The 55,752-nt window shown below is 67.3% G+C and carries 56 protein-coding genes and 1 pseudogene (1 of these 57 only partly in view); 27 read left to right on the top strand and 30 right to left on the bottom strand.

Annotated features, from left to right (window positions below; all coding sequences use genetic code 11):
* The 4 genes from E4J89_RS15600 to E4J89_RS15585 all read left to right on the top strand — a co-directional run.
* Positions 1-218 carry the 3' portion of a DEAD/DEAH box helicase gene (locus E4J89_RS15600; RefSeq protein WP_136787073.1) on the top strand. Its footprint begins 4,936 nt before the window's first position, so the window shows 218 of its 5,154 coding nt (coding positions 4,937-5,154); its start codon lies beyond the left edge, outside the window; its stop codon occupies positions 216-218.
* Entirely contained in the window at positions 211-999 is a 789-nt protein-coding gene (locus tag E4J89_RS15595) for a DNA-formamidopyrimidine glycosylase family protein (protein WP_136787071.1), read from the top strand. The genes E4J89_RS15600 and E4J89_RS15595 overlap by 8 nt, the downstream gene beginning before the upstream one ends.
* Positions 1,000-1,095: 96 nt before the next feature.
* The gene (locus E4J89_RS15590; RefSeq protein ID WP_136787070.1) at positions 1,096-3,048 is read left to right on the top strand and encodes a DUF6541 family protein; all 1,953 of its coding nucleotides are present in this window, start codon (positions 1,096-1,098) and stop codon (positions 3,046-3,048) included.
* A gap of 69 nt (positions 3,049-3,117) precedes the next feature.
* Positions 3,118-4,077, top strand: a complete 960-nt coding sequence (locus E4J89_RS15585; RefSeq protein WP_136787137.1) for an RluA family pseudouridine synthase — start codon at positions 3,118-3,120, stop codon at positions 4,075-4,077.
* 64 nt (positions 4,078-4,141) lie between these two features.
* Here the strand turns inward: E4J89_RS15585 and E4J89_RS15580 are convergent, their stop codons facing one another.
* Positions 4,142-4,543 carry a hypothetical protein gene (locus tag E4J89_RS15580; RefSeq protein WP_136787069.1) on the bottom strand — a complete coding sequence of 134 codons (402 nt, stop codon included), beginning with the start codon at positions 4,541-4,543 and terminating at the stop codon, positions 4,142-4,144.
* Between the two features lie 281 nt (positions 4,544-4,824).
* Positions 4,825-5,343, bottom strand: a complete 519-nt coding sequence (locus E4J89_RS15575; protein WP_136787067.1) for an O-acetyl-ADP-ribose deacetylase — start codon at positions 5,341-5,343, stop codon at positions 4,825-4,827.
* 46 nt (positions 5,344-5,389) lie between these two features.
* On the opposite strand from E4J89_RS15575, the gene E4J89_RS15570 reads away from it, so the two are divergent.
* The gene (locus tag E4J89_RS15570; protein ID WP_136787066.1) at positions 5,390-6,040 is read left to right on the top strand and encodes a VTT domain-containing protein; all 651 of its coding nucleotides are present in this window, start codon (positions 5,390-5,392) and stop codon (positions 6,038-6,040) included.
* Positions 6,037-6,924, top strand: coding sequence for a tryptophan-rich sensory protein (locus tag E4J89_RS15565; protein ID WP_136787065.1), 888 nt, complete (start codon positions 6,037-6,039; stop codon positions 6,922-6,924). Before E4J89_RS15570 ends, E4J89_RS15565 begins: the two co-directional genes overlap by 4 nt.
* An 84-nt stretch (positions 6,925-7,008) precedes the next feature.
* On the opposite strand, the gene E4J89_RS15560 is transcribed toward E4J89_RS15565, so the two are convergent.
* The 15 genes from E4J89_RS15560 to E4J89_RS15490 all read right to left on the bottom strand — a co-directional run bounded on the left by E4J89_RS15560 (position 7,009) and on the right by E4J89_RS15490 (position 23,765).
* Positions 7,009-7,317 (bottom strand): hypothetical protein, encoded by a 309-nt coding sequence (locus E4J89_RS15560; RefSeq protein WP_136787064.1) that lies wholly within the window; start codon positions 7,315-7,317, stop codon positions 7,009-7,011.
* A gap of 80 nt (positions 7,318-7,397) precedes the next feature.
* A complete protein-coding gene (locus E4J89_RS15555; protein ID WP_136787135.1) occupies positions 7,398-7,715 on the bottom strand; it encodes an SMR family transporter in 318 nt (105 codons plus the stop codon).
* The gene (locus tag E4J89_RS15550; protein ID WP_136787063.1) at positions 7,715-8,068 is read right to left on the bottom strand and encodes an SMR family transporter; all 354 of its coding nucleotides are present in this window, start codon (positions 8,066-8,068) and stop codon (positions 7,715-7,717) included. The genes E4J89_RS15555 and E4J89_RS15550 overlap by 1 nt, the downstream gene beginning before the upstream one ends.
* A 101-nt stretch (positions 8,069-8,169) precedes the next feature.
* The gene (locus tag E4J89_RS15545; protein ID WP_136787062.1) at positions 8,170-9,714 is read right to left on the bottom strand and encodes an aldehyde dehydrogenase family protein; all 1,545 of its coding nucleotides are present in this window, start codon (positions 9,712-9,714) and stop codon (positions 8,170-8,172) included.
* Positions 9,711-10,481, bottom strand: coding sequence for an HD domain-containing protein (locus E4J89_RS15540; RefSeq protein ID WP_136787061.1), 771 nt, complete (start codon positions 10,479-10,481; stop codon positions 9,711-9,713). Before E4J89_RS15540 ends, E4J89_RS15545 begins: the two co-directional genes overlap by 4 nt.
* Positions 10,482-10,523: 42 nt before the next feature.
* Complete coding sequence (locus tag E4J89_RS15535) at positions 10,524-11,831, bottom strand: FAD-dependent oxidoreductase (protein WP_136787060.1); 1,308 nt, start codon at positions 11,829-11,831, stop codon at positions 10,524-10,526.
* 4 nt (positions 11,832-11,835) lie between these two features.
* Entirely contained in the window at positions 11,836-12,156 is a 321-nt protein-coding gene (locus tag E4J89_RS15530) for a 2Fe-2S iron-sulfur cluster-binding protein (RefSeq protein WP_136787059.1), read from the bottom strand.
* 38 nt (positions 12,157-12,194) lie between these two features.
* On the bottom strand, positions 12,195-12,998 hold the full coding sequence (locus tag E4J89_RS15525; RefSeq protein ID WP_136787058.1) for an SDR family NAD(P)-dependent oxidoreductase: 804 nt from the start codon (positions 12,996-12,998) through the stop codon (positions 12,195-12,197).
* Positions 12,999-13,091: 93 nt separating this feature from the next.
* Complete coding sequence (locus tag E4J89_RS15520; RefSeq protein WP_136787057.1) at positions 13,092-14,960, bottom strand: PEP-utilizing enzyme; 1,869 nt, start codon at positions 14,958-14,960, stop codon at positions 13,092-13,094.
* A gap of 114 nt (positions 14,961-15,074) precedes the next feature.
* A complete protein-coding gene (locus E4J89_RS15515) occupies positions 15,075-16,277 on the bottom strand; it encodes a PEP/pyruvate-binding domain-containing protein (RefSeq protein WP_136787056.1) in 1,203 nt (400 codons plus the stop codon).
* A gap of 2 nt (positions 16,278-16,279) precedes the next feature.
* A complete protein-coding gene (locus tag E4J89_RS15510; protein ID WP_136787055.1) occupies positions 16,280-17,554 on the bottom strand; it encodes a cytochrome P450 in 1,275 nt (424 codons plus the stop codon).
* 162 nt (positions 17,555-17,716) lie between these two features.
* On the bottom strand, positions 17,717-18,505 hold the full coding sequence (locus tag E4J89_RS15505; protein WP_136787054.1) for an IclR family transcriptional regulator: 789 nt from the start codon (positions 18,503-18,505) through the stop codon (positions 17,717-17,719).
* 174 nt (positions 18,506-18,679) lie between these two features.
* On the bottom strand, positions 18,680-19,363 hold the full coding sequence (locus E4J89_RS15500) for an HD domain-containing protein (RefSeq protein WP_136787053.1): 684 nt from the start codon (positions 19,361-19,363) through the stop codon (positions 18,680-18,682).
* Positions 19,364-19,741: 378 nt separating this feature from the next.
* The gene (locus E4J89_RS15495; RefSeq protein WP_136787052.1) at positions 19,742-22,687 is read right to left on the bottom strand and encodes a phosphoenolpyruvate carboxylase; all 2,946 of its coding nucleotides are present in this window, start codon (positions 22,685-22,687) and stop codon (positions 19,742-19,744) included.
* Positions 22,688-22,988: 301 nt separating this feature from the next.
* Positions 22,989-23,765, bottom strand: coding sequence for an SDR family NAD(P)-dependent oxidoreductase (locus E4J89_RS15490; protein WP_136787051.1), 777 nt, complete (start codon positions 23,763-23,765; stop codon positions 22,989-22,991).
* Between the two features lie 164 nt (positions 23,766-23,929).
* On the opposite strand from E4J89_RS15490, the gene E4J89_RS15485 reads away from it, so the two are divergent.
* Complete coding sequence (locus E4J89_RS15485) at positions 23,930-25,090, top strand: glycoside hydrolase family 76 protein (RefSeq protein ID WP_136787050.1); 1,161 nt, start codon at positions 23,930-23,932, stop codon at positions 25,088-25,090.
* 98 nt (positions 25,091-25,188) lie between these two features.
* On the opposite strand, the gene E4J89_RS15480 is transcribed toward E4J89_RS15485, so the two are convergent.
* Complete coding sequence (locus E4J89_RS15480) at positions 25,189-25,782, bottom strand: YdeI/OmpD-associated family protein (RefSeq protein WP_136787049.1); 594 nt, start codon at positions 25,780-25,782, stop codon at positions 25,189-25,191.
* Positions 25,783-25,834: 52 nt separating this feature from the next.
* Here E4J89_RS15480 and E4J89_RS15475 point away from each other — a divergent pair, with 52 nt between their 5' ends.
* A complete protein-coding gene (locus E4J89_RS15475; protein WP_205754508.1) occupies positions 25,835-26,743 on the top strand; it encodes a VOC family protein in 909 nt (302 codons plus the stop codon).
* A gap of 254 nt (positions 26,744-26,997) precedes the next feature.
* Complete coding sequence (locus tag E4J89_RS15470; RefSeq protein ID WP_136787048.1) at positions 26,998-27,537, top strand: NUDIX hydrolase family protein; 540 nt, start codon at positions 26,998-27,000, stop codon at positions 27,535-27,537.
* A gap of 114 nt (positions 27,538-27,651) precedes the next feature.
* Here the strand turns inward: E4J89_RS15470 and E4J89_RS15465 are convergent, their stop codons facing one another.
* On the bottom strand, positions 27,652-27,903 hold the full coding sequence (locus E4J89_RS15465; RefSeq protein ID WP_136787047.1) for a hypothetical protein: 252 nt from the start codon (positions 27,901-27,903) through the stop codon (positions 27,652-27,654).
* Positions 27,904-28,792: 889 nt separating this feature from the next.
* Between E4J89_RS15465 and E4J89_RS15460 the strand changes: the two genes are divergently transcribed.
* Positions 28,793-29,701: a DUF6707 family protein gene (locus tag E4J89_RS15460; RefSeq protein WP_136787046.1), complete on the top strand. Its 909-nt coding sequence runs from the start codon at positions 28,793-28,795 to the stop codon at positions 29,699-29,701.
* A gap of 55 nt (positions 29,702-29,756) precedes the next feature.
* Complete coding sequence (locus tag E4J89_RS15455) at positions 29,757-30,530, top strand: SRPBCC domain-containing protein (RefSeq protein ID WP_136787045.1); 774 nt, start codon at positions 29,757-29,759, stop codon at positions 30,528-30,530.
* Positions 30,531-30,577: 47 nt separating this feature from the next.
* Here the strand turns inward: E4J89_RS15455 and E4J89_RS15450 are convergent, their stop codons facing one another.
* Positions 30,578-31,636 (bottom strand): FUSC family protein, encoded by a 1,059-nt coding sequence (locus E4J89_RS15450; protein WP_136787044.1) that lies wholly within the window; start codon positions 31,634-31,636, stop codon positions 30,578-30,580.
* 468 nt (positions 31,637-32,104) lie between these two features.
* Here E4J89_RS15450 and tgt point away from each other — a divergent pair, with 468 nt between their 5' ends.
* Entirely contained in the window at positions 32,105-33,364 is a 1,260-nt protein-coding gene (gene tgt / locus E4J89_RS15445; protein ID WP_136787043.1) for a tRNA guanosine(34) transglycosylase Tgt, read from the top strand.
* 90 nt (positions 33,365-33,454) lie between these two features.
* Here tgt and E4J89_RS15440 read toward each other — a convergent pair whose 3' ends face one another.
* The 3 genes from E4J89_RS15440 to E4J89_RS15430 all read right to left on the bottom strand — a co-directional run bounded on the left by E4J89_RS15440 (position 33,455) and on the right by E4J89_RS15430 (position 35,096).
* Entirely contained in the window at positions 33,455-33,778 is a 324-nt protein-coding gene (locus tag E4J89_RS15440; protein ID WP_136787042.1) for a hypothetical protein, read from the bottom strand.
* Positions 33,775-34,173 (bottom strand): GNAT family N-acetyltransferase, encoded by a 399-nt coding sequence (locus tag E4J89_RS15435; protein ID WP_136787041.1) that lies wholly within the window; start codon positions 34,171-34,173, stop codon positions 33,775-33,777. Before E4J89_RS15435 ends, E4J89_RS15440 begins: the two co-directional genes overlap by 4 nt.
* Positions 34,174-34,382: 209 nt before the next feature.
* Positions 34,383-35,096 (bottom strand): TetR/AcrR family transcriptional regulator C-terminal domain-containing protein, encoded by a 714-nt coding sequence (locus E4J89_RS15430; protein ID WP_136787040.1) that lies wholly within the window; start codon positions 35,094-35,096, stop codon positions 34,383-34,385.
* Between the two features lie 312 nt (positions 35,097-35,408).
* Between E4J89_RS15430 and E4J89_RS15425 the strand changes: the two genes are divergently transcribed.
* A complete protein-coding gene (locus E4J89_RS15425) occupies positions 35,409-35,648 on the top strand; it encodes a hypothetical protein (protein WP_136787039.1) in 240 nt (79 codons plus the stop codon).
* Here E4J89_RS15425 and E4J89_RS15420 read toward each other — a convergent pair.
* The gene (locus E4J89_RS15420) at positions 35,612-36,322 is read right to left on the bottom strand and encodes a queuosine precursor transporter (RefSeq protein ID WP_136787038.1); all 711 of its coding nucleotides are present in this window, start codon (positions 36,320-36,322) and stop codon (positions 35,612-35,614) included. The two genes, E4J89_RS15425 and E4J89_RS15420, sit on opposite strands and share 37 nt — an antisense overlap.
* 165 nt (positions 36,323-36,487) lie before the next feature.
* Between E4J89_RS15420 and E4J89_RS15415 the strand changes: the two genes are divergently transcribed.
* From E4J89_RS15415 to E4J89_RS15405, 3 genes are all read left to right on the top strand, one after another.
* Positions 36,488-36,940, top strand: a complete 453-nt coding sequence (locus E4J89_RS15415; protein ID WP_136787037.1) for a hypothetical protein — start codon at positions 36,488-36,490, stop codon at positions 36,938-36,940.
* Between the two features lie 96 nt (positions 36,941-37,036).
* Positions 37,037-37,870, top strand: a complete 834-nt coding sequence (locus E4J89_RS15410; protein WP_136787036.1) for a hydroxymethylpyrimidine/phosphomethylpyrimidine kinase — start codon at positions 37,037-37,039, stop codon at positions 37,868-37,870.
* A 180-nt stretch (positions 37,871-38,050) separates the two neighbouring features.
* On the top strand, positions 38,051-39,256 hold the full coding sequence (locus E4J89_RS15405; protein ID WP_136787035.1) for a GGDEF domain-containing protein: 1,206 nt from the start codon (positions 38,051-38,053) through the stop codon (positions 39,254-39,256).
* Positions 39,257-39,394: 138 nt separating this feature from the next.
* Here the strand turns inward: E4J89_RS15405 and E4J89_RS15400 are convergent, their stop codons facing one another.
* Positions 39,395-40,021: a malonic semialdehyde reductase gene (locus E4J89_RS15400; RefSeq protein ID WP_136787034.1), complete on the bottom strand. Its 627-nt coding sequence runs from the start codon at positions 40,019-40,021 to the stop codon at positions 39,395-39,397.
* Between the two features lie 459 nt (positions 40,022-40,480).
* Here E4J89_RS15400 and E4J89_RS15395 point away from each other — a divergent pair, with 459 nt between their 5' ends.
* From E4J89_RS15395 to E4J89_RS15385, 3 genes are all read left to right on the top strand, one after another.
* A complete protein-coding gene (locus tag E4J89_RS15395; protein ID WP_136787033.1) occupies positions 40,481-40,807 on the top strand; it encodes a hypothetical protein in 327 nt (108 codons plus the stop codon).
* Positions 40,808-41,070: 263 nt separating this feature from the next.
* Positions 41,071-42,006, top strand: coding sequence for an NADP-dependent oxidoreductase (locus E4J89_RS15390; RefSeq protein ID WP_136787133.1), 936 nt, complete (start codon positions 41,071-41,073; stop codon positions 42,004-42,006).
* Between the two features lie 136 nt (positions 42,007-42,142).
* Complete coding sequence (locus tag E4J89_RS15385; protein ID WP_136787032.1) at positions 42,143-42,511, top strand: DUF1801 domain-containing protein; 369 nt, start codon at positions 42,143-42,145, stop codon at positions 42,509-42,511.
* An 88-nt stretch (positions 42,512-42,599) separates the two neighbouring features.
* Here the strand turns inward: E4J89_RS15385 and E4J89_RS15380 are convergent, their stop codons facing one another.
* The gene (locus E4J89_RS15380; RefSeq protein ID WP_136787031.1) at positions 42,600-43,079 is read right to left on the bottom strand and encodes a TetR family transcriptional regulator; all 480 of its coding nucleotides are present in this window, start codon (positions 43,077-43,079) and stop codon (positions 42,600-42,602) included.
* Positions 43,080-43,303: 224 nt separating this feature from the next.
* Here E4J89_RS15380 and E4J89_RS15375 point away from each other — a divergent pair, with 224 nt between their 5' ends.
* A complete protein-coding gene (locus E4J89_RS15375) occupies positions 43,304-44,530 on the top strand; it encodes an MFS transporter (protein WP_136787030.1) in 1,227 nt (408 codons plus the stop codon).
* 568 nt (positions 44,531-45,098) lie between these two features.
* Positions 45,099-46,748, top strand: coding sequence for a catalase (locus tag E4J89_RS15370; RefSeq protein ID WP_136787131.1), 1,650 nt, complete (start codon positions 45,099-45,101; stop codon positions 46,746-46,748).
* Positions 46,749-46,947: 199 nt separating this feature from the next.
* Here the strand turns inward: E4J89_RS15370 and E4J89_RS15365 are convergent, their stop codons facing one another.
* Positions 46,948-48,384 carry an aldehyde dehydrogenase family protein gene (locus tag E4J89_RS15365; protein ID WP_136787029.1) on the bottom strand — a complete coding sequence of 479 codons (1,437 nt, stop codon included), beginning with the start codon at positions 48,382-48,384 and terminating at the stop codon, positions 46,948-46,950.
* Between the two features lie 322 nt (positions 48,385-48,706).
* Between E4J89_RS15365 and E4J89_RS15360 the strand changes: the two genes are divergently transcribed.
* The 5 genes from E4J89_RS15360 to E4J89_RS15340 all read left to right on the top strand — a co-directional run bounded on the left by E4J89_RS15360 (position 48,707) and on the right by E4J89_RS15340 (position 51,892).
* Entirely contained in the window at positions 48,707-49,777 is a 1,071-nt protein-coding gene (locus tag E4J89_RS15360) for an NAD-dependent epimerase/dehydratase family protein (protein ID WP_136787028.1), read from the top strand.
* Positions 49,778-49,854: 77 nt separating this feature from the next.
* Positions 49,855-50,064 (top strand): hypothetical protein, encoded by a 210-nt coding sequence (locus tag E4J89_RS15355; protein WP_136787027.1) that lies wholly within the window; start codon positions 49,855-49,857, stop codon positions 50,062-50,064.
* Between the two features lie 46 nt (positions 50,065-50,110).
* The gene (locus tag E4J89_RS15350) at positions 50,111-50,536 is read left to right on the top strand and encodes a YtxH domain-containing protein (RefSeq protein ID WP_136787026.1); all 426 of its coding nucleotides are present in this window, start codon (positions 50,111-50,113) and stop codon (positions 50,534-50,536) included.
* 67 nt (positions 50,537-50,603) lie between these two features.
* Positions 50,604-50,816 carry a hypothetical protein gene (locus E4J89_RS15345; RefSeq protein ID WP_136787025.1) on the top strand — a complete coding sequence of 71 codons (213 nt, stop codon included), beginning with the start codon at positions 50,604-50,606 and terminating at the stop codon, positions 50,814-50,816.
* 527 nt (positions 50,817-51,343) lie between these two features.
* Positions 51,344-51,892: a hypothetical protein gene (locus E4J89_RS15340; protein WP_136787024.1), complete on the top strand. Its 549-nt coding sequence runs from the start codon at positions 51,344-51,346 to the stop codon at positions 51,890-51,892.
* Here E4J89_RS15340 and E4J89_RS15335 read toward each other — a convergent pair.
* The 3 genes from E4J89_RS15335 to E4J89_RS15325 all read right to left on the bottom strand — a co-directional run bounded on the left by E4J89_RS15335 (position 51,889) and on the right by E4J89_RS15325 (position 54,861).
* Positions 51,889-53,199: a Y-family DNA polymerase gene (locus tag E4J89_RS15335; RefSeq protein ID WP_136787023.1), complete on the bottom strand. Its 1,311-nt coding sequence runs from the start codon at positions 53,197-53,199 to the stop codon at positions 51,889-51,891. The two genes, E4J89_RS15340 and E4J89_RS15335, sit on opposite strands and share 4 nt — an antisense overlap.
* Complete coding sequence (gene umuD, locus E4J89_RS15330; RefSeq protein WP_136787022.1) at positions 53,192-53,611, bottom strand: translesion error-prone DNA polymerase V autoproteolytic subunit; 420 nt, start codon at positions 53,609-53,611, stop codon at positions 53,192-53,194. The genes E4J89_RS15335 and umuD overlap by 8 nt, the downstream gene beginning before the upstream one ends.
* A 245-nt stretch (positions 53,612-53,856) precedes the next feature.
* Entirely contained in the window at positions 53,857-54,861 is a 1,005-nt protein-coding gene (locus tag E4J89_RS15325) for an aldo/keto reductase family protein (protein ID WP_136787021.1), read from the bottom strand.
* A gap of 291 nt (positions 54,862-55,152) precedes the next feature.
* Between E4J89_RS15325 and E4J89_RS15320 the strand changes: the two are divergent.
* Positions 55,153-55,752: pseudogene (locus E4J89_RS15320) on the top strand (hypothetical protein); the annotation flags it as partial.

Genomic DNA, 55,752 nt, shown 5'->3' with positions numbered 1-55,752 from the left:
CCGAGCGCGGCGGCAAGACGCTGCTGGCGTTCACCGAGGACGAGGAGTCGCTGGCACTCTGCGGCCGGGCCTTGGTGCAGGTGATCCGGCGCGGTGCAGCGGACAAGATGGCGGTGGAGAAGGTCAACGGCGGCCCCATCCTGGACACGCCGCTGGCCCGTGCGCTGATGGATGCCGGTTTCTACTCCACTCCGCGGGGACTGAGGTTCCGTGCCTGAAGGGGACACGATCTGGCGTGCCGCCCGGCGCCTTCACGCGGCGCTGGCGGGTCAGGAGCTCACCGGCAGCGACTTCAGGGTGCCGCGCTACGCCACGCTGGACCTGTCCGGGCAGACGGTGGACGAGGTCCGCTCCCGCGGCAAGCACCTGATGATGCGGATCGGCGAGCTCACCGTGCACTCGCACCTGGGAATGGACGGCAGCTGGCAGATCTACCAGCGCGGCGAGCGCTGGCGGAAGCCCGCTTTCCAGGCCCGCCTCATCCTCTCCACCAGCACGACGACGGCGGTGGGCTTCGCGCTGGCCGCGCTGGACGTGGTGACGCGGACGGACGAGGACAAGCTGGTGGGGCATCTGGGACCGGACCTGCTCGGGCCGGACTGGGATGCGGACGAGGCCCTGCGCCGGCTGCGGCTGGAGCCCGACCGTCCGATCGGGCTGGCCCTGCTGGACCAGCGCAACCTCGCCGGCATCGGCAACGTCTACCGATGCGAGGTCTGTTTCATCGCCCGGGTGCACCCGTCCACCCCGGTGGGACAGGTGCCGGATCTCCCGGCCATGGTGTTGAAGTCCAAGCAACTGCTGGAGGTCAACAAGGACCGCAGCAGCCGCAGCACCACCGGGTCGCCCGCCCGCCGCGAATCGTTCTGGGTCTACGGCCGGGCCCGCCGCCCATGCGCACGCTGCGGCACCCCGATAGCCCACGACCTGCAAGGCAATACCGAAGTCGACCAGCGCGACGTCTACTTCTGCCCGCACTGCCAGCCGCTTGCCTCCTGATTGCGCTCTCCCCTGTGCACCGCAGCCAGGCCCGACCCGGCGTAGGCGGAGCAGTACGAACCGTAAGATGGTGACGACAAGAGACGAAGGGGGCCCATGAGCTGGCTGCAGACGATTCCGGCTGTGCTGGTCGCCATCGTCCTCGTCTTCGGACCCGGCCTGCTGTGGGGCGCCGTGCTCGGCTTGCGCCGGCTGTCTCTGGTGGCACTCGCCGGCCCGTTTGGCGTCACCGCCATTGTGCTCGCCGCCGAACTTGGCCGCCTGATCGGCCTGCGGTGGGCATGGCCGCAACTGCTGGCGGTCACCGTGCTCGTCGCCGTCGTCCTCTGGCTGCTCCGCCGCAAGCTGGGCCACCGCCTGCACCGGGACCCCGAAAAGCCGAACGTACCGGCGCCCTGGCGCTCGGTCGCGCTGGCCTGGGCGGTGTCGGCGGTGCCGCTGGCCGCAGCGATGATCTTCATCTTCGGTGCCCCGGACAACATCGCGCAGTCGCACGACAACATCTTCCATCTCAACGCGCTGCGCTACATATCCGATTCAAGCAACGCCTCCTCGCTGACGCTAGGCTATCTGGGCACCACCGACCGGGGTGTTTTCTACCCGGCAGGCTGGCACGATGTGGTCTCGCTGGTCATGATCACTGCCGGTCTGCAGCCGGCGGTGGCCATCAACGTCACCAACCTGGTACTCATCACCGGCATCTGGAGCACCGGTTGCCTGTTCATGGTCAGCCGCATCACCGGCGAGCGGACCATGCCGCTGCTGGTGGCTGCGGTGGTCTCGCTCTCCTACAGCAGCTTCCCCTACTTGCTGTTGGAGTTCGGTGTGGTCTATCCGTTCATGCTCTCCATTGCCATGCTTCCGGCCGCCTTGGGCGTGGTGTTCCAACTGCTCCGCTTGGGCATGCATACACGCGTGTCCACCGAAGGCAACGTGCTGTTGCTGGTCGGGCTGCTGCCGGGCATGGCGCTGTCCCACCCGGCCACGATCATGGGGCTGCTGGCGCTCTCCGTGCCGCCGGTGGTCGCGGCCGCCTACCCCGCACTGCGTGCCACGGAACAACGACGGCGGCTGCGCGCCTGGGTGGGCACCGGCGCCTTTCTGGTAGTTCTGGTAGCGCTTTGGATCACCCTCCGTCCTGCGCGCAGCAGCAGCACCAACTGGGACAACATGGGCAACGCCGCGGCCGCCCTAGGCGAAGTGGTACTGAATTCCCCGCTCAGCCGGCCCATCTCCATCCTGGCCACCATCTTGACCATCGTGGGCGCCGCCGTCGTCTTCAATCTGCGCAAGAACCGCTTTGCATTAGGCATGTATGCCGTGGGCGCCGCCCTGTACGTGATCGGCAACTGGCAGGCGATGCCCGGACTGCGCTGGTGGGTAGCCGGCATCTGGTACAACGATTTTTTCCGGATCAGCGCCATGCTTCCGGTGGCAGGACTGCTGATTGCGTCTATCGGCGGCGTCGCGCTGGCCGGAACGGCGCGTTCCTTCTTCCGAGCCTCGCTGGCCCGCCGCGAGAAGAAGCAGCCCGCGTGGATCCGTCCCGCCGCCACCGGTGTGCTGGTGGTCATCAGCTTGGCGGTGGTGCCGCTGTTCGCGGTACAGCGCGGCATCTCTGAGGCCGCCGCCAAGTACCGGTTTACGGACAGGTCGCAATTGCTCACCGCAGATGAACTCGCCCTGATCAAGCGGCTTCCCGACCGGGTTCCCGAAGGTGCGGTGATCGCGGGTGACCCGCTGACCGGAGCCTCGCTGTCCTACGCCTATACCGGCCGTCCAACCCTGGTCCCCTCGGGAACCACGTCCCCCAGCGTGGACGGCAAGCTCATCATGGACAAACTGGACAAGATGCGGACCGATCCGGCAGTCTGTGCCGCCGTGAAGGCGCAAAACGTGCAGTTCGTGCTGGACTTCGGCAACCGCTCCGTCCATCCCGGGGAAACATCATCGGTCCCGGGCCTGCAGGAACTGACCGAGGCCAACGGTTTCGAACTGGTGGACTCCGAAGGCGACGCCAAGCTCTATCGGATCACCGGCTGCCCCTAACCGGTGCCGGCTCCGTCCTGGAACAGAGAGGGCCTGCGGTTGGCGGTCAGCCGGTACCCTTGATGGGTGATGGAATCCCCGCTCCCGGTGCGCGACGGCGTCAATGCCACCCGTTTGCGGCTGCCCGGCGACGGCCCGTGGGAAACGGCCATGGACTACATGCTGCACCGGTGGGGCCATGTGGACCCGGACGGCATCATGGACCGGTTCGACCGCGGCGAGATCGTGGGCGAAGGCGGCGCCGTGCTGAGCCGGACCACTCCGCTGGATGCCCACACCTTCATTTGGTACTACCGCACCTTGCCCTTCGAAAAGCGGCTACCGGTCGAGATCAACATCCTGCACCAAGACGAGAACATCCTGGTGGTGGACAAGCCCCACTTCCTGCCCACCACCCCCGGCGGCACGTACATCCAGGAGTCGGCGCTCGTCCGGCTGCGCCGCCAACTGGATATTCCGGATCTGATTCCCATGCACCGGCTGGACCGCCTCACCGCCGGGGTGTTGCTCTTCTCCACCAACCCCGCCACCCGCGGGAAATACCAAGTGTTGTTCGAAAAGCGCTTGGTGCAGAAGGAATACGAAGCCATCGCGCCGGTGGATCCTCAGCTCACGTTCCCGCAGACGGTGCGGAACCGCATGACCAAGTCCCGCACCTACCTGCTGGCCCAGGTGGTCGACGGCGAACCCAACACGGAGACCCGGATCGAACTGCTGGAACAGCGCGGAGGGATGGCCCGCTACAAACTGGAACCGCATACCGGCAAGACCCACCAGCTGCGCGTGCATCTGGCCTCGCTGGGCATCGGGATCCTGCACGACCCCTTCTATCCGGTGTTACTGGACCAGGCCCCCGACGACTTCGAGCGCCCGTTGCAGTTGTTGGCCCGCGGCATATCCTTCACCGACCCGATCAGCGGGAAGCCGGTGGAATACCGTAGCCGGCTGAACCTGTCCGAATGGGCAGCCCTCGGCGCCGCCGGTGCGGTGGACGCCCGCGGCGCCTCAGGACATGGAATGCCTGCCTAGTTAGACGCGGCCTGGTCGCGTGGACGACGTCGCGTGGACAGCTCAGTCCACTCGCATGGGCAACTCAGCCCCGCTCCACGCCCGCAGCCTGCGCCGTAGTGCTGGCAAGCGGGGGCAACGTGATGACGGCAAGCGGCTCCCGCCGGCCTTCGACATGGAACGCCAGTGTTCGAGCAGCGGGCGAAGGTGCGCCTTCGAACACGACGCTGACAATGTCTTCCAGGTCCCGATCGCCGGAGACCTCGTACAACTGGGGGAACGAGCGGCCACTGTCATCCGCGGCGGTCATCTCTGCCCGGGCCAACAGCCACGGGACCAGCGGATCCTCACCGCGGAAGCGCGCAATGATCCGATGGGGCAGCAACTCAACAATGGTCAGCATCAGGAACCGCTCATCATCCCAGCGGCAGTGCACGTTGCACAGAATGGTCTCGACATTGGACGAACCAAGCGGCTCGATACCCATACGAAAGCAGCTCCCCAACCTGATATCCGGCCTGCGGCCACATCACCTTAATCATAAGCAAACTGCGCATGCCGCTCGAAATGTTTCACGCCGCGTTTTGGCGGCCTTCAAGCCGAGCGCTCGGGGGCCGCATCTGATGCGCCCGCCAAGTCCAAGCACCAACCACCCCGGCGCGGCGGCATGGCTTCCGCGGTGCAGGACGCCATTGGACCGCCGACCCTCCCGATGGCCGGGGCACCGCCCTTCAGACCCCGCAGGACTGCAGGCCGTGGACCAGAGGGTTAGCCGCCAAGTTCAGCATGCACCCGGCGGAAGGTCTCTGCCAGCCCGGCAGAGAACAGGACAAATTCGACCACCTGCACCCCGCCGTCGTACTCCAAGACCTGGCCGATGCCGCGGCGTGCAACAGTGTCCGCCTCCCAGCCGTACACGCCGGCGCCGATCGCCGGGAAGGCCAGCGTCTCGGCGCGCAGTTCATCGGCGACGCGCAGCGATTCCCGGAAGCATCCGGCCAAAAGTTCCGGGTCCGTCTGGCCCGCACGTCGATTGGGCCCCACCGTGTGGATCACCCACTTGGCCGGCAGGAAGTACCCCTCCGTGGCGGCCGCACGGCCGGGCGGCAGCCCGTCCGGCAACTCGCTGGCGCGCAGCCGGCGGCAGGCTTCGAGCAGTTGTGGTCCGGCCGCCGCGTGGATGGCGCCGTCCACGCCCCCGCCGCCCAGCAGGCTGGAATTGGCGGCGTTGACGATGGCGTCCACCTGACGCTGGGTGATGTCGCCTTCGAGGATGCGGATCTCCACGTTTGCCAGTCTGCCACCGGGCCGCAAATCCCGATAGATTGGGCCAATGGAGATTCCCGAGGGGCCGCTGCAGTGGGTGTACTATCCCCTGACGCTGCTGCTGGTGATTCTCGACGCCGGGGTGCCGGCGGCGCCGTCGGAAGTCATGGTGATCGGGGGCGGCACCCTGCTGGCCAACGGGGAACTGATCCTGCCGTTGGTGTTCTTGGCCGTGATGCTGGGCAGTTGGCTCGGTGACCTGCTGTTGTTCCTGCTCTTCCAGCGCGGCATCAACACCTGGCTGAACCGTTACAGCTGGGGCCGGAGGATCGACCGGGCCGTGACGCTGGCGCTGAGCAAAGCCGGTGAATCCTCCACCTACGCTGCCGTGGTGGCGGCCCGCTTCATCCCCGGTGGCCGGACGGCGGCGGTCGCGGCCTCCGGGCTGGCCGATGTTCCGTTCAAGCCGTTCCTGCTGGCCTCGGCCGCCGGGTCTGCGCTGTGGGCCACGTGGATGGTCGGCTTGGGCTTCGTGGCCGGCCGGGTATCCGTGTTCCCCTTCTGGGTCAACATCCTGATCGGTACACTCGTGGGCATTGTGGTGGGATCGATGATCGCCATGGTGATCGGCTACCGGCGGCGGAGTAGCAGCCGCCGCGGCGCGCTCCCGGTCCGTGAGGCCACCGCCACAGCTGTCCCCGAACTAGGAGCCGAGTGAAACCGGAAACTGCCGTCGACCAGCCCGCCGTTACAGCCACGAGCTCCTTCGCCGGAAACATCCGTGCCATGCTGGCGACAGACTTGGCCAGGCAATCCGCCGTGACTGGCTCGCTGCTGCTCTGCCTGCTGGCGGGACTGCGCGGCGCCGGCCTGCTGGGCGGGACCGGCATCAAAGACGCCGCTTCCGGTGCCTTTGCCCCCGACTTCACGCTGCTGGCCTTGGAGCCGCGGGCGTTCAGCATCTGGGCCGTGATCTATCTGGGCCTGCTGGGCTACACCCTCTTCCAATGGTGGCCCGTGGAGCGTGCTTCACAGCGGCAGCGCCGCATCGGGTGGGTGGTGGCAGGGTCCATGCTGCTCAACGCCGCGTGGATCCTGGCCGCCGAGGCGGGCAACGTTGGCCTGACCTTGGTCCTGATCCTGCTGCTGGTCGCTGCACTGGCCTGGATCATTGACGGTTTGACGCGCTACCCCTCGCCCTACCGGGTGGACGCGCTGCTGGTGGACGGACCGCTGGGCCTCTACACCGGCTGGGTCCTGCTGGCGGCTGCCCTGAATGCCAGCAGCTGGCTGACCGTCCGGGGCATCGACTGGTTCGGTTGGAGCGGCGAGCTCTGGGCGGTCATCGCGGTGGCGGTTGTGTCGCTGACCGGAGCCGTGGTGGCCATGACCGGCCGCGGGCGAATCTCTGCCGTCCTGGCACTGGCCTGGGGGCTGGGCTGGCTGGCCTACGACCGCTTTTTGGGCCAACCGGAGTCCGCCCCGGTGGCGATGGCCGCCGGCTTTGGGCTGTTCTTCGTGCTGGTCTGCGGCATTTCCCGGCATTTCCAGGTGGGCCATGCAGAACGCCGCGCGCTGCGGCGCGGCGAGCCGCTGGACTGAGCAAGCAGAGCAACCAACGACGGCGGACGGCCGGGGTTCCGCGGAACGGCCGGGTTCGTCGGGCGGACGCGGCCCGGAACGGTCTCAGCCGACGGGCGCCCATTTGCCGCGCGAGCGCCGCAGCACCGCCAGCCTGGCCGTGGTGGCGACTCCTTCCACCGCGTGCCGCATGTTGGCACCGGCCTGCAGGGCCTGGCGGTTCTCGGCCGCATAGGCATTGGCGTCCACGGTGAACCGGACGGTAATCCGCGGGACGCCGGCCACCACATCCAGCTGGTTCGCCTCCACGATGTGCGCCGCCCCCACGGCTGCCACCGCAGCCTCCATCACCGCCTCCGGCTGGTTCCCGGGCCGCAGGCCGGTGATGTTCAACTGGGCACGGAAAGACGGCATCCCTCAACTCTAGCCGCGTCGCCTGATGCGGCGCGCGGCCAAAGCACTGCTTCCGGCCGAGCCTCAGTCCGTCCGGAGTGTCAGTGCGAACCGAGTTGGATCAGCAGCACGCCGGCGCCGATGAGCACGATGCCGGCGGCCATCAGCTTGGTCAGCGGTTCGTCGAAGAGGAACTTGCCGATCAGCGCCGTCAGGGCCACGCCGCAGGCCGTCCAGATGCCGTAAGCCATCCCCAGCCCCAACCCTTCGCGCAGCGCCAGCGACAGGCAGCTGAAGGCGATGAGATAGCCGGCCACGACTGCCAGCAGCCAGCTTTTCGGCCCGTCGATGCTGGCCCGCAGCGAGAGCGTCGCGGCCACCTCCACCAGAATCGCGATGCCTAGGAAGACCCACGCGATCACTTTGCTACCTGCTCGGCGGTGCGGGCCGCGGCCCGGTGCGCTCCCCATTGCACCAGCAGCACTCCGGCTACCGCCAGCGCCATGCCGGCCACCATGACGGTGGTGAGCGGTTCGTGGAAGAGGACGGCCGCCAGGGCCGCCGTCAGGGCAACGCCCAGCGCGCCCCAGATCCCGTAGGCGACACCGACCGGCACTCCGGCGCGCAGCACCGCGGCGAGGAGGGCAAACGACATCACGTAGCCGACCACGACTACGGCGTACAGCGCCGGGGTGTCCAAGGCCGCCTTCAAAGACAGCGACGCTGCCACCTCACACACGATCGCCCCGGCGAGGAGCAGCCACTTCTTCATCTATCGACCTCCCCCACCAGCAGATCAGGTTTCGCGGCCGGTTGCACAATCGGGCGGGGCGGCAGCGGAGGCGACCAACTGGGGGAAATGCGCCGAGACCCCTAGCGGCGGTGGATGGACTTGTAGCTCAGGTACGCGTTGAGCCCCTCAATGCCGTACTCGGTGCCCAGCCCGGAATCGTGCCGGCCGCCGAACGGGGCGGAGTGGTTGGAGGCGAAGAAGTTGAGGCCCACGGAGCCGGTGTCCATCCGGTCGGCCACCCCGAGCGCGGCGGCCTGGTCCTGGCCAAAGACAATGCCGCCCAGACCGAACTCGGTGTTGTTCGCCAGTGCCACGGCGTCGTCGACGTCCTTGTATTTCAACACGGAGATGACCGGGCCGAAGACCTCTTCGCGGGAAATCCGCATCCCCGGTTCGACATCGGCGAAGACGGTGGGCTGCACGAAGTAGCCGCCCTCTAGTCCGCCGCCGAGCCGCGCGGCCCGTCCGCCGGTGGTGGCGCGGGCCCCCTCCGACCGGGCGGAATCCAGGTAGTCCAACACGGTCCGGTACTGGGACTCGGTGGCCGCGGGTCCAAAAACCGTCGCCGGGTCCAGCGGGTCGCCCTGTACCCCGGCGGCGATGGTCGCCGTCACCATGTCCACCACCTGGTCATAGCGCGACGCCGGGGCCAGGATGCGTGTGGAGATGTAGCAGGTCTGACCGGTGTTGCGCATGCAGGAGCGCACCAGCACCTGGGACACTGCGTCCAGGTCGGCGTCCTCAAGCACCACGGCGCTGGACTTGCCGCCCAGCTCCAGCGTGACCGGCCGCAGCAGTTCCCCGCAGGCCGCCGCGATCTTGCGGCCCACCGGGGTAGAGCCGGTGAACGCCACCTTGTCCACGCCGGGGTGCTTCACCAAGGTGTCGCCGAGCCGACCGGACCCGGTGACCAGGTTGACCACGCCGGCCGGCACACCGGCGGCGGCCACGGAATCCACGATCAGCCGGAAGGACAGCGGGGTGGGCGAGGCCGGCTTCATCACCACGGTGCAGCCGGCCAGCAGCGCGGGCGCCAGCTTGATCGCCATCAGGTTGATCGGAAAGTTCCAGGGTGCAATCAGCCCGCACACCCCCACCGGGTCGCGGCGCACCACCGACTCGCCGCCGCCGCGCGGGAACGGGCGGACGTCCTCCCGCTCAAGGTATTCCGCGAGCGTGGCGAAGTAGCGGAAGATGCCGGCCGCGTTGGCGGCGGCGCCGGAGGATTCGGAGACCGGCGAGCCGTTTTCACGGGTGTTAGTCAGGGACAACGCCTCGGCGCGCTTCTCCACCTCGTCCGCGATCCGCAACAAATACGCCGCACGCTCGGAGGGCGCCAGCTTCGGCCAGGGGCCGGCGTCGAAGGCCTGCCGGGCGGCGGCCACCGCGGCGTCGACGTCCTCGGCCGTTCCGTCCGGTACCGATCCCCAGGCCTGTCCGGTGGCCGGGTCGGTGACTTGGTTGCGTCCGGTCCCCCGGGCCGGGACCCAGGCGCCGTCGACAAACACGTCGTCCACGTGCGTGTAGGGCAGGTCCAAGGCCTCGCGCGCGGCCAGGGCGGACGCGGCGGACGACGCCGGTGCTCCCCCGGGTGCCGCGGCAGTGCTGTGCGGCGTAGTGGTCATCGGATGACTCCTGTCTTCAGCAGTGCCCTGGAACGCTCCAGGTCAGCGGTTCCCATCGCCAAGGCGGCCTCGGTGATCAGCTCCGGAATGATCTCCACACCCAGCCGGTCGGTGTACACGTCCGGGGTCATGCCGAACCAGGTCGATGCCAGCGCAATGCCGGCATGGTCAAACCGCCACAGCCGGTCGGCGTCGCGGACCAGGGCGTCCTCCAGCGAATAGGCCACATGGCGGGTGTCATGCCCGTCGATGATCTCGCAGACCCGGTCAACAAATTCCGCGGCGTAGCCCAGGCCGGGCAGCACGCGGCGGGCCACCTTACAGCCTTCGGCCTCGTGCTCGAACCGGATGGCGGCCTTGCGCCAGTCGCCGGTAAAGCCCTCGGAGAGAATCCGGCCCTCGTCCACATGCGCCCAGCCCGTGTCGTGCAGCAGGACGGCCACGCGGACCAGTTGCGCGTCGGCCTCCGGGTAGGCCCGGCAGAGCCGTTCGGCGAAGGCCAACGAGATCGGCAGGTGGATATCGTTGTTGCGGCTCCGGGTCTCCCGCACCACCGCCTGCCAGATGGCATCCAGCTCACCCACCGCGGCGGGCGTGGTCGAGATCGGCGTGGTGTCCACCGTCCCGGTGGCCGGCAGCGGCCGGACCGGGTGGGCGGCCGCGAAAGCCACCGCCCGCGGGTCATCGGCGTGGGCAGTCGGTTCGGCGCGGTTGGTAGCAGGGGCGCCGGTATCGGTGTCCGGGGTCTGCGTCTCGGGGGTGCTCATGGGTTGGGTCTCCTAGGGGTGCGGCCGGGCCGGTTGGTCTGCTCAGCTGTCCGTCGCAAGGGTCTTGAGGACGACGGCGGGGTCCGCTGCGGCGTCCGCGGGGATGTTCTGGCCCTTGGCCAGGGCGTTCTTGACCGCCATGAAGTCCAGCGGCGCGTTGACGCAGTCGGCGGCGATGATCTGGCCGCCGCGGTAGTACAGCACGGAGAACTTGCCCCGCTCGTCGTCGCGGCGCACCACGGTCTGGTCGTAGCCGAGCGTGAGCCCGGCGATCTGCAGTTTCAGGTCGGCCTGGTTGGACCAGAACCACGGGATGCCGGCGTAGTCCTCGCGCCGGCCCATCAGCGAGTACGCGGCAACCTTGGCGTGTTCGATCGCGTTGTTCACGCTCTCCAGCCGGATCCGTTCGCCCTCCGGCGAGCCCGGCAGCGGGTTCGGCATGTTCGCCACGTCGCCCACCGCCACCGTGGTGCCGTCCGAGGCGAGCGCGTGCCGGTCCACCACAATGCCGTTGTCCACGTCCAGTCCCAGCTGCTCGGCCAGCTCGGTGTTCGGCACCACGCCGATACCCACCAGCACCAGCTGGGCCGGCACCACGGTGCCGTCCTCCAGCACGACGCCGGACACCCGGCCGCCACCGTCCGCGGCGGCGAGTTCCTGGATCCGAGAGTTGAGCCGGATGTCCAGGCCGCGGTCGCGGTGCGCGGTGAGGAAGTACTCGCTGGTCTCTTCCCCCACCGCCCGGCCGATCAGCCGCGGCCCGTATTCCAGCACGGTGACGTTCTTGCCCATCTTGTGCAGGCTGGAGGCCGCCTCCAGCCCGATGAAGCCGCCGCCGATCACCACGGCGTCCTGAACGCCGTCCAGCTGTGCCTTCAGCGCCAGCGCGTCGTCGGCGTTGCGCAGGTACACCACGCCGTCGAGCTCCGCTCCGGGCACCTGCAGCTTGCGGGCGCGGGCGCCCACGGTCAGCGCCAGCCGGCGGAACCGGAACTCCGCACCGGAGGCCGCGTGGGCCACGCCCGAGCCGTCGGGCTGCTTGTCGATCCGCTCGATCCGCTCGCCCTTGACCAAGGCCACGTTGTGGTCTTCCCAGTACTGGTTGGACCGGAAGATCAACGATTCGCTGTCCACCGTGCCCTGCAGGAACTCCTTGGACAGCGCCGGACGCTGGTAGGGCCGGTGGTCTTCCTCGCCCAGCAGCGTGATGTGCTCGTCGAAGCCCAGCGCGCGCAGCGATACGGCCAACTGGACGCCGGACTGGCTGGCGCCGATGATCAGCAATCCCGTGCGCACGGCGCCGTCGGCAGTTTCGCCGGGCACCGCCGTCGTCGTGGTGGTGGTATCCATGGTTCTACACCTGGGTTTCCGGGGTAGTGACGTACATGTCCTGGCCCTCGCAGAGCTTGAGCTGGCAGGACAGCCGCGAATTGTCCTCGCGGTCCACGGCCGTGCCATAGAGCATTTCGTCTTCCATCTCTTCCATCTCGGGAAGCTGGTCGAGGGTGTCCTCGCGGACGAAGACGTGGCAGGTGGCGCAGGACAGCGAGCCGCCGCATTCGGCGACGATGCCGGGAACGCCGTTGCGCACCGCGGTTTCCATGACCGAGTCGCCGGGGTTGCCTTCGACGTCGCGGACGGCGCCTTCGGCGTCGGTGAAATGAACCGTAGGCATGGGGGTTCTCCTTATTCCTTGCTACTTACTTGCAGTGCCTAGATGAACTGGCGGCCGCCGTCGACCACCATGGTTTGTCCGGAGATGTACGAGCTGTCCGGCCCGGCGAGGAACAGCGCCGCGCCCACGATGTCCTCGGGTTGGCTGGCGCGCTTGAGCGCGCCGCGGTCCACGCCGTAGTTCTCGGCGTTCTCCATCAGCCCGTAGCTGGCCTCGGTGAGGGTGAAGCCGGGCGCGATTGCGTTGACGGTGATGTTGCGCCGGCCCAGTTCCTTGGCCAGCACCCGGGTCATCGCCACCACGCCGCCCTTGGACGCCACGTAGTGCAGCCACTGCTCCGAGCCGGAGTAGATGGTGGCGGAGGACAGGTTGATGACGCGTCCGCCGTCGGGCAGGTACGGGCTGGCGGCGCGGGTCACCAGCCACGGACCCTTGAGGTTCACGTTCATCACCAGGTCCCATTCGGCCGGGTCGATCTCCTCGAACGGCGTGCGGGTCACCGTGGCGTAAATGGCGGCGTTATTCAGCACGACGTCGATGCTCCCCTGCCCGAACTCGGCGCACCTTTGGGCGAGGGCCTCGGTGGAGGCGACGTCGGTGACGTCCGCCTCGAAGGCCTCGGCTTCCGCGCCGGCTTCGCGGACCAGCGCGGCGGTCTTCTCGGCGCCGGCCAGGTTGGTGTCGGCCGCCGCCACCCGGTATCCGCGGGAGGCAAAGCCCAGGGCGAAGGCCCGGCCGAGCCCGCCGGCGGCGCCGGTGATCAGCACGGTCCGCGTGCCGGACCCGGTCGCAGACTGCCCGCTGCGAGGGGTGGTTCGGGGGTCCAGGGGAGGCTGTGTCATTGGTCAATCTTTCCTGTTGGGATGTGCCGGGCCGGGGCCCCGAGAGGGCTCGCCCGACCCGGCACTGGAAGCGCCTGTTATGGGCGCCGATGCTCAGACGTGGCTGTGGCTGTGCGCCCCGGGGCCGGCGACGGCCGGTGCGGCGTCGTCGTCCAGGATCTGCACGGTTCCCTTGGTGCCGTCCACCCGCAATCGCTGGCCGGTCTTGATGGTGGTGGACCCGGAGCCGGTGCCGGTCACCGCCGGCAGCCCGTACTCGCGGCAGACAATCGCGGCGTGGCTCATCATGCCGCCGATGTCCGTGACGGTGGCCTTGATCTTGCCGAAGATCGGGCCCCAGGACGGCGCGGTCACGGTGGCCACCAGGATCTCGCCCTGCTGCACTTCGGCGAGCTGGTCGGAATCGTGGACCACCCGCGCGTAGCCTTCCACCACACCCGGGGACGCGGCCATGCCGCGCAGTCCGCCGCCCTCGACTTCCTCGCCTTCGCCCAGCCACTGCTGGACCTGCTCGGTAGTGATGCCCCAGAGCATCCGGGTGAACGGTTCGGTGATGATCTCCGGCGGGGTGTTCAGCGCCGGAGCCGGACGCGCGGTCTTGAGCGCGTTCACAATGCCGCGGCGGCGTTCGATCTCCTCCGGCCAGTAGGTGGGTCCGATCGGCTCGGCACCGACGCCCCAGCCGGTGACCAGATCGAAGAGCGCATCGCGGACCTCGTTGCGGTTCAGGTAGAGCAGGTCCTCCGGCTCGGTCCAGAAGCCCTCGGCGTGCATCATCCGGGAGAGCTCGCGGATCTTGCGCCAGAAGACGCCCATGGTCCAGTGCTCAATGTAGAAGTTGTGGTTCTCCACGTACGGGTACGCGGTCGCGGCCAGCTGGCGCTTCGCGTCGAACACCGCCTGGGCCTCGCCCTCCAACAGGTCGCGGTATTCCTCCACGATCCGTTCCTTCTCCGCCACCAGTTCCGCGACCGGGCGCATGATGTTCTGGCCTTCGTCCAGCCGGCGGATGTAGTCGGCGATATAGCCCAGCGGGATTTCCTGGTGCTCGTTCCAGTACTTGTCATGCCCGTAGAAGCCGTTGCCCACGGTGAAGTTGAACCAGGGGTCCTTGGCCTCCTCGTAGCGGGCGATCCAGCGGTCGCCGCCCGCGGAGGCGCGGACCGTGGCCAAGGTGGCATCGACGTCGTCGGTGTTGGCGAAGGCGGACTGGATGCCCAGCTCCACCGCCAGCTTGGCCAACTGCTTGAGCTCGTCGTCCGGGCGGAACAGCTCCATGTCCACGCCCTGGACCATGGTGGCGATCGACTGATCCGGGATGTTCGGGAACACTTCCTTGCAGAAGTTGAAGAAGTCCAGGTACGCGATGTAGCCCAGGTTCAGGAACTCGAAGTGGTACTGCCAGTTCTGGTAGGCCAACTGGATCAGCCGGTCGTAGTTCTCCAGCAGCACCTCGGAGCCGTCCATCGCCTTGCCCGTGGTGATGTCCTCCATCGGGACCATGTCCGGCAGCTTCTTGAAGGAAATGGTCTCCATCTCGTCAATGGTGCCGCGGACCTTCACGTGCCACTGCTTGAGCAGTTCCTCCCAGTTCTGGAAGTAGTGGCCCACCCGCTGCTCGAAATGCGGCACGCGGGCGGCAATCTGGTCCTCCGGAACCGGGATCGGGGACATGTACAGGTAGCCCAGGTGCACCCGGAACTCAATGCCGTTGGCATTGGGGATCATCAGGTGCCGGGAGTTGTACTGGCCCAGGCACTTGACCGCGAACTCACCGCCGATGGTCTCGAACGGCTTGAAGACGGTGGGCCAGTGCTGGCTGTCACAGAACCAGAACTTGGCGTCTTCCTGGTCCTTGAGCTTGTCCTGGAACACCAGATAGTAGGGGTAGATCTTCTCCCAGCCCTCGGCGCCGGCGGGCACCGGCAATTCGGACGGCTTCGGGAAGGACTTCATGGACATGGCGGTCCTTTCGGTGGCGGCTCTACGGTGAGCCTTCGTGAGCGGTTCGGTAGAACGGTGGAACCTTGCAGGTGACGCAGTGGAAACGGTGGAACGGGTAGTGCCGTGGAACGATCAGATGGAGGCCTTCATCAGCGAGGCGGTGATGCTGCCCAGGCTGAAGCCTGCCGTGCCGGAGGCTGGGTTGCCGGAGACGGAGGTGCTGGCGCCGGGGTTGCCGGCGGCGGCGTTGCCGGCGGTGTCCGGGGCCTTCGGCGAAGAGCTGCCCACACCAAGCACCGAGGCGTAGCCGCCGGTTCCCGGCGCCGCCGCGGTGACGGATTTCTTGGCGGAGTGGACGGTTTCCGGGCGGGACTGCAGCAGCAGCAGGTTGTCGCCGTCGGGCAGGTCATGGTCCAGCGCCCACTCGATGTCCTGCGGGCACTTGTAGTGCTTCTCCGCCCGCTTGGCCATCTGCGCGACGGCTTTCAGTTCGTCGTCGGTCAGGCAGCGGCGGGAGCGCCGTTCGGCGTCGACTTCCCGCTCCACCAGGCTGCGCGCCGTGGCGTCCGGCACCAGTTCGGCGTGCTTGTCGCCGATGTGTTCGGTGATCGGGACCAGGGTGACCTTGTCCAGCACCATGTTGTCCGGCGTGACCTGTCCGGAGACCACCATTTCGCCGACGCCGTAGGACGCGTCGATGGTGATCTTGGAGCGGTCCCCGTTGGCCGGATCCAGGGTCATGGCGACGCCGGAGACCTTGGCGTTGACCATCTTCTGCACCACGACGGCCATCGACAGACCCTCGTTCGGGATGTTGTTCTTCAGCCGGTAGATGATGGCGCGCGAGGTGTACAGCGACGCCCAGCAGCTGCGGATGTGTTCGCCAACCGCAGGGAATCCTTCCAGCCAGAGGTAGGTGTCCTGCTGGCCCGCGAAAGATGCGTCCGGTAGGTCCTCGGCGGTGGCGGAGGAGCGGACGGCCACCGGGACCGGCGCGTCGAAGCGGGACATCAGGTCCTCGTACGCCTCGATGGTCTGGGCGCGCATGTCGTCCGGAACCGGCCGCGAGCAGATGTCTTCGCGGATGGCGGCGGACACCTTGTCCACCTCGGCAACGTCCTCGGGGTCGAGGTCGGCCAGCAGCTGGTGGATGTGCCCGGTGATGCCGGCTTCCTGCATGAAGCGGTCGAATTGGGCGGTGGTGACGACGAAGCCCGGGGGCACCGGCATGCCGGCAGAGGTCATGGTGACCAGGGATGCGCCCTTGCCGCCGAGGTTCTCGAGCTTGGGTTCGACGCCGCCGTCGAAAAACTGGATGAATTCATTGCTGTGCATGGTCAGGCCTCCCAGCTAACGGGAACGGTTTCGGGGACGCGGAAGGAGATGTTCTCGCGGAACTCGATGCCCTCAGGGCTCTCCAGCGTCAGGTTGGGTGCCAGCCGGGCCACCTCTTCGAGCGCGATCTTGGCCTGCAATTTGGCCAGCATGTTGCCCAAGCAGTAGTGGATGCCGAAGCCGAAGGACAGATGCTCGCGGGCGTTCCCGCGGGAAATGTCGAACTCCTCGCCGTCCTCGAAACGGGCGGCGTCGCGGTTCGCCGAGCCCATCAGCAGCAGCAGTTCGCTGCCCTCCGGGATCTTGACCCCGCCTACTTCGGTGTCCTTGAGCGCCTTCCGGCGCCAGCCGACGATCGAGCCGGAGAAGCGCAGTACCTCGTCGATCGCCGCCGGGATCTTCTTAGGCTCCTCCACCAACTGCTGCCACTGTTCCGGACGGGCCAGCAGCACGCGCAGCGAGTTGGCGATCAGCGTGGTGGTGGTCTCGTGGCCAGCGAACAACAGGGAGTACAGGATCGAGGCGATCTCGTGGTCGCTGATCTCCGCACCGTCCCGCTGCGCCCTGACCAGGTCTGCGGTCAGGTTGTCGCCGCCTTCCTCATGGGCCACGCGGACCAGGCGCTGGCACTCCTGCCAGTACTCCACCAGATTGTGGGCGTGCGGGATCTGCTCCTCGTCGCTCAGGTCGCCCCAGGTCATGGCCGCGCGGGAATCGGACCAGCGCTTGAAGGTGTCCACCTGGGAGACGTCGGCGCCGATCAGGGTCAGGATCGTGACCGTCGGGACGGTGTAGGCCAGGTCCTTGACCAGTTCGCCGCGGTGCTCCGGGCGGGCCAGCATTGCCTCCAGTTGGTCCACCACGTTCTGCCGGATAAACGGTTCCAGCGCCTTGTAGCGGCGCGGAGTGAAGGCCTTCTGGGCCACCGCGCGGATCCGGGTGTGCTCCGGCGGCCGGCGGGCCGACAGGCCAGAGTAGGCGGTGAAGCCTCCCTCTTCCATGATCTTGGTGGCCTGCGGTCCCCGCTTGCGCACAGGCGCCTGCGCGTTCTCGCTGGAGAAGGTTTCCCAGTCGTCGAAAACGGCCTTGATGTCGTCGTAGCGGGAGACAACGTAGTAGCCGACCCGCTCGTCGAACATGATGGGCTGTTCGTTCCGCAGTTCGGCGTAGGCCGGGAACGGGTCCTTCATCTGGAACGGCTCGTAGCCGTGGTGTCCGGCAGGGGCCTCGGCACCGTGGCCAAACGGACAAGCTGCCGTTTCGGTTGAGGATGACATCTGGAACTCCTTGGGGTCGGCTCCCGCTGCGGCCGTTTCAGGCCTGGCGGGATTGATCTGACTCCAGTGTTGCCCAGGTCGCCCTGTGACGCACATCTCGGCTTCCACTGAGTGGAAATGAATAGTGCTCAGCGTCTCCCTGTCGAACCCGCCCTGACAGCGTCAGCGCAAGGCATGGCTGCCCAGCAGCGATTCCAGCGGGATGTGGGCGGTAGCCCGTTCGATGTGCGCCGAGACACCGCGCAGCACGGGAAGGTGCCTGGTCATCGTGGCGGCCTGGGAGGTGAGCAACACCAGCCCCAGGCCGGCACCAATCCTGCCGGTGTGGAAGACCGGCACGGCAATGGAGCAGGAGCCCAGGCGGACTTCCTCCAGCGTGGTGGCATAACCCTGCTCGCGGATCTGATCCAGCTCCTCGGCCAACCTTCCGGGAACTATGTGGGTGTGGGCGGTGGGTCGCTCCAGCTGCCGGTTCAGATAGGCGGTGCGCACCCATTCCTCCTCGTACGCCAGGATCACCTTCCCGACGGCGGTGGCGTGCATCGGCAACCGGCCGCCCACTCGAGAGGCCCGCGGGACGCGCTTGGTCCCGTAGATCCGCTCAATGTAGAGAACTTCGTGGCCTTCCCGGACGGCCAGCTGCGAGGTTTCTCCGGTGAGTGAGAACAGGTCCTGCACGAACGGCCGCGCGGCCTCGCGCAGTTGGCGGCCGGCGTTCTGCGCCAGCTCCCACAGGCGGATGCCCAACTGATACCGGCCGTTGGCACCCCGGGACAGGAAGCCCCAGTCGGTCAGTTCGGCGACCAGCCGGTGCGTGGTACTTAGCGGCAGGCCCGAGCCTTCGGAAATCTGGGTCAGGCTGAGGGCGGTCCGGGACTGTTCGAAGGCTTCCAGAATGGCCAGCACGCGGGACGTGACTGTACGCCCCGACTCGCGGCTACCGCCGGCCATAGCTGCCTCCCACCTTCCGCAGGCGGACCCGCGGAGCCGGGCACCGCCGTCGTCATTCCCTCCGGGCTCCACCGCCGGCGCCCTGACGGCAGCCAGCCGACACCGAGTCTAGCGCCCCAGGCGGCCGGGCGACGGCGAGTCCGGCGCCTGGGCGGTAGTCGGACGACGCCGAGCCTAGCGCCCCAGCAGCATCTGCCGCTGCGGCCACAGCGTGGCCGATTCCAGCGCGGACAACGCCCGGGCCACGGCCTCGGCCTCCTTGGTGAACAGGTGGCCGAGCACGCGCTGGCTGCAGAGCCGCAAGGCCTGGCCGCGGTCCAGCCCGAACCATTCCATCACCGTATCGAGACCGTGCGGGCTGAGCCGCCACGTTTTATCCGCGTCCTTGACGATCGCGTCTTCGATGGAGAGCGCCTCCTTGCGCGAATCGTGCCCGTCGATGATCTCCAGGATGCGCGGAATGAGCGCCGCATCGTGCCCGGCGTCCTCCAAAATCCCTGCCGCCAGCCGGGCGCCTTCCTTCTCGTGCAGCAGCACCAGGTCGGGCCGGCCACCACCCGGGGCAATGGCGGACAGCACCTCGTCCGGGGGCACCTGCGACCAGCCAATGTCATGCAGCATGATCGCCGGGAGGACGACGTCGGCGTCGGCTTCCGGATGTGCGGCCAGCATGGCTTGGGCCAGACCGAACGCGTACAGCGTGTGGGCGTCGTTGTCCCGGACGCTCAGGAGCGGCGCGGCCTGCTCCCAGATCCGCGCCAGATGCTCATCCAACTGCAGTACTCCGTCAGGTTCGGCCTCGATGGCGGCGGTAACGTCATGGCCGAACAGGTTTCCGGAAGGCTGCAGCTTGGTCATGCTCCACAGCATGCCGGGCCGGGCCGCGCCGGGCAACCCGACGTTTCCACTGGGCGGAAGAGGCGGGCGAAGTGGCCGGCCGGCTGGGTGTGCCCAGACTCGGGCTCGGCCTCCCGTTCGTTTCGCTCCCACGTCTTGCGGGACCCCTCCGGCATCGTCCCAAGTCAGGGCGTTTTGGGCCAACTGAAACGTGGGACATTAGTCCGATACATGGGAGCGAACGTGGCAGCATCGTCTACGGCGCGCCCAGAATCGGCGCAGAACCTCGGTCGCGGCCGCGCCTCCCGGGACCCGGACCACAGTCCTCCGGCGCGCCGCAGTGCTCGCACGAAACCGGGCAGCGAAGTCGGCGCCGGGACCAGCCAGCACTCCCCCGCGCTACCCGGTATTCCGGAGGCCGGCGGCAATGCCGTTGACGGTGATCAGCATGGCCCGCTGCAGCGCCTCGTCCGGTTCCGACGCCCGGATGCGCCGCAGCAGTTCCACCTGCATGTAGGAAATGGGATCCAGGTACTGATCGCGGACGTCCAGCGAGCGCTGCAGCACCGGCTGATTGTCCAGCAGCTGGTTCTCGCCCGTGAGCCGCCGGATTTCTGCCACCGTGAGCTCGTACTCGGCGCGGATGTCGTCGAACAGGTGGCGCAGCTCGGCGGGAACCAACGTGGAGACGTAATGCGCGGCGATCTCCAAGTCGGTCTTGGCCAGCGTCATTTCCACGTTGGAGACGAAGGACTGGAAGTAGTGCCAGTTGCTGATCATCTCGCGCAGCAGCGGCTGGAGACCGGCGGTCCGGGCGGCGCGCAGGCCACTGCCCACGCCGTACCAGCCGGGAACAATCTGCCTCGACTGGGTCCAGCCGAACACCCAGGTGATGGCCCGGAGCTTGCCGAAACCCGGTCCTGCGGCGGGGCCGGCTTCCGGACGGTCCGCCGGACGCGAACCGAATTTCACGGTGCTTAGCTGTTCCACCGGCGTCGAGGCCTGGAAATACTCCGGCAGATCCGGGTGCTCCACCAGCGAACGGTAACGCTCATAGGCCGCGCCGGAGATCTCCTCCATGGCGGCGTGGTACCGGCCGCGCTCGGCCTCCGACGTCCGCGGTTCCTGATGCAGGGCCGACGCCTGCAGCACGGCCGCCAGTGCAAGCTCCAGGTTTTCCCGGGCCAACTCCGGCAAGGTGTACTTGTCCGAGATGACTTCGCCCTGTTCGGTGAACTTGATCTCGCCGGCCAACGCGCCGTTGGGCTGGGCGAGGATCGCGTCGTACGTCGGCCCGCCGCCACGGCCCACCGATCCGCCGCGGCCGTGGAAAAAGCGCAGCCGCACGCCGTGCCGGGCGGCCACATCCCGCAGCACCAGCTGAGCCTTGTGGATCTCCCACTGGCTGGTTGCCACGCCGGCTTCCATGTTGGAGTCGGAGTAACCGAACATGACTTCCTGCAGGTCCCCGCGCAGTTTCACGATTCGGCGGTACTGGGGATCCGACAGCAGATCGTCCAGGATCTGCCCGCCGCTGCGCAGGGCCTCGACGCTTTCGAGCAGCGGCGCGAACCCGATCAGCGCCTTGGGCTCGTCCCCGATCAGGTCCAGCAGGTCCGCCTCCCGCGCCAACACGACCGCCGCCAGCACGTCGTCGGCGCCGCGCACCCGGGACACGATGTACGTCTCCACCGCGTCCGGGCCGTACTGGCGCAATGCCTCGGCTATCGCGTGGAACACCTCCAGCGTGCGTGCCCGCTTCTTTTTCAACGACGACGGCGGTGCCAGCGGCCCGGGCGAGAGCAGCAACGAGGAGAGCAGTTGCCGCCGCGGTCCGGGCGCCAGCTCCAGGTAGCTTTCCGGCTCGGCGGCGTCCGCTGCGGCTGCCTCAGGTGCAAGCGCCGTTGCCGCCGGAGCACCGACCGGCGCCGCAGAGCCAACCGTGTCCGCCGTCGGCGCCTGCCCACCCACCGGCTCACCCACCGGCGCACCGGCCGGCAAACGTTCAACCGCAGGTTCGGCGTCGCGGGCCGCCAGCAGCGCCGCAACGGTTTTGTGGTGCTTGTCCGCGTTGTCCCGGAAGTCCAGGGTGGCCAAGTGCAGGCCGATGGTGGAAACCGCCCGGCGCACCGCGGCCAGCGAACCGTCGGCCACCAGCGACGCCGTATGCGCGCGCAGCGACTGCTCGATCAACGCCAGATCGGCCAGCACCTCCGCCGTCGAGCTGTAATCCCGTCCTGGCTCGTGTGGCAGTCGGCGTTGAATCCGGGCGCTGGTGTTGAGCAGTTTCGCCTTGATGCAGGTCAGCTTCAGGCGGTAGGGCTCGTTTCGGTTCAGTTCGCGCACCCGCGGGTCCAGGCCCGGCAGGTTCGCCAGGTCCTCGGCCAGCGATTCGAGCAGCTCGCCGCTGGCGGCCACGATCGTCGTCGAGTTGGAGAGCACCGCGATCAGCGTGTCCACAAAGCCGATGTTGATCCGCACGGCGTGCTGGTTCTGGAGCTGGAACACCTCATGTGTCACGTCCACCGTCACATGCGGATTGCCGTCCCGGTCACCGCCGATCCACGAGCCGAAGCGCAACGGGGCACCGTCGTCGGGCAGTTCAACGCCGTGTTCGGACAACAGCTCGGCCAGGTCCCCCATCAGCTCCGGCATGGTGTTGGTGAGGATGTTGCCCAAGTAGTAGGCCGCGTTGCGGGCCTCATCCACCGGGCTGGGCCGCTCCTGCCGCAGCTCGTCCGTTTGCCACATCTGGTCGATGATTTCGGCCAGCCGCCGGTCCTGCCGCCGCCGCGCGGTGCTGCCCTCCGCCGTCGTTGTGGAGAGCAGGTCGGAAATGGCCCGCAGTTTGTCCAAAACGGTCCTGCGCGACGCCTCGGTGGGATGGGCCGTAAAGACCGGCCGGACGTCCAGTTGGTTGACCGCGCGCTGCAGCGCTTCCGGCCCGGCTTCATCGGCGATCTGCGCGACGGTCCGCAGCAACTGGCCGTCTTCCTCGGGCCGGACGCGCAGTTGGCGCACGCGGTGCACCTGTTCGGCGGCGTTGGCCAGATGGAAGTAGAAGGCGAACGCCCGCACCAGATCGGTGGCTTCGCCGACGTCCAGGCCGGCGAGCAACTCCCGGACCTGGTCAATCACGTCGCGGGCGGTCCACGGACCGGTCGCTTCGCCCTCGCCGCGGGCTGCTTCCTTGGACTCCTTGGTCAGCAGCCGCACCTGTTCCACCAGATCCAGCAAGTCCGGCCCGTGCTGGCGCACCAGTGATTCGCCCAGCAGCGTGCTCACCCGGCGCACGTCGGCGCGCAGGCTCGCGTCGAGGTCCCGATCTCGGGCGGCGTGGGGCATGAGCCAGGTCCTTTCGCGTCCTACAGGAGCTGCCGGGTTGCCGGCACGGCGGATTCCGCAGCGCGGCGCGGCATCCCCTCCAGCGTACGACGGCGGCGGCTTTCCGGCCGCGGGCATGTCGCCTTCCGGCTCCGCTGGCTGAGGGCGGGCCGCTCCATTTGGCCCTTGGGCCCTGTGACTCCCAACCCAGCTAGCTGAGGGCGAGCCCGCCCCGTTTGGGCCTTTGGGCCCTGCCGCTCCCCACCCAACTGGCCGAGGGCGGCCCGCTCCTTGAGGGTCCTGCCGTCCCAGACCTGCCGGCTTACTTCGGCGCCATCCGGATGGCACCGTCCAGCCGGATAGTCTCGCCGTTGAGCATGCTGTTGGCCACGATGTGCGCGGCCAGTTCAGCGTATTCCGCGGGCCGGCCAAGCCGGGACGGGTGCGGTACCTGATGGCCCAGCGACTCCTGGGCCTGCAGCGGCAGCCCGGCCATCATCGGGGTCTCGAAGATGCCGGGTGCAATGGTGACCACGCGGACCAGCGAGCGCGCCAGTTCCCGGGCCAGCGGCAGCGTCATTGCCGCCACCCCGCCCTTGGAGGCGGCGTAAGCCGGCTGGCCAATCTGTCCGTCGAAAGCGGCCACCGAGGCCGTGTTGATGATGACTCCCCGCTCCGGCCCACCGAGCTCGGTTTCCACCGGTTCGGTCGCGGCCATCGCGGCGGCCGCCAGCCGGATCACGTTGAACGTGCCGATGAGATTGATCTGGATTACCTTGCTGAAAGCTTCCAGCGGCAGCACGCCGTCGCGCCCCAAAACCTTCCCCGGAGTGCCGACCCCGGCGCAGTTCACCAGGATGCGCAGCGGCCCCAGCGCCGTCGCCCGGTCCACCGCTGCCTGAACCTGGTCCTCAGCGGTCACATCGGCGGGGGCAAACACGGCCCGCTCCCCCAGCTCTGCGGCGAACTCCTCGCCCTTCGAACCGGGCAGATCCACCAGCACCACCGACGCGCCGGCAGCATGCAGCCGTCGGGCCGTCGCAGCGCCCAGCCCCGATGCGCCGCCGGTAATCAGAGCTACAGCTCCGGAAGCCTCCACTGAATCCTCCTCAGTCCCTGAACATGTTTGTCTTCACCGCCAGCCACGGCGGCATCGCACACCTCAGCCTAATGTGGCGCCGCGCACACCACGGTCATCGGCGGGGCCGTCGGACCAAAAGGCCCGGCCTGCCCCAACATTCTTCGGCCGTTAGGCTGGGTCCCATGCCGACCTTGCCCGGCGGCGGAGCCTTCCGCACGCCCAACCCCACGCTGGCGGCAGGCCGCGCGGACGAGGCAGCGATCGCCGTCGTCCGCCATTTCGGCCACCGCATGCAGGGGCTGCCCTTCACCCTGCTGGGTGCCGTCCGCCGGCCCTCGCCCGGCTGGACCGGGCCGTGGCACTACTGGTGGCAGGCGCATTTTCTGGACTGCCTGGTGGATGCCGGCCGGCGGGAGTTGCGCCGGGAACAGCATTACGACGGCGGCAGCGGCCCCAGTGCGGGACGCCTGGCTGCCCGGCTGCTGCGCACCGTCCGCTGGCGCAATGGCTTCCGCTTCACCAACTCCTACTTCGACGACATGGCCTGGCTGGCGCTGGCCAGCCAGCGGTTGGACGGCCTGGCCGCAGACGCGGACAAACCGCGGTTCCGGAACAGGGCCGCGTCCCGTCGGCTGCTGGCCCAGCTGGAATTGGCGCACACGCCGGACCTGGGCGGCGGATTGTTCTGGAGCACCGACCGGGACTTCAAGAACACCCCGGCCACGGCTCCGGCCGCGCTCTATCTGGCCCGGTCCGGCGACACCGGCCAGGCCGCTCGGCTGCTGGACTGGCTGGATGCCCAGCTATACGAACCGGAGCGCCGGCTGTATCTGGACGGCGTGCGCCTGGTCAGCGGGAAGCCCGTACTTGTTCCGGACATCTATACCTACAACCAAGGACCGGTGCTGGCGGCGCTGCTGGCAGTGGGCCGGGACGCCGACCTGCAGCGCGCGGCCGAGCTGGTGCACGGGATCGCGGCCGGCCTGGTGCAGCAGCCCGAAGTCACCGAGGAAGAGGGCCGGAAACTCGTCCTGCGCACCCACGGGGCCGGCGACGGCGGGCTCTTCACCGGGATCTTGGCCCGCTACCTGGCCGTGGCGGCCCGGTCCGACAAGCTGCCCGGCGACGTGCGCGTACTGGCCGCGCGAATGGTCGCGGATACCGCGGCAGGCTTTTGGGCCGGGCGGGCCATCGAGAACCACCGCAGCTGGGAAGTCCTGGTCTTCCCTTCAGACCCCGCGGCGGCCGCGGCCGGGAAGCCGCAGCCGGGCGCCGGCGTCGAACTTTCCACGCAGTTGCAGGCGTGGATGACCTTGGAGGCAGCCGCCACAGTGGCCGGCTAAACGGGCGGAAGGGTGGGCCGGAAAAACCCGGCAGCCCACCTGCGGCCGAACCCGGCAGCCGCCGCACCCGCCGGCCGAGCCCAGCCCGCTGGCGGTGGCTAGGACGGCCGCTTTTGCTGCGGGTACGGCGTTTCGTGCCGGGCCAGCATCTCCACGAAGTCGGCGATTCTGCGCTGCCGGGCGGCCTCGGTCTTCAGCTGACCCAGGCTGTGAATCAGGGCAAAGCGGTTCTGCGAAGTCAGCACATCGAACATCGCCTGCGCCTCCGGGACGGCGGCGATCGCCGCGGCCAGGTCCTCGGGAACTTGGGCCGTGGCCGGTCCCGCGTAGGCCTTGTCCCAGCGGCCATCGGACTGCGCAGCAGCCACCGCCGCCCGGCCGGCGTCGTGCATCTTGCCGGCCTGCTCCAACCTTTCGATATAGGCCACGTTGCGCTGCGACCAGATGCTGCGCTTGCCGCGCGGAGTGAACCGCTGGAAAACGCTTTCGGCGTCACGGCGCCGCGCCTGGCCGTCGATCCAGCCGAAGCACAGCGCCTCTTCGAGGGCACCGGCATAATCCAGTGCGGTCACCGAGCCGCCCTTCTTGTGCAGGATGAGCCAGACGCCGGCCGACGCGGCATGATGTTCTTCCAGCCAAGCCCGCCAGGCGGAGGCGTCGGGCAACAGCAACTCGGGAAGTTCAGCAGGCATGCCCTTATGCCAGCACGGTGGGGCCGCGCCGTCTAGTAGTTTCGGAAGTATCTTGCTTGCAGACCTGAAGGAGACTGCCGTGCTGCGCGTGCGCCCCGTTGTGTTCACGTCCCGGATCGAGCCGTGGCGGAAGCTGCTGACCGCGGCCGGCCTGGTCTGCGCAGCCGACCACGACGGGGCATGGCTGGAATTTGACGCCGCCTCCGGCCGGGTGGGGCTGCACCGAGTCGAGGCCGGTAATCCCGCTGACGGCCGCGTGGAGCTGGGCTTCGAGGTCCGGGATCTGGACGAGTTCGCCCGCCGCACCGCGGCCGACGGCACCCAGGTGGCGATCGAGGACGCGGACCACGGCCGCGCCGCCAGGGTCACGGCGCCGTCGGGCTTCAGCTTCCTGGCCGAACCTGCGTCGCCGTCCTTCGGCAACCACCCCGGGCCCGACCAGCCAGACCCTGCGCTGGCCGTGATGCCCGCCTGGGTCACGCCGGATGTCCCGGGCGCTGTTGCCACCCTCCGCGGGATCGGTGCGCACCCCCGGTTCGGCGAGCCCGGCGAATGGGCGGACTTCGCAGCGAAGAACGGCGGGCTCGTCGGCGTACGGCACGGCGCAACGGATCACTTGGAACTGTCCTTTGAGTACGACGACGACCTGGCCGCCCTGCGGGACCGTCTCACCGCGGCGGGAATCGCCTGCTCCCCCGCGGAGGAAGCCGTCGGAGAGAACCTGCTGGTGGAGCATCCCGACGGTGCGGACCTGTCAGCTTCAAGGCCGGCCGGTGCGGAGCTGGCCGCGGTGGGGCAGGCCGGTGCGCTGGCCGCGGTGGGTCGGGTTGGTGCGCTGGCCGCAGTGGAGCCGGGCGCAGGGCGAGTCGCTGTGGAGCCGGGCACGGGGCAAACCGCTGCAAGGTATCTGCGCTTTACGGTGCGGCCGGACTCACCAGCCGGATCCGCAGACGCCGACTGACTCACGCGGAGCCGGGCGGTCACGTTGGCGCTGAATGGGCCGGACGGACTCGCGGGAAGTGGAGACCTGGGGCGCCAGAGGCTGCGGGCCCCGAGTCGGGCCGGACGGCCGGTTTCCGGCGTGGGCCCTGGCGACAACCCCGTCGGCAGCCACGGGCTCGCCGCCCCGCATTGCGCACACAGTACAGCGGGCCGGACGCGCCGTTCCGGGCGGCTGGCGTGACTGGCATCGCAGCGGTGCTGTAGAACAAGTACATGAGCGTACGCACCCCCGACCCGTATCCCGGCTGGCTTTCCAACGAGGATTTGCACGAGGCCCGGCAACGTCTGCCCATGCTCTATGTGGAGGCGGTGCCGGTACGGCTGGATTCGCTGGGATACGTGACGGAGATCGGTCTGCTGCTGCAGGCGTCCGATGAAGGCGAGATGGTACGGACCTTCGTTTCCGGACGAGTGATGTACCGCGAGACGGTCCGCGCTGCGCTGCTGCGCCACCTGGAAAAGGACCTCGGGCCGCTGGCCTTTCCGCAACTGCCGGCCAGCCCGGTGCCGTTCACCGTGGCGGAGTACTTCCCGTCGCCCTCCGAGACGGGGCTGACCGATGACCGGCAGCACGCCGTGGCGTTGGCCTACGTCATCCCGGTCACCGGCGAATGCAATCCCCGCCAGGACGCACTGGAGCTGAGCTGGATGACTCCGGAGGATGCCCTCAGTCCGGCGGTCCAGTCCGAGTTCGTCGGCGGCCGCGGCAATCTCCTGCGCCAGGCGCTGGCCCATGCAGGTTGGTGCCGCTGACCGCCGGTCCAACACGACGCGCTGTCCCGCGCACCGCGATCAAACCTGCGCCGTGCCCATACCGGACACGCGCGAAGCCCGGCGCGAGACCAAGGGGGTTGGCCCGGCGTCGTCCTATCTGGGCAGCGTCCAGGTGTACATCTGGGCGGCCAGGTCCCGGGACTGCTCTTGATGCTCGTCCTGGCACCGCAGCCGCTTCAGTGTGACCGGCTGCTGGCTCCGCCGGTTGGCGAGATCCGTCAGGATCATGCCTGCGAGGCGCAGCAGAATGGTCAGGCGGCTCCTACTGCGGAACTGTTCGGAATGAACGGGCACGTGCGTCGGCACATGGCCGGTGCGGGCCTCAGGGGCAAGGATGATGCTCATGGCAGGGATCAACTTTCACAGAGCGTAGGGGCTGTGCGTTGGTGCTCCCCGAACGCTTAGCAAGGGTGCTGCCCGGGGAGTTTTTCGATACCTCGACGCTATCGGCCATCGCGGTCACGTTCGGTCCGCGATCCTGCTCCGGATACCGGTCAATTCCGGCCAGCAGATCGTCCGGGCCAGGCGCGCGCACATCCGCCGCGGCCTGGCTAAGGGGCGCGGCTGATGGCGTGTACAGCCGGCCCCGCTGATGACGTGCGCGGCTCGCCCCGATGGTGACGGGGCTGGCCCCCGCTGATGACGTGCACAGCCGGCCCCGCGGGTGGCGTGTACAGGATGCGCCACATTCACTGGTGATTGATTAGCATCCCTGATGCGTGACCGCGCAGATCCCTGCGCCCCGGTCCACGGGATCAGAGCAGCACCCGTTTTGCTTACCAAACGATAGGCAATGTGGCGCATCCTGTCCGGGCATCCCCCGAAGCCCGCGCTCGAACGGCTCGTGGTCAGCAACTCTTGGTCCTAACAAAGGCTCCGTACGACTGAGGCCTCTGGCGCCCGACTCTTGGCTGGCGGATTGTCGCGCGCCCGTTGCTGACGGGGTAGCTGCTGGGCCGGCCCGCAGCCGGCGCGGAGACTCTGGCGGGCCGCCTGGCTCGAAGATGCCGCCGTCGGGCCGCCTGGCACTAAGTTGCCGGCCGTCGGCTGGCAACAGGCTGTTGGCGGGCTGCAGAGCCAAAGCTGCACGCGGCTACGGCCGGAAGTGAGACCCCGCTCACGATCTATCGTTTCATCACGACGGCGCGACGGACACCTCCGCGGGCCTCCCGCCCGAAAGGTAACGATTTCATATACTGTTCTGACGATCGCGAGCGTGACTAAGGATTTACCCATGACGGAACAACAGGCCGAGACATTCATCCACCATGTCAAAGCTGAAAGCGTAGGCGCCGGTGCCCGGTTCCTGACGCGCTCCGGTGAGCACTCCGCGCCCGTGGCGGGCACCGCCGTCGTACCCGATGATTTCGGCACTCCGGCGGTGGTGGTGGCCACGCTCGAAGACGGCAGCCGCGTACGCATCGCCCACGGGTCGCGCATCCGCATCGCTTCCTCACGCAGGCCCGCCCAGCTGCCCGGCGCGCTGGCGCAGGACGACCTGGAGCTGATTCCCGCGGAAGAGGGCACTCCGGAAGCCGTGGTGGTGCAGGTGGCCCGGGCGCACGGCCGCCACGCCGGGGTGCAGCGGCTGGCCGCCCGCCTCAGTCGCGGCCTGAACACCAAGGCCGGCAGCCATCTGCAGGACGTGCGGGACCTCGCGCACACCCTGCTCGTGGAACTGGACGACCGCGAACGCGCGCTCACGGTATGTAGGCTGATCATCGACCAGCCCTTCGATGGCAACTTCGGCCGGTGGAAATGGATCGAGTCTTCGCTGGCCATGGCCGCCTACATCTTGCGCGAATCGGGCACCGAAGAGGACAGCGCGGAAGCCCTGCAGTTGGCCGAGGCGTTGCGCGCACCGGACGACGCCGACGAGGATCCCTTCCGGGCGAAGATCAACGCCGAGGTCCGCCAGCGCCAGCTGAACGAACCGAATCTCTATGACAAGGAAATCCACCGGGCGATGGCTGCCGCCGACCGCACGGCTGAGCGCGAGTGGCGCGAACTGCGGCTGACCGCGCTGTTGTACCTGCGCACACACGGCGGGTCGGAGACCTTGGAACCGGTGGAAGTCGACCGCCGGATCAGCAACGAGTTGGTGGCCATCCGCGCCCTGGACGTCCAGCAGCGGAACGCCTAACACCCCGGGGCTGGACTCTGGTCAGTCACTGCGGCCCGGGAGTAGAGTCGGCCGCATGACGGAGAGCGGAGCAACAGAACCCGGTTCACTCAGCGTCCACATCAACGCGGATGCCCGCCAGGTATGGACCATGTTGCGCGAGCCCAGACGCATCGCGCAGTGGCACGGCTGGGACATGACCGGACTGGACGAGGAGATCCGCGAGATCTACTTCAGCGACGCAACCGAGGCGGAAGACCACAAACGGCTCACCATGGGCGATAGCGATGCCTTTGTCCTGGAGCCGGTGGGCGACGGCGTACGGCTCACCCTTGAGCGCGGCCCGGAGTCCGGCGAGCAGTCCGACGAATGGTGGGAGGACATCACCGAAGGCTGGCGGAGCTTCTTGCAGCAGTTGCGGTTCGCCTTGGAACGCCACCCCAATGACCCCCGCCAGACCACCTACCTCGGCGCGGACTCCGTCCCGGCGGGCGGGCTGCTCTCCAGCCTTGGCTTGGACAACCTGCCGACGGCGGGCGAAACGTATAGCGCTTCCCTTGCCACCGGGGAGGAGATCTCCGGAAAGGTGTGGTTCCGCTCGGAGCGCCAGCTGGGGTTGACCGTGGATTCGTATGCCGACCGTGGCGGCGGCCTGCTGATCGTCGCAGAAACCCCGTCGCATCCGGACGGCAGGCCCGAGGGCGGCAGCCAAGTGCTGATCAGCTGCTACGGACTCGGTGCCAAGCGGTTGGCCGAGATCCGGGACGGCTGGGAATCCTGGCGCAACAGCGCCCTGCCGGACGCGGACCCGCTGGTGCTTGGCAGCACCGCCGGACCCGGTTCCGACTAGGCCACAAGCCCTCGCCGGCCGTCTCCCCCAAAGGGGAACCGTCCGCGTCAGGCCCCGTCCTGCCGCCGGCGCTGGTAGCGGCGCCGGTTCTTCTCGCGGATGGTCCGCTGGTGCATGAGGTACACCAGGCTGATCCCCACCAGCGCACCGATGGCGGTCTGCAGCGCCCGGTCCACCATGAGTTCCCGCGGATCGGTGGGGGCGGCCAGCTCGGTCATGATCAGGGCCAGCGGCGTGATGAAGATCAGCGCCAGCGCGTAATGGCGCAGCACGAACATTTCCGCGCTGAACTGCAGCACTATCACCATCAGGACCAGAACCCAGGGCTCCGGGCGCGGGGCCAGCAACAGCCCGGCTACCGCCACGCCGGCAAAGGTCCCCAAGATGCGGTGCACACCCTTTTTCACCCGTTGGGCAAGGCTGGGTCCCGCAATCGGTGCCACAGCAGCCACCATTGCCCAGTAGTTATGGCCCAGCCCCACCACGGTGGCGAGGGTTCCGGCAGTCAGGGCCGCCAGCGCGCTGGCGCCGGCTTCGACGCGGAACTCCCGCCAGTGTTCGTGGGTGAACTGCGGCCGGGGCGGCGCTGCCATCGAGGTGCGCCAGGCCGGCACCAGCCGGCTGCTGATCCCGATCAGCATGGCCAGCACCACACTTGCCAAGCCGGTCAGCATGGCCTGCCACAGCGGTGCGGTCAGCGGGATGGAACCAATGGCTGCATAGCCAAACGTAAAGAAGATGACGCCCGCTGGACGGAGCTGGAAATAGTTGACCGCCAGCGACCACAGACCAGCCACCACGGTTGTGCCAAAGACAATCCCCCAAGGTCCGGCGTCGGCCATGGCAGTGAGGGCGCCGAGGAACATGACCAGCATGATCAGCACCCCGAACTCACCCTGGTGCCGCAGTCTGGCTCCGTGAGCCTCGCCTCGCCCATAGATGCCTGTGAAGGCACCGAAGGCGGCGAAAATCATCAAGTCGAAGCGGTCCATGGCCAACAGGGTGAGCAGCGGCAGACCTACGCTGATGCCGCAGCGGGTGGCCACAACATGGTCCTGACGCGCCGGACCTACACGGAAGAATTCGCGTACGTACTGCGTCGCCATGCTGCCCACCTTTCGCTTGCCACACTATCCACGTTGCCTCGCCTCCATCACCCGCCGGCCCCGAATAATTCCACCGGCGCCCAAGGTTCCACCGGGCGAATGATCCGTCTAAGGACTCAGCTATCGCGGGAACAGTGCATGGACGGGCTTCAACTACCCCGGGCCACCATGCCTGCGCAGCGCGGCATCCACCACGCCCCGCCGCCTCCGAAGTGCGATGGGTAAAGGCACGGGATACTGTGTGCGGGCTGCGCGGCCAACTCAGCGGCGCGGGACGGGCACCTACACCAGCACCTCCTCCATGCTAATTCTCTTGCCCAAGGCAACCATCATTCTGTGAGTGTTTTGACAGATCCCTGTGAGGGTTTCGACAGAACGGTGTTCGCCATGCCACACCGCCACAAGGCTGGGGCCCGTCCTCTCTCACCCACGCACCCCGCAAGACACGGAGTAAGGCAAAATGGTGGGGTGCCCCAGTCTGATTTTTCCTTCCGCGTCGGCAGCCGCCTTGCCAACACCGCCAGCCCCTCCGCCGACCGGGTAGCCGAGAACGGGGGCGGATTCCAGGGCCGCACCGGCACCATCACCACCCCGCACGGCGAGATTCAGACGCCGGCGTTCATCGCCGTCGGCACCAAAGCCACGGTCAAAGCGGTACTGCCCGAATCCATGAAGGAGCTAGGCGCACAGGCGCTGCTGGCCAACGCCTACCACCTGTACCTGCAGCCCGGCGCCGCGGTGCTCGATGCGGCCGGCGGCCTGGGTAAATTCATGAACTGGGACGGCCCCACCTTCACCGACTCCGGCGGTTTCCAGGTGATGAGCCTGGGCTCCGGATTCAAGAAGGTCATCAATATGGACGCCGCCGCCGCGAACACCGGCTCTGACGACCAGGTGGCACCCGGCAAGGAACGGCTGGCACATGTGGACGACGACGGGGTCTGGTTCAAGTCGCACCTCAACGGCGACAAGCACCGCTTCACGCCGGAGATCTCCATGCAGGTCCAGCACCAACTGGGCGCAGACATCATGTTCGCCTTCGACGAGTTGACCACGCTGATGAACTCGCGCGGTTACCAGGAGGAGTCACTGGAGCGCACCCGGCTGTGGGCCGAACGCTGCGTGACGGAACACGAACGGCTCACCGACGAGCGCTCACACAGGCCCTACCAGGCACTGTTCGGCGTGATCCAGGGCGCCCAGTACGAGGACCTGCGGCGCAAGGCCTGCCGGGATCTGGGAGCCATGAACTTCGACGGCTTCGGCATCGGCGGTGCGCTGGAGAAGGAGAACCTGGGCACCATCGTGCGCTGGTGCACCGAAGAGCTCCCCGAGGACAAGCCCCGCCACCTGCTGGGCATCTCCGAACCGGACGACATTTTCACCGCCATCGAGAACGGCGCGGACACCTTCGACTGCGTTTCCCCGACGCGCGTGGCCCGAAACTCGGCGTTCTACACCCCGGATGGACGCAAGAACCTGTCCAACCGCCGGTTCAAACTGGATTTCACGCCTCTGGTGGACGGCTGCGATTGCTACACCTGCGCCAACTACACCCGCGCCTACATCCACCACTTGTTCAAGGCGAACGAGATGGTCAGTCACACACTAATTTCCATTCACAACGAGCGCTTCACGGTCAAGCTGGTCGACGACGCCCGGCTGGCCATCGACGACGGCTCCTTCTTCGACTTCAAGGCAGAGGTGCTGGGCCGCTACTACGCCTGACCACCCGGGCAACTCCCCCGCACGCGGAAGGCCGCCGTCGTATCCAAAAGATCACGACGGCGGCCTTCCGCAGTAGGTGCCTCGCCTCTGTTAGGCGGCCAGCACGACGTCGGCCCGCTCACCCTGCGGTTCGGGTGCCAGAATCGTGAGTCGGCATTCGGCCTGCAGCGGGTCGGCGTATTCGGGCAGGAATCCGGATACCGCGCAGGCCTGCAGGTGCCAGAGGACGGCTGCGTCCACGGAGGCATGCTGCAGATCGATGGCCACCTCCAGGCCTGGTGCCAAGGAGTTTGCGCGCTGGGCCAGTGAATAGACTGCCAGCACGTTCCGCTCGTCGACCCGTCCGCGCACGTCAATGTGCACCGATGAGCACTCCAAGTCGACCCGGACGGTGACCTTGAGTTTGCCGCTCATCGAGCTGCCGCCGGGGCCGCGGCGGTGCGGATGGCACTGGCCGGGACACGGCGCCGGCGACGTGCGGCGCGGGCCTTGCCTTCCAGCGCCCACGACTTGTGGAATCGGCTGCGCTGCTCCCGAGGAACCAGCTGCAGGAATACCGGATGGGCGAACACCTGCTGTCTGGCCTCCTGGCAGAAGGGCAGAACGCGCAGGCGGCGGCGATGCGCCTCGGCCAGCGCCCGGCGAACCAGGGGCTCGCCAAGTCCGAGGCCTCGGTGCCAACGTTCTTCTTCGATCTCGAGGAGCCACATTTCGCCGTCTTGGATCTTGTACTTCAGCGACGCCGCCACTTCACCATCAACGTAGGCATCGAAGCGTGATGCGCCGTAGTTGTCGCGTATAACCTGCATGCCTTCTCCTCATCCATGCGCAGCCCGGCGGTGGCGACACTGATTCGGCCGCCCGACTTGCTGCGAAACCATGGCCCCGGTGGGCCGGAACCAAAACACTAACCATGCTTACGACGTAAGCAAAGCATGCTTAGTATCATTCTGCAAAGTCGCAGGATGAATTTAAGTTGGCGGGAAGGAGAAATCTTGGCTGCGAGGCGAATCGGCCCTCAGTTGAGCTGGCTGTCCAGCCTTTCCAGCAAGGAATCAAGCGCCGTGTCGAATTCCTGCTTGGAATGGTCTTCCGACAGCAGGCCCTGCAGTTCCTGCAGCAAGGGGTAATCGGTCAGGTCAGCTTGCCGGGAGGGCGAATGGTCGGTGTCCTCGACCGGGCCGATATCAGCACCGAGGGCAGCAACCTCCAGCAAAAGGTGGCCGATCAGGAAGCTGCTGAACGCCCGGTACGCCTCAACGGCATTCTCGTTGCTGAACCCGGCGTTGGTCATCGCCCTCAGGAACGACTCCACCCAGCGCAGGCTCCGCAGCGGCGGGCGGACCCACGGCGCTTCGGCGGGCCGGGTGGCAATCAGCGGGAACACCTGGGGGTGTTTCATCGCCATCCGGCGCAGCCCGTGTGCCAGTCGGAGGAGGTAATCCTGCCAACCGTAGCGCGGCTCCACATAGACTTCCGGATCGCTGTACAATTCGTCGACCACGGACTCCACGATGCCGTCAAGCAGATCCTCCCGCGACGGCACGTAGCGGTAGAGCGACATGGCTTCAACATCCAGTTCGGCACCCAGGCGCCGCATGGTCAGTTGGCGGACGCCGTGCTCTTCGATAAAGACCTTTCCGGCCTCGAGAATCCGCTGACGGTCCAGAGGCAGCCGGTCACCGCCGGGCTGGTCTTCGCCTGTCGGTGCAGGCGTTCCGGAATCGGCCATGGTCGCTCCCTCCTGCGATTGCGCACCAGCCTACGCGCCGGGGTTCCACCTGTCCCCCCTCTGCCCTCGACAGGAAGGCCGTCCGCCGGCTCGAATCCTCCACCGAGAGTGCGCAGTTTCCGCTGCAGCGCGCGGTTTTTTGCGCTCTCGGAGAAGGTTTGGAAAATTCCCGGTAAAAGAGCCCCCTCAGGGGTGCTTAGCGCGGACCTTACACTGTAAGCTGGCGAATGCGGGACTCGTTCTTTCATCCGAAGGATGAGGTCCGGCTACGGCAGAGGGACTTGCGTTCTGGCCAGATAGGAAGTTAGCACCATGGAAGAGCATCTGAAGGACGTCTGGACCGCATCGGCAGCAGTCGAGGGGTTGCAGGTGGAGATGGACCAGGCCGAAACGACCCTCGATGCAGCCATTGATGCAGCCCTTAAGGCCGGGGCCGCGCCGGAGGAAATCCTCGTCACAGCGAACCTGTCCCCGTCGGAGCTCAGCGAGCGCGTCCCGGCACTGGCCCTCCCCGATCAGGCTGCGGAGGAATCCGACGCCAGCGCGCTGTAGGACGGCTCGCGCCTCTTGACCCAGCCGATGACCGCCGTGGTGACGGGGACGAAGAGGAACTCCACCAAGGTCTTGTAGACGAAGCCGACCAGTACGTAGTTGACGAACGTCGGGAAGTCGCTGATTCCGATGATGGAGGCCGCGATCGAGCAGAAGATCAGGGTGTCGGCGAATTCCCCCACCCCGGTGGAGCCCATCAGACGCGCCCACAGGCGGCGTTCGCCCCAACGCTCCTTCATCCGCACCAGCACCCAGGAATTCAGCGTCTGCCCCACCAGGAAGCCCAACAGGCTGGCTAGGACGATTAGCGGGACAGGCCCGAGCGCGCCCTCCAGCGCCTGCTGCTTCATTCGGCCGAAGTCGTCGTCGAAGCCGGGGAGCCCGATGATCACCCAGTAGCAAAGCGAGGCGAAGACGGATAGCGCGAAGGTGGTAATGATGGCCTTGCGTGCCACCTTGAAACCGTAGACTTCGCTGATCACGTCGCCCAAGATGTACGCCAACGGGAAGAGGAAAAATCCGCCGTCGGTAACAATCGGCCCGAGGACCACGCCCTTGGCGGCGCCGATATTGGACAGAATCAGGACCACGGCCATGACGGCAAGCATGATGCCAAAGTAAGGGCTGCCAATCGAGGCGAAGCGGGCAGGCGTGCGGGATTGCAATTCAGTCATTGTGGTGGTTCACCCTTATAGAAGTGGTTCGCGCAACGCCTCGCACCGTTTGATGCCTGATGAAGCGTCCGCTGTATTAGCACTAATGGGCCCGTCTGCCACCCGGACCGCCATCCATTCTCCCATGGCCCGGCCGATCCGTGCCGCCGCACCTATTCTTGCTATATGAGCCAGGAACCGGAGCTCGACGAATTCGAGCGCTACAACCCTCGCCACCGGGTGACGTTCGGGTTCGGGGCCTTTGTGGTCGGTTTCCTGGTGGCCATTACGGCTTTCGCCCTGGGCGCCCTGCTGCTCACCCTGGCCGGTGGCCCGGTCAACGGCCACCAGCTGGCGTCGGCTGCACTCCTGGCCCTGGTCGTCGGACTGTATGCCGGCGGCGTGGGGCTGGTTGTCGGCGCGCCCATCGCGTTTGTGCTGGGCCTGTTGCTGCGGCCGGTTGCCAACCAGTGGCTGCACGTACTGGCATTCTTCGTGGTGATGACCGCGGCCTCGTTCCTGATCCTGGTTTCGCTCTCCAGCGGCGACCCGCTCGGCACGCTGGAACTGGCTGCGTTGATCGGACTGGCCGCCGCCATCGGCCGTTTCAGTGTGTGGAGAATGATGGATATCCGCTAAGCGGACCTCGCCCCGCGGGCCGCCGCACGAACGCCTTCGAGGTGAGCACCGCCGTCGTCATTAGGAACCGGAGGGTGGCGGGTGGAAAATGGGCGCATGTCTGTTTCCACCACCGAAACCACCCCGCCCGCCATCACGCTGACCATCGCCGGCTCCGAGGCCACCGGCGGCGCAGGCGCGCAGGCCGACCTGAAGACCTTCCAGGCACTGGGCACCTACGGCATCACCGCGCTGACCTGCATCGTGTCCTTCGACCCGAAGGACAACTGGAACCACCGCTTTGTCCCGGTGGACGCCGGCGTCATCGCCGACCAGTTGGAAGCCATCCAGACCTGCTACGAAGGCTCGCTGAAGACGGTCAAGCTGGGCATGCTCGGCTCGCCGCTGACGATTGACACGGTTGCAGCAGCGCTGAAGAACCAGCAGTGGGACCACGTAGTGCTGGACCCGGTGCTCATCTGCAAGGGACAGGAGCCCGGCCACGCGCTGGACACTGACCAGGCGCTCAAGGCCCAGATGTTGCCGCTGGCCACCTTCGTCACGCCGAACCATTTCGAAGCCGAGTCCCTGTCCGGCATCACCATCAACGACGTCGAGGACCTGAAGGCAGCCGCGAAGATCATCCACGACGCTTCCGGCGCGGCCGTGCTGGCCAAGGGCGGCGTGCGGCTGGCGGGCGCGGACGCGGTGGACGTGTTCTACGACGGCGACACGTTGGAGGTGCTGTCCGCTCCGAAGGTCGGCGAGGTTGCTGTCTCCGGCGCCGGCTGCTCCTTGGCCGCCGCGGTGACCGCCGAACTGGCCAAGGGCGCCACCCCGCTGCAAGCCGCCAAGACCGCCAAAGCCTTCGTTACCGAGGGCATTAAGGCCCGGGTTTCCTCCAACGCTCCGTTCGAAGCCCTGTGGCAGGGTGGGGCAAAGCTCTCCTGACGCTTCGCTTTGATGACGACGGCGGCGCCCCGGGGCGCCGCCGTCGCTGTGTCCCGGGCGGCCTGTGGTTCCCCGCACCTGAATAAACTTGCGACACAAAAGATGTTGGAGTAACCGTGATCGCAGTCCCCCTGCAATACTAACGTTGACACAATAGGCGGACCAACAGCGGGGCGGACCATGGTGCTGGACACAGCGACCCTCAGGGTTGCCTTCGCCGTGGTGGGCATTGTTCTGCTGGTCCTGTTCTATATGGTGACCTATCGGCGGACGCGTGCCCCCTACAGCGCCTGGTGGTGTACCGCGATCGCGATGTTCCTCACCGGTTCCGCCTGTTACCTGCTGAACGGCACGGGACACCAGTGGTGGGCCACTACTTTGGCGAATGTGCTGGTGGTTTTCGGCGCCGCGGCTGTTTGGACCGGGACCCGGTCGCTGAATGCCCGCAAACCGGCGCCGTTGCTGATCGTGGCCGGTATGGCTCTTGCGGGCGGGAGCACCGCCGTTGAAAATCCAGGAACGAATGTCTGGGCCGGCGGAATGGTGTTCCTCGCGTTTGTGACCCTGTTTTTTGGCCTGGCGGCCTCCGAGCTGTTCCGGCTGCGCCGCGGTTTTACGCGTTTGCGTGGCCCCTTGGCAGTCGTTTCCGTGTTCCTGTCGGCCTTCTACTTTTGCCGGTTTGTCACCTTCCTGACGGACGGGCCGGGCGGCCGCATCTTCGAGACCTTCTTCGGGGGCGAGGCCACCACGGTGGTCAACATGGCGGTGATGGTGGTGGTCTCCTTCAGCATGGTCACGTTCAGCGAAGAGCAGGCCGCCCGGGACCTCCGCAAGCGCGCGCTGCACGACGGGCTCACCGGGCTGCTCAACCGAAATGCCTTCCTTGATCTGGCCGCGGACCGGATCGACAGCCTGCGCCGCGGCGGCCGGTCCGGCAGCCTGATGCTGGCTGACCTGGACCACTTCAAGACCGTGAACGACACACATGGCCACCCCGGCGGCGACAAAGCACTGCGCGCCTTCGCCCAGGTCTGCACGGACACCGTCCGGTCCACCGATCTGGTGGGACGCTATGGCGGCGAGGAGTTCGTTCTGCTGCTCTCTGGCGCGGCCCCGGAACAAGCCAAGCAAGTAGCCCACCTCATCAGCCAGAACCTGCGCACGGCAGACTTTCCGGACTTCACGCTGCCCACCGTGAGCTTCGGCATCGCTGCCATCGGCGAGGGACCGGACACACCTGATGCCAACACGTTGGATGCGGCGATCGAGGCGGCCGACGCGGCCCTTTATCAGGCAAAGTCCGAGGGCCGGGACCGCGCAGTGCTGGCCGAAGACCGCAACGGCGACAACGGGTCCCTCAGCGCTGCCGGCGGCGTGCGTTCGTAGTCCGCCCCGGCTGGGTCCTGTTTATCCGCCTATTTTGTCCGCTTGTTCCCGATTAAAGCCCGACGGCGGTGCCCACCATGGGAGGCTCGCGAGCCCCGTTGGGGTGGGCACCGCCGTCGTCAGCGGTTCAGGTGAGAATCAGACCGTCTGGACTGCGATCTCAGCGTCCAGGCGGGGCAGACGCGGGAACCAGGGGTTTTCACCCGGGGTGCCGACGTTGACCACCATGAAGGTGCGGTTGGCGGTGCCGGCGTTGAAGTCCTCGTCGATGCCGGCGGCGTCGAAGGCGCCCATCGGGCCAGCGTGCAGGCCCACGGCGCGGACGGCCATGATGAAGAATCCGGCCTGCAGCCAGGCATTGTTCTTGGCAACCTCGGCGCGCATTTCGGCGTTGCCGTCGAACATTTCCTTGCGCTCCGGAGCGTGCGGGAAGAACGTCCCGAAGTGCTCGTGCCAGTCGGTGTCGTAGCTGAGTACGGCGACCATCGGAGCGGACTCGGTCTTGGCGCGGTTGCCTTCGGCCATGCGGCCGGCGAGCTTGGCACGGGCCTCGGCGGAGCGGACCCAGGTGATGCGCAACGGCTGGTTGTTCATCATGGTGGGGCCCATCTTGGCCAACTCGTAGATGGCGGCGAGCTGCTCGTCCGAGACCGGCTCGGTGGAGAAGGTGTTCGCGGTGCGAGCCTCCAGGAACAGGTTGTCTGCGGCCTCGCGGTCCACGGACAGCTGGTTCTGCAGGTTGACGTCAGCGGTATCGACGCTCATGGGACTCCTCAGGTTGGGGTGTGGTGTCTGCATGGTTCAACGCCGCCGCCCCACGCCGGAATTTCTCCCGGCGGGGTGAGCTTGGCTACATGGAGTTGGGCTGGAGGTGGGGTGGCTGCGGACGGGTCTGGCTGGCCGCGGGTTTGGGGTTGCTGTCCAAGTTCAGCGGAATCTGTCCATGTTTTGACGGCGCAAAGGGCGCTGACCTGCGGAAACGTTGCAGGCCCGCTCAAGACTTGAACAGTTCCGGGTCCGGATCCTGACCCGCTAGGGCCGTGCGTGACCGGGTTACCTGCGCGACCAGGTTATCGTCGCGACCACGAGCCGGGTCACCGACACGACCGGATTACCCGCCCGACCCAAAGCCAAGTCACCGCCCGACCGCGAGCCGGGCCAACACGCGGGCCGCGAACCGGTCCAAAGATTGCCGCCGACGGCCAGCACTGGTAGACAAACACGGTGACCGAAACTGCTGCCCCGGCCGGGCGTCCCCTGTGGTGGGGACTTCTTCTGGTGATTGGCGGCTGGGCCGCGCTGGGCTTCCCCATGTTCTGGGCGCTGCTGGTGATGTACATCGGGTTCACCGGCTGTCTGCTGGAGTGTGCCGCGCCGGACCCTGCCTCCGGATTCTTCGGCCTGACTGCCCTCTTGATCATGATCGCCGCCCCGGTTTTGGCCGGTATTGCTCTGGTCCGGCGCAGCCGGGCGTGGTGGATCGCGACGGCATGCCTGTTGGCCCTGATTCTGGTGCCGCTGGCCTACGGCACGGTGATCGGGTCATTCTGAACAACAGAACTCAGCGAGTGTACGACGGGCGGGTGAGCACCGCCGTCGTGCCTGTGGCTGAGGTCTTTGGCACGTCATCCTTGCGCGCCGCATTCCGGATCGCAAAGGCCTACCGCCTTCTGGTTTCACACGCCAACTGCCGTGCGCGTTACCTGCGGCCGGACCTGCCCGTGCGCCGCCGGCCCGTGGAAAGCGCGGCCGCCCGCCACTAGGGTGGACCGAAACAGGAAGTGGCAGGAAGGCGGTACCCCTTGGGCAAGAACATGCAGGCGATGACGTACTCCCGCTACGGCGGCCCGGAAGTGATGGAGCAGTCAGAGGTTCCGCGCCCCAAGGTGGCCCCGGGAACGGTGCTCATCCGCGTGAAGGCCGCCAGCGTCAACCCGGTCGATTGGAAGGTCATGTCCGGTGGCTTGGACGGGATGCTGGACGTCCACTTCCCTGTGATCCCTGGGTGGGACGTTGCCGGCGTCGTGGAGCAGGTCGGGCCCGATACCCCGGAATTCTCGCCCGGCGATGAGGTGTACGCCTACGGCCGCCGGGACACGGTGGCGGGCGGCACATATGCCGAGTTCGTGGCCTTGCCGGTTTCCATGGTGACGAGCAAGCCCCAATCGTTGAGCTGGGAACAAGCCGCCGGGCTGCCGCTCACGGGCATGGTGGCACAGCGGACCCTGGATGCTTTGGCCCCGTCAAACGGTGAAACCCTGCTGATCCACAACGGAGCCGGCGGCGTCGGGCGCATCGCCATCCAGCTCGCCGTCGAGCGCGGCCTGCGCGTGCTCGCCACGGCGTCGGAGAAACACCATCAGCGGCTGCGGGAACTCGGCGCCGAGCCGCTGGAATACGGCGACGGTTTGGTGCACCGGGTGCGCGAGCTGGCGCCGCAGGGCGTCGATGTAGTGGCGGACTTTGTGGGCGGCGTCTTGCAGGACACCCAGGCCGTGCTGCGGAATGGTGGACGGCACGCTTCCATCGCCGACCCCGCGGTGACAGAACATGGCGGCCGCTTCATCTGGGTGCGTCCGGACGGATCCGAGCTCGCCCGGCTGAGTGAATTGGCCGACGCCGGCAAGCTCACCGTGGATATCGACCGCGCGTTTCCGATGGACCAGGCCGCGGACGCCATCCGGCACAGTAAGGAAGGCCGTGTCTCCGGGAAGATTGTGCTGACGCCATTCGAGGAGCAGGCCGGATAGGTCGCGGGAGGCCGGAGCAGCAGGGGCATCAGGCCGGGCGGCGGGCGGCCGGAGCAGCGGAGGCCGGATAGGCGGCGGAGGCGACCCGGAACAGCAGGGGCAAACCGGAACATCGGGATCAGAGGCGGGATCAGAGATGGCGGAGAAGTTCTCGAATGTCGACGATTACATCGCGTCGTTCCCCGAGGATGTGCAGGACATCCTCCAGGAAGTGCGGCGGATCATTCACAACGCCATCCCCGGAGCAGGCGAACAGATCAGCTACGCCATTCCGGCCATCACGTTCGAGGGTCACTACCTGGTCTACTTCGCCGGCTGGAAGCATCATGTCTCGCTCTACCCATTGCCGGAAGCGGATGCAGCGCTGAAGCACGATATGGAACCCTACGTCGCGGCCAAGGGGACCCTGAAGTTCCCGCTGGGCAAGCCGATTCCCTATGAACTGGTCGCGCGGGTGGTCAAAGCCTTGGCCCGCCAGCGCGGCCACGATGCCACGGACGCCTGATCGGGAGCACCTGCCGACGAGCCTGACGATCCTCCGGCCGGAGCCTCAAACCGGCCGCCACCCCTGCGACACGCCCTCCCGAAAGGGCCTAGTCCCTCTTGCCGCCCGAGGCCTTCGGCTGCAGTTCGGCGAGCAATTCCTTGAGCCGCTCGTCGGTCAGATAGGTCATGCCGGTGAGGACGTCCGTGATCCGGCGCCGGTCCGCAGGCTTGAACCGCGTGCTGTCCAAGATGTCGGAGACCCACAGCCCGTCCATGGCCAACCGGACGATAATCCCGAGAATGCCCACCGGCTCGCGCGGATCCAGGTCCTGCCGGTCCAACCGCTGGTTCAGGTAGATCAGCGATTCGGCCAGGTTCGGCTGCCGGATGGCCGTTGACAGCAAGCCGGCCTGGTTGCGGTCCGTGTTGGCCCGGGCATCGGAGAACGCCGCGATGTAGGCCCGTTCCTCCGCGCCGAGCGGCTCCGGATCGGCGTCGGCCCGCTCGCCCAGTTCGTGGACCAAGTCCATGATGATGGATTCGACATCGCGCTCGACCTCGTCGATCGGCGCCCCAGGTTCAAACATGCTGCCCTCCTGTGGTTCCCGGCGGGTTTGCCGCCCCAGCCAGTCTATCCACAGCCCGCCACGCCGCAGTTTGCTGCCAGTTTCCGCTGCGGCGGACGCCTCCGGGACCGGATTCGAGTCAACTATTACGACGCCGACTGCTCTCTTACGTGCCGCACGTCACCTTATTTCCCGCCGCAGATAGTCTGTACAGGCAACTAATGGACCGGGGCCGAAGGAGCAACATGGCCGCACCGAGCGTCACCCAGCAGCGTGCAGATGCGGCGTGGATCGTCGTCGTACTTGCCGGCGTCACCGCCGCCATGCACATCTGGAAGCTGCCGACCGCCATTCCCGTCATCCAGCACGAGCTGGGGATGTCCTTGGTGCAGGCGGGCGTGCTGCTGGGCGTGGTGCAAGTGGCTGGCATGGCCGGCGGCCTGGCGGTGTCACTGCTGGCAGAGCTGATCGGCGCGCGGCGTTGCCTGCTCGCCGGCCTCTGGCTGCTCATTGCCGGCTCGGTCATCGGCGGATTCGCCGACTCCGCCGCTGTGCTGATGGCCTGCCGCGCGCTGGAAGGCGCCGGTTTCCTGCTGACCACGGTTGTGGCGCCCGGCCTGATCCGCAGCAGCACCCCGCTGGCGCGGGTGAACCTGGCGGTCGGTTTCTGGAGCGCCTACCAAGGCTTCGCCACGTTCACCGGCTTGGTGGCCAGCGCGCTGATCCTGCAGGCCACTAACTGGCACGTCTGGTGGTGGATCATGGCCGCCCTGACCGTGGTGCCGATCCCGCTGGTGCTCCGCTTCGTGCCGAAGGACCCGCCGCGCGACGGCTCAGGCCTGCCCGCGGCCGCCCGCCGCATCGGCCGCACCGTCCGCTCCCCCAAACCCTGGATCGCCGGCGTGGTGTTCGGCTGCTACACCGTCCAGTGGATGGCAGTGGTCGGCTTCCTGCCCACCATCTACCAGCAGAACGGCGTCACCGGCATCTGGGCCGGAATGCTCTCCGCCGTGGTCGGCGGCCTCAACGCGGTGGGCGCCATCGGCACCGCTCCCCTGCTGCAGCGTGGCGTTCCGCCTCGGATGCTGCTCATCCCCACCTTCATCCTGATGGGCACGACGACGGTGCTCACCTTTGCCGTCGACTGGTCCGCGGTGCCGGGCGGCATGGCCATCCAGTTCGCCTGCGTGGCCGTGTTTTCCATGGTGGGCGCCGCGATCCCGTCCACTCTCACGCGGATGGCCGTGGATCTGGCTCCGCCGGACGGTTCCGCCCCGGCGGCGATGGGCCTGATGCAGCAAATCTTTAACGTCGGCAACTTCACCGGTCCGGCTATCGTCGCGTGGCTGGCCACCGTCACCGGCGGCTGGCAATCCACCTGGTGGATGACCTGCACGTTCGCCCTGCTCGGGATCTGCCTGAGCCTCTACTTGAGCGAGAAGCGGCTGGGCCTGAACTTCGCCCACCGGTAAAGGACCGTTCGCGTGGCCAGACGTCCCGTGGCACGGCCCGGCGGCGACCGCGGTCTCGGCGTCGCCCCGGGCTGGGCGGCCGCGGTCTCGTCGGCGACCCGGGCTGGGCGGCCGCGGACTCGGGGCGGGAGTCGGACTGGCCTGCACTAGGCCTCCAGCGTTTTCGCTCCCACGTATAGGACTAACTGCCCATCTTTAACGACGCCCAAAGTCCGCTGACTAGGCGAAACGCTAACCGGCGTCGCCAAGACGTGGGATCGAAACCGCGAGAGGCGAAACGCTATCCGGCGTCATCAAGACGTGGGAACGAACAACGCTGGCGGGGAAAGCGCACCTCGGTCCCGGTCGTCCCGCGAAGCCCGGCGTGACCCTTCGGTCCGGCAACCGAGCTGATTCCCCCGCCAACCGAGCCGGTTACAGGAGCAACCGAGCAGACCCCCTGCGCACCCGAAGCGAGATGAACGCGGCGGGTGGCGCGCCGCCGTCGAGCCCTTGCCCTCGGTCCGGCCGAAGAGGAAGGTGGGACTCACGGCAACCGGCCCACACCTTTCCCTAGGAGTGATCAGTGATGACCGATGCGGCCAAATCCCCGGACCAACCCCTGACCAACCGACAGGGCCACAAGGTCTACGACAACCAGAACACCCGAACCATTGGCGCCCGCGGCCCAGCCACTCTGGAGAACTATCAGTTCCTGGAGAAGATGAGCCATTTCGACCGCGAGCGCATCCCCGAGCGCGTGGTGCATGCCCGCGGCACCACGGCCTTCGGCTACTTTGAGGCCTACGGCAAGTGGGGCGACGAACCGATCGCCAACTTCACCCGCGCCAAGCTGTTCCAGGAAGCAGGCAAGCGCTCCGATCTCGCCATCCGCTTCTCTACCGTGGCCGGCGGCCGCGATTCCTCCGAAGTGGCCCGCGACCCGCGCGGATTCGCGGTCAAGATTTACACGGAAGACGGCAACTGGGATCTGGTGGGCAATAACTTGGGCGTCTTCTTCATCCGCGACGCGATCAAGTTCCCGGATTTCATCCATTCGCAGAAACCGGATCCCGTGCACTTCCAGGCCTCGGTGGCGAACCGCGCGATGGACTTCTTCAGCCAGTCGCCCGAGTCCATGCACATGGTGATGCTAGTCTTCAGCCCGCGCGGAGTGCCGGCCGACTACCGGCACATGCAGGGTTTCGGCGTGAACACCTACAAGTGGGTCAACGCCGCCGGCGAGACGAAACTGGTCAAATACCACTGGTTGCCCAAGCAGGGCGTGAAGTCGTTGACCGCCGCAGACGCCGCGAACGTTCAGGCGCATACGCTGGGCTCGCACACCAAGGACCTCTACGATGCCATCGCCGCCGGAAACTTCCCCGAGTGGGAACTCCAAGTGCAGATGATGTCCGACGACGAACACCCCGAACTCGACTTCGACCCGCTGGACGATACCAAGGTCTGGCCGGAGGAGCAGTTCCCGCCCAAGGCTGTCGGCCGGATGGTGCTGGACCGCAATGCCGAAAACTTCTTCGCCGAGAACGAGCAGATCGCGTTCGGCACCGGCGTGCTGGTGGACGGCTTGGACTTCTCCGACGACAAGATGCTGGTGGGCCGCACGTTCTCCTACAGCGACACCCAGCGGCACCGGGTGGGCCCCAACTACCTACAGCTACCCGTCAACAGCCCGAAGGCGCCGGTGGCCACCAACCAGCGGGACGGACAGATGGCCTACATGGTGGACACCGCCCCGGGCCAGAACCTGCACGTCAACTATGAGCCTTCCATCACCGGCGGCGTGCAGGAGGCGTTCAAGGACGAGGGCTACCACCACGCCTACGGTCCGGAGATCAGTGGGCGGCTGACCCGCGAACGGATCGATCGCACCAACGACTACCTGCAGGCCGGCCAGCGGTTCTACCTGCAGGAGGACTGGGAGCGTGAGGACCTGATCACCAATCTGACGGACGCCTTGTCTCAGTGCGACCGCCAGATCCAGGAGCGCATGCTCTGGCACCTCTACATGGTCGCGGACGAGCTGGGCGAAGGCGTCGGCAACGGCATCGGCATCACGCTGGACGAGGTGAAGGACCTGGGGCCGCTGGCCACCCAGAACCTCAGCGAAGCGGAGCAGGCCTGGATGGCGAACCTGGGCAAGAACGGACCGCGCGACGTCTCCGGGCTGACCATGACGCACTGTGTGCCCAACGAACGCATGAAGGTGGACCGCTGACGCCGTCCCGGAACGCAGAATAACGACGGCGGTGCCCACCCGCCGTCGTCGCCGCGCCTCTGGTCGACCAAGCGAGCGCCAGCGAGCGCGTGGAGACCCGGACGTACATTTGCTCGGCGCCCGCGGATTCCCGGCAGACAACGAGCAGGCCCGGACGGATTGATTCCGTCCGGGCCTGCTGCGTGACCTGCTGTTGTGGCTAGCCGGCGATGACCTGCGGCGAGCCGAGCTGCTTGAGGCCCTCGACGCCGAACTCCAGGCCGTAGCCGGACTGCTTGGCACCGCCGAACGGAACGCGCGGGTCGATGGCGCCGTGCTTGTTGATCCAGACCGTGCCGGCCTCGATCCGGGCCGCCACCTCGCGGGCCTTGGCCGGATCGGAGGACCAAACCGAGGCACCTAGGCCGACCTTCAGCGCGTTGGCCATCTGCACGGCCTCATCCACCGTGGAGTACTTGATGATCGGCAGCGCCGGACCGAACTGCTCCTCGGCCACCAGCGGATTGTCGTTATCGATGTCCGCAACCAGCGTGGCCGGGTAGAAGTAGCCGGCCTGGCCCTCCTCCGGGTTGCCGCCGGTGAGCACGCGGGCCCCGGAATCCTTTGCCGCCTGCACCAGCTTGGCGACGATGTCGTACTGGGCCTTGTTCTGCAGCGGACCCAGAACGTTGCTCTCGTCCAGCCCGACGCCCATCGGCATTTGCTCGGCCACCTCGGTGAGCGCGGCGCAGACGTCGTCGTAAATGTCCTCGTGCACGTAGAGGCGCTTCAGCGCTGCACAGGTCTGCCCGGTGTTGATGAACGCGCCCCAGAACAGGTCCTGCGCGGCGGCCTTCGGGTCCGTGTCCGGCAGCACGATGCCGGCGTCGTTGCCGCCCAATTCCAGGGTCAGGCGCTTCACCGTGTCCGCGGAGGAACGAATGATCGCCTTGCCGGTGGCGGTGGAGCCGGTGAACATCACCTTGTCGATGCCCTGGTGCGCGGCCAGCGCCTCGCCCACCTCGCGGCCACCCGGGACTACGTGCAGCACGTCGGCCGGCAGCACGGTGTTGAGCACCTCGGCCAGCGCCAGCACGGACAGTGGGGTGTACTCGGAGGGCTTCATCACCACGGTGTTGCCCATCCGCAGTGCCGGAGCGAGCTGCCAGACGCTGATCATCATCGGCCAGTTCCACGGTCCGATTGCCCCAACCACGCCCAGCGGCCGGTAGTGCAGCTCGGCGAGGTTGCCGTCTTCCTCCACCAACGTCTCCGGCTCCAGCTCGAACGCGGCGGTGGCACGCAGCCAGCCCGCGCACGCGCCGACCTCAAACCGGGCGTTCGGCCCGTTCAACGGCTTGCCCTGTTCGCGCGACAGCAACTCCGCCAGCGCCTCGGCATTCGCCTCCACCGCGTCGGCGGCCCGGTTCAGGTACTCGCTGCGCTTGGCGTGGCCCTGCCCGGCCCACTCCCGCTGCACACGGCGAGCGGCCTCGACGGCGGCGTCCAGCTCGGCAACGCCCGGCTCGGCCACCCGGCCGACCAGCTTGCCGGTGGCCGGATCCTTGATCTCCCGGCCGCCTTCGGCCGGCTGGATTGCAGCGAGCAAGTCCGCCGCTGAAGCGAAAGTACCCTCGACAGTGGTCTCGGTGGTCATGGTTTTTTCCTCCCCGTCTCTGACGACAACTGTCTTCAGCTTGCCGGAGATCCGGTGCGGCTCCATAGACTTTGCGTGCCGAAGACTTGACCCTGAGCGCACAGCTGCTGTCAGGGCCGGCAGGTCTTCCCCATGGGTGGGTCGAGGCCAGCGCCCTGTGGATAGCTAAAGCTTGGAACTTCACCACCAGCCGTGCCACGGTCCAACACCGCGCTGACCTGCGGCTATGCCCCGGTTCGGCCCGAACCCTGCAGCCCTTCCGGCAGCCCCAGAACGATGCGGGCCCTCGCCAAGCCCCGGCATCAACGGTAGCGTCGGGACCATGCGAATTGCGGTGGTCGGAGCCAGCGGAAACGTGGGAAGCGCGCTTTTACGGCGCCTGCATGCGGCGCAGAGCGAACGCGAGGATCAACTGGAAATCGTCGGGATTGCCCGGCGCTTGCCGGATCCCACGCAAGCACCGTACGACGGCGTCACCTGGGTTGGCGTGGACGTCGGCGCGCGCGATGCACGGCAGAAGCTCGTCGAGGCTTTCAAGGGGTGCGACGCCGTCGTCCATCTCGCGTGGGTGCTGCAGCCGAACCACGACGAAGAGCAGATGCGCCGGGTGAACGTGGACGGCACGTCGAACGTGCTCGCCGCCGCCGTCAACGCCGGAGTGGGGCACGTGGTCTGCGCGTCGTCGGTGGGCGCGTACAGTCCCGGGCCGAAAGACTCCCGCGTGAATGAAGACTGGCCGGCCCGCGGCATCGAGACTTCGCACTACAGCCGATTCAAGGGTCAACAGGAAGAACTGCTGGACCAATTTGCCGACGACCACCCGGAGATCAAGGTGGCGCGGTTGCGCCCGGGCCTGATCTTCCAGACGCAGGCCGGCAGCCAGATTGGCCGCTACTTTATGGGGCCGTGGATTCCGAAGTTTTTTGTCAACCGGCTGCGGTTGCCGCTGTTCCCCTTTCCGGAGGAGTTCGTCTTCCAGGCGCTGCATGCGGATGACGTGGCGGACGCCTACTGGCGCGTGCTGGATCAGGGAGCCCGCGGCGCCTTCAATGTGGCCGCTGAACCCGTGATCACGCCCGGACTGCTGGCGTCCCTGTTCGGCGCGCGGCGCTGGCTGCCCGTCCCCGTACCGCTTGTCAGGTTGCTGGTGGGTGCTGCGTGGTCAGTCCGGCTGCTGGCCAGCGACCCGGGGTGGGTGGATATGGCCCGGGCCGCCCCGGTGATGGACACCGGCCGCGCGAGGACCGAACTCGGCTGGACCCCGCGGGTTGACTCGGTCTCGGCCATCCGGCAAGTGCTCCAAGGGATGGCCGCTGCAGAAGGTGTTCCAGAATCGCCGGCGATGCGCCCCGGGAGTCGCTGGACCGGTGCGCAACCGGGGACCGGCGCGTAGTCTGAGCCCCAGGCACCGTGTGGTGACCCGGTGCCGGGTCCGCTCCCCAGAACGACACTCTCGAGAAGGAGGACCTGATGGACCACAGCGAGAATTCACGCCCGGACAACCCGGACGCGCCGGACGACGAGGCGCAGCCCGCTGGTGCAGACGAAAACGACGACGTTCACGAAGCCAACATCCCGGTCCACGGCGACGAAAAGCTGGCCGAAGACTTGGCCAAGAAAGCCTACGGCGACAAAGACCACGATGGCGAAGGCGATACTCCCAACGCGCCGTTCCCCTAGCCCCCAGACAGCACCTCCATCACCCACCGTATGAAAGGAGCACCCTGTGAAAGGGAAAATCATGTTCGGCGCCGGCCTGGCTCTTGGATTCGTCCTGGGCTCCAAGTCGGGACGGTCTGCCTATGAATCGATCAAGTCCAAGCGCCAGGAGCTGTGGCACAACCCGTCGGTGCAAGACAAGGTCCATCAAGCTACTGATGCGGTCAAGGACAAGGCCCCGGAAGTCGCTGACCAACTCACCGAGGCGGCCAAGAAGGCCGGTTCCGCGGCGGCCGATAAGTTGCCCGGAAGGCACGGGAAGGACGACGGCGGAGCCACCCCCGGGACCCGGACCACCATTGGCGACACTGTCTCCGATCCGGCCCACAATGACCAGACCGGACAGAACTGGACGGACGAGGGCGGCGCCATGCCGGGCGGCCCGGCCACCGGCGGCAGCGACGACCTGCGCCCGCCGGGCCCCGGAGTCTGACCCCGCGGAACACCGCCAGCGCCGGAGACTGAGCCGGACCCGGCAAGCAACCGATGGAAGGACGGGCATGACCGAAAGCAACGAGGACAAAAAGCCGCGCGACCCTGAGGACACCTCGGGGGACGTCGGCATCCCCGAGGACGAGACGTCGCACACCGGCTCCGCCGCAAAGCCCGGGGACACAGAGGACGCGAGCGCTCCGGCCGGGCCGGCCGAAGAGAAAGACCGGAAGACCCAGGACGACCGCGGCCTGACAACAGACACCAGCCCCAGCGACTGAGGCACGCTCCGGCGGCGGCCCGCAGCCTGTAGCTAGCGTGTTGTCGCACGCGGGCCGGAGCAGCCTGTTGCTCCTGTTCTCGCTGCTGACCGCACGCCGGAACAGCGTGGAGCTAGCGTGTTGTAGCTGCCGCACGCGGGCCGGAGCGCGAGGGCGGGTTATATCGGTGAGCGCAGGGTCCATGGGCCCTGCCCTCACCGATAAGCCCCGCCCTGAAGGAATTCCTGCGCCTCTTCGCTCGGAACGCATCGTCCTGGTACCTCGCGGTGCGCGTCGGTGGCTGCCGCTCACGCTCGTTCCCGGGCACGCGGGCAGCGGGAAGGGCCGATAGCCCAGCAGTAACGCGTCAGTAACGCGGGCAGGACTAAACCGATGCAACGCCCCTTAAGCGGTGGCGCTCCTCCTGTAGCGAGGTGCTCGGAACTGCTGAACAGAAGCGTGAACTGTGGCAACAGCATTCTCATCCTTCTTGACGGCGCCGGCGGCCAGGCCGGTGCAGTGGGCGGCGGCGAGATGGATGGTCCACGGTGTTTGAGCACAAGCTGACCCCGCAACTGTCGGTCTCGTTTCAGCGCTACCGTTACCCTGACCGTGGGATTGTCTACGCCGCCCCGACAAGTCTGGGCGCTTTGCCGTTCTGCACCGGCTCGGAGGGTCTCACGGTGCCATCCCCGGACGGGGAAGCCCTCTGGATCGGCCTGCTGACGCGGACGGTCCCGAGCGACCCCCTTCTGGTGGCCATGCTGGCCTTGGGAGCCGACGGGCAGCACCTGGATGCCGTTGGCGGCGGGCCCGCCGAAGGGACAACACCCCTGGCCTGGATCAGGGTGCCGGAGATGCGGCACCTGCTCGGCATTGCCCACCACGACGACGGCTGGTGGGCGCTGGCCCGCGAAGCGGTCTTTGCCGGGGCACCGTCCTGCATTTCCTTGACGTTGCTGGCTCGGCCCGAACGCCCCCGGCATGCGGCGGCGGTCGCCTTGTCCATCCAACTGACCGACCCCGTCGCTTTTGAAAGCATCTGCCAGACGCGCGTCCCGCCGCTCCGGCCGGACTCCGCCTACGGCACTGTCTAGGCCTTAACCACCGGAAGCTCGGCCCACTCGGTGGTGTAGCGCGGCGAGGAGAATTCGCGTTTCATTGACCACGCCGCCGGCGCCGCCAGCCCGCCTTGGCCAAGTCCGATGGCGGCCTCGCCGAATTTGGACCGGACGGCTCCGAGCAAGTCACCGATGTTCCGCTGGTCCAGGTCGCTGACGAACGGGTCGAAGGCCTCCTGTCCGGCCGCCGGTTCCAGTCCGGACAGCAGCACTCCTGCCCGGACATAGTGGGCGCCGGGAATGAGGCAGCCGCGCATGGCGGCCACCGCGGCCTTAGTCAGTTGGATCGGGTCCTGCGTGGGCGCCGGAAGGTGGACGCTGGCGGCGGGAAACGACGCCTCCCCGCCGGCGAACCTGCTGGTCCCCGCGGTCACGGTCAGGACCGAGGCGCGCAAGCCCTCGGCCGCCATCCGGGCCGCACCCCGCTGGGCGTAAACAGCCATCACTTGGTCCATTTCCTCCAGCGTGGTCACCGGCGTGGAGAAGCTGCGCGAGAACATGATCTGCTGTTTGTCGGCCCGTTCCTCGGTATGCGGAATGCACGCCGTCCCATTCAATTCCAGCACGGTGCGCTGCAGGACCACGGAGAACTTTTTGCGGATCATCTGCGGATCGGCAGCCTTCAAATCGGCGATCGACTCGATCCCGATGGCGTTGAGCCGCGTCCCTGTCCGCCCGCCCACGCCCCACAGCCCAGTCACCGGAACGCGCGACTGGATCCACTCGATGTCCTGCGCCGGCATGGAACCCAGCGAACAGACTCCGGCCATCTGCGAATTCCGTTTGGCAATGTGGTTGGCGAACTTGGCCAGCGTCTTCGTCCCGGCCACACCCACGCACACCGGGACGCCCACCTGCCGGGCCACGGCCGCCCGGATTCGGCCCGCCGTTTCCCGCAGCTGCCGCTCATCCCCCGGCAGCCCGAGGAACGATTCGTCGATCGAGTAGACCTCCTGCCACGCTCCGAACCGGCCCAGCACTTCCATCACCCGGGCGCTGAGGTCTCCATACAGCTCGTAATTGCTGGACTTCGCCACCAGCCCCCATGCCTTGGCCCGCGGCGCCACCTGGAACCAGGGCGTACCCGTCTTGAGCCCCAGCTGTTTGGCCTCCTCGGACCGCGCCACCACGCAGCCATCGTTATTGGACAGCACGACGACGGGGCGCCCCTCGAGCGACGGATCAAACACCCGCTCACAGGAGACATAGAAGTTGTTGACGTCCACCAACGCGATCTGCTCACGAAGCTGCGTCGGCGATGCGGCAGGTCCGTCGCTAGACATGGTGCAGGCAGCGCGTCGCCACGCCCCAGATGCTCAGGTCGCCGAGTTCGCCCACCTCGGTTGGGACACCGCCGTCGTCGGTCTGAAGGCGCACACCGTCTGCACCCAGATGCAGGCGCCGCACCACCAGCTCCCCGTCCAGTACTGCGATGACCACCGATCCGTCGCGCGGTTCCAGTGATCGGTCCACAATCAGCTCGTCGCCGTCACAGATTCCGGCCGCTGCCATCGAGTTTCCGGCCACGCGCATCACGAAGGTACTGGTCCGGTCGCGGATCAGGTGCCGGTTCAGGTCGATGCCGCCGTGGAAATAATCCCGGGCCGGGGAGGGAAATCCACGCGCGTCCTCGGGTGTCCCGTCCCCCAGCTCCGGGCCGGCCGACGCGCCGGAGGGCCGCTCCAGACCGAACATTCCCCACCCCCGTCTTTCGAACAGATCTTCGAAGACCAGATTAGCACCCGGGGCGCCAGCCCCCGGGGGCGCGAACCCTCAGGCCACCGGCCACCCGGGCCGCCGGCTCCCGGGGCGCGAACCCTCAGGCCAGCCGGCTCCCGGGGCGCGAACGCTCCGGCTCCAGGCCGCCGACTCCTGGGGCGCCAACACTCCGGCCTCAGGCCAGCCGGGCCGCCGGCTCCCGAGGCGCGAACGCTCCGACCTCAGGCCAGCCGGGCCTCGGGAGAACGGGTCTTCCCCGGATCGCGCTCGGCCAGCCGACCCACTGCTTCATCGACGCGGGCCATGGTGGCCTCGTCGAGGGTGACGCCCGCGGCCCTGACGTTGTCCCGCACCTGCTCGGGCCGCGAGGCGCCAATCAGCGCGGAGGCCACGTTGGGATTCTGCAGCACCCAGGCCACCGCCAGTTGCGCCATCGTCAGCCCGGCATCCTCGGCGATCGGCTCAAGCAACTGCACCGCCGCCAGGACGTCGTCCCGCATGAAGCGGGAAATCATTTCCGCGCCGCCCTTGCTGTCCGCTGCTCGGCTGCCCGCGGGCAACTCGCCGCCCGGGCGGTACTTGCCGGTCAGCACGCCCTGCGCCACCGGCGACCACACGATCTGTGAGATGCCCAGCTCTTTCGACGCCGGCACCACCTCGGACTCGATCACCCGCCACAACATGGAGTACTGCGGCTGGTTCGAGATCAGGCTGATGCCCAGCTCCTTGGCCAGCGCGTGCCCTTCCCGCAACTGCTGGGCATTCCATTCGCTGACCCCGATATAGAGTGCCTTGCCGGCCCGGACCACGTCGGCGAAGGCTTGCATGGTCTCCTCGAGCGGAGTCTCCACATCGAACCGGTGTGCCTGGTACAGGTCCACGTAGTCGGTCTGGAGCCTGCGCAGCGAGCCCTCGATGGACTCCATGATGTGCTTTCGGCTCAGCCCGGTGTCGTTGTGCCCCTTGGGGCCGGTGGGGAAATAGACCTTGGTGAAGATTTCCAGCGACTGCCTCCGCTGCCCCTTGAGCACGTTGCCCAGCACTTCTTCCGCCACAGTGTTGGCGTAGACGTCCGCTGTATCGAACGTGGTGATGCCCTCATCGAGCGCGGCGTGCACGCAATGGGTAGCCACGTCATTCTCCACCTGCGACCCGTGCGTCAGCCAGTTGCCGTAGGTGATCTCCGAAATTTTGAGTCCACTGTTTCCCAGATATCTGAATTCCATTTCGTCAGCCTACTTTCCATCCGGCCGACGCGCAGTGGCAGGGGGTGTGCCGGCAGGCGCGGGGCTCAAGCGGTCAGCCCGACTTTCTTGGGAGCGCAAATCGCTGACCACGACGCCGGTGCCTCACATGGGCTTCCCCCGTGCTCCCGCAGCTGATATTGCGCATGAGGCTCAAGGCTCCCACGTCGGGGCTCACGTCGACTTGACCTCCACAGGCACGTGGCGGCGGGGGTTGTGCACATACGTCGAACGCCTGTTCTACCCGGGGCTTGTGCTGCGTAGCGTTGAAGTATGGCAGCGGAACCGTTGGACGAGGCACAGGAGCCGGAGGAACACTCCGGCTCCACGGCCACGCCCCCGGACGCCGTATCGATGCCTTCTGCCGTCCCCGATGCCGTGTCCTCCCGGACACCAGCCGGAACCGATTCCACTGACAATGACGGCACCTCCGAGGGAACAGCGGAATCCTCCGCCGAGGTGTCAGCCGAACACTACCCTGACGGACCGACAGAACCCGGTGCCGTCACCGGCGGACCAGCCGAACCCGGAGCCGTCACCGGCGGACCAGCCGAACCCGGAGCCGTCACCGGCGCACCGGCCGAACCCGGCCCAAGCACTCCAACCGTCCCAGCCCTGTCTGCCGCGGATCGCGCCCTGGCTGAGGACCGCACATCATCAGATTCTGCCGCCATTGAACCTGCCCCTGAAGCCGCCGAAGATCCTGACAGCGCCGGTCCCGAAGACGATACCGCGGTGGGGTCGCCAGCAGGGCGGGAGTTGTGGGCGGAGGACTGGCGGGAGCTGGAACCGGCGGAACTGGCCGGGCTGCTCGCCGGCACCGACCCCGGGACCCTGGACGACTGGTCCACGCTGGAATACCTCAAAGCCGTC

Origin of the sequence: Arthrobacter sp. CAU 1506 (assembly GCF_005047635.1) — a bacterium.
In the GTDB taxonomy this organism is placed as follows: domain Bacteria; phylum Actinomycetota; class Actinomycetes; order Actinomycetales; family Micrococcaceae; genus Crystallibacter.
This window is presented reverse-complemented; position numbering and strand designations above follow the sequence as displayed.

Bases quoted from the DNA above. Each gene is read 5' to 3' on its own strand.
- E4J89_RS15405 (WP_136787035.1), top strand. From the start codon at position 38,051: ATGGTGCTGGACACAGCGACCCTCAGGGTTGCCTTCGCCGTGGTGGGC.
- E4J89_RS15550 (WP_136787063.1), bottom strand. From the start codon at position 8,068: ATGAAGAAGTGGCTGCTCCTCGCCGGGGCGATCGTGTGTGAGGTGGCA.
- E4J89_RS15455 (WP_136787045.1), top strand. From the start codon at position 29,757: ATGACGGAGAGCGGAGCAACAGAACCCGGTTCACTCAGCGTCCACATC.
- E4J89_RS15495 (WP_136787052.1), bottom strand. From the start codon at position 22,687: ATGCCCCACGCCGCCCGAGATCGGGACCTCGACGCGAGCCTGCGCGCC.
- E4J89_RS15465 (WP_136787047.1), bottom strand. From the start codon at position 27,903: ATGAGCATCATCCTTGCCCCTGAGGCCCGCACCGGCCATGTGCCGACG.
- E4J89_RS15585 (WP_136787137.1), top strand. From the start codon at position 3,118: ATGGAATCCCCGCTCCCGGTGCGCGACGGCGTCAATGCCACCCGTTTG.
- E4J89_RS15520 (WP_136787057.1), bottom strand. From the start codon at position 14,960: ATGTCCATGAAGTCCTTCCCGAAGCCGTCCGAATTGCCGGTGCCCGCC.
- umuD (WP_136787022.1), bottom strand. From the start codon at position 53,611: ATGTTCGGTCTGGAGCGGCCCTCCGGCGCGTCGGCCGGCCCGGAGCTG.
- E4J89_RS15425 (WP_136787039.1), top strand. From the start codon at position 35,409: ATGGAAGAGCATCTGAAGGACGTCTGGACCGCATCGGCAGCAGTCGAG.
- E4J89_RS15360 (WP_136787028.1), top strand. From the start codon at position 48,707: ATGCGAATTGCGGTGGTCGGAGCCAGCGGAAACGTGGGAAGCGCGCTT.
- E4J89_RS15560 (WP_136787064.1), bottom strand. From the start codon at position 7,317: ATGCCGTCTTTCCGTGCCCAGTTGAACATCACCGGCCTGCGGCCCGGG.
- E4J89_RS15460 (WP_136787046.1), top strand. From the start codon at position 28,793: ATGACGGAACAACAGGCCGAGACATTCATCCACCATGTCAAAGCTGAA.
- E4J89_RS15345 (WP_136787025.1), top strand. From the start codon at position 50,604: ATGACCGAAAGCAACGAGGACAAAAAGCCGCGCGACCCTGAGGACACC.
- E4J89_RS15545 (WP_136787062.1), bottom strand. From the start codon at position 9,714: ATGACCACTACGCCGCACAGCACTGCCGCGGCACCCGGGGGAGCACCG.
- E4J89_RS15380 (WP_136787031.1), bottom strand. From the start codon at position 43,079: ATGTTTGAACCTGGGGCGCCGATCGACGAGGTCGAGCGCGATGTCGAA.
- E4J89_RS15375 (WP_136787030.1), top strand. From the start codon at position 43,304: ATGGCCGCACCGAGCGTCACCCAGCAGCGTGCAGATGCGGCGTGGATC.
- E4J89_RS15540 (WP_136787061.1), bottom strand. From the start codon at position 10,481: ATGAGCACCCCCGAGACGCAGACCCCGGACACCGATACCGGCGCCCCT.
- E4J89_RS15580 (WP_136787069.1), bottom strand. From the start codon at position 4,543: ATGGGTATCGAGCCGCTTGGTTCGTCCAATGTCGAGACCATTCTGTGC.
- E4J89_RS15505 (WP_136787054.1), bottom strand. From the start codon at position 18,505: ATGGCCGGCGGTAGCCGCGAGTCGGGGCGTACAGTCACGTCCCGCGTG.
- E4J89_RS15570 (WP_136787066.1), top strand. From the start codon at position 5,390: ATGGAGATTCCCGAGGGGCCGCTGCAGTGGGTGTACTATCCCCTGACG.
- E4J89_RS15415 (WP_136787037.1), top strand. From the start codon at position 36,488: ATGAGCCAGGAACCGGAGCTCGACGAATTCGAGCGCTACAACCCTCGC.
- E4J89_RS15510 (WP_136787055.1), bottom strand. From the start codon at position 17,554: ATGTCATCCTCAACCGAAACGGCAGCTTGTCCGTTTGGCCACGGTGCC.
- E4J89_RS15390 (WP_136787133.1), top strand. From the start codon at position 41,071: ATGCAGGCGATGACGTACTCCCGCTACGGCGGCCCGGAAGTGATGGAG.
- E4J89_RS15440 (WP_136787042.1), bottom strand. From the start codon at position 33,778: ATGAGCGGCAAACTCAAGGTCACCGTCCGGGTCGACTTGGAGTGCTCA.
- E4J89_RS15525 (WP_136787058.1), bottom strand. From the start codon at position 12,998: ATGACACAGCCTCCCCTGGACCCCCGAACCACCCCTCGCAGCGGGCAG.
- E4J89_RS15365 (WP_136787029.1), bottom strand. From the start codon at position 48,384: ATGACCACCGAGACCACTGTCGAGGGTACTTTCGCTTCAGCGGCGGAC.
- E4J89_RS15435 (WP_136787041.1), bottom strand. From the start codon at position 34,173: ATGCAGGTTATACGCGACAACTACGGCGCATCACGCTTCGATGCCTAC.
- E4J89_RS15590 (WP_136787070.1), top strand. From the start codon at position 1,096: ATGAGCTGGCTGCAGACGATTCCGGCTGTGCTGGTCGCCATCGTCCTC.
- E4J89_RS15485 (WP_136787050.1), top strand. From the start codon at position 23,930: ATGCCGACCTTGCCCGGCGGCGGAGCCTTCCGCACGCCCAACCCCACG.
- E4J89_RS15480 (WP_136787049.1), bottom strand. From the start codon at position 25,782: ATGCCTGCTGAACTTCCCGAGTTGCTGTTGCCCGACGCCTCCGCCTGG.
- E4J89_RS15500 (WP_136787053.1), bottom strand. From the start codon at position 19,363: ATGACCAAGCTGCAGCCTTCCGGAAACCTGTTCGGCCATGACGTTACC.
- E4J89_RS15535 (WP_136787060.1), bottom strand. From the start codon at position 11,831: ATGGATACCACCACCACGACGACGGCGGTGCCCGGCGAAACTGCCGAC.
- E4J89_RS15430 (WP_136787040.1), bottom strand. From the start codon at position 35,096: ATGGCCGATTCCGGAACGCCTGCACCGACAGGCGAAGACCAGCCCGGC.
- E4J89_RS15410 (WP_136787036.1), top strand. From the start codon at position 37,037: ATGTCTGTTTCCACCACCGAAACCACCCCGCCCGCCATCACGCTGACC.
- E4J89_RS15325 (WP_136787021.1), bottom strand. From the start codon at position 54,861: ATGGAATTCAGATATCTGGGAAACAGTGGACTCAAAATTTCGGAGATC.
- E4J89_RS15450 (WP_136787044.1), bottom strand. From the start codon at position 31,636: ATGGCGACGCAGTACGTACGCGAATTCTTCCGTGTAGGTCCGGCGCGT.
- E4J89_RS15370 (WP_136787131.1), top strand. From the start codon at position 45,099: ATGACCGATGCGGCCAAATCCCCGGACCAACCCCTGACCAACCGACAG.
- E4J89_RS15400 (WP_136787034.1), bottom strand. From the start codon at position 40,021: ATGAGCGTCGATACCGCTGACGTCAACCTGCAGAACCAGCTGTCCGTG.
- E4J89_RS15420 (WP_136787038.1), bottom strand. From the start codon at position 36,322: ATGACTGAATTGCAATCCCGCACGCCTGCCCGCTTCGCCTCGATTGGC.
- E4J89_RS15385 (WP_136787032.1), top strand. From the start codon at position 42,143: ATGGCGGAGAAGTTCTCGAATGTCGACGATTACATCGCGTCGTTCCCC.
- E4J89_RS15470 (WP_136787048.1), top strand. From the start codon at position 26,998: ATGAGCGTACGCACCCCCGACCCGTATCCCGGCTGGCTTTCCAACGAG.
- E4J89_RS15515 (WP_136787056.1), bottom strand. From the start codon at position 16,277: ATGCACAGCAATGAATTCATCCAGTTTTTCGACGGCGGCGTCGAACCC.
- E4J89_RS15355 (WP_136787027.1), top strand. From the start codon at position 49,855: ATGGACCACAGCGAGAATTCACGCCCGGACAACCCGGACGCGCCGGAC.
- E4J89_RS15335 (WP_136787023.1), bottom strand. From the start codon at position 53,199: ATGTCTAGCGACGGACCTGCCGCATCGCCGACGCAGCTTCGTGAGCAG.
- E4J89_RS15530 (WP_136787059.1), bottom strand. From the start codon at position 12,156: ATGCCTACGGTTCATTTCACCGACGCCGAAGGCGCCGTCCGCGACGTC.